50 protein-coding genes, 2 tRNA genes and 1 pseudogene (1 of these 53 cut by a window edge) are annotated in these 57,671 nt (G+C 55.9%); 30 read left to right on the forward strand and 23 right to left on the reverse strand.

Annotated features, from left to right (window positions below):
- Positions 1-488: the 3' portion of an SDR family oxidoreductase gene (locus LC417_RS00490; protein WP_033788300.1), read on the forward strand. Its footprint begins 340 nt before the window's first position; 488 of the gene's 828 nt are visible here — the last part of the coding sequence; its start codon lies beyond the left edge, outside the window; its stop codon occupies positions 486-488.
- Between the two features lie 168 nt (positions 489-656).
- Here LC417_RS00490 and LC417_RS00495 read toward each other — a convergent pair whose 3' ends face one another.
- From LC417_RS00495 to puuD, 3 genes are read right to left on the reverse strand one after another with little or no spacing between them, the layout of a single operon-like run.
- Entirely contained in the window at positions 657-1,934 is a 1,278-nt protein-coding gene (locus LC417_RS00495; protein ID WP_010248052.1) for an FAD-binding oxidoreductase, read from the reverse strand.
- A gap of 18 nt (positions 1,935-1,952) precedes the next feature.
- Entirely contained in the window at positions 1,953-2,510 is a 558-nt protein-coding gene (puuR, locus tag LC417_RS00500) for an HTH-type transcriptional regulator PuuR (protein ID WP_010670955.1), read from the reverse strand.
- Positions 2,503-3,270, reverse strand: coding sequence for a gamma-glutamyl-gamma-aminobutyrate hydrolase (gene puuD, locus LC417_RS00505; protein ID WP_033778812.1), 768 nt, complete (start codon positions 3,268-3,270; stop codon positions 2,503-2,505). Before puuD ends, puuR begins: the two co-directional genes overlap by 8 nt.
- Before the next feature lie 201 nt (positions 3,271-3,471).
- On the opposite strand from puuD, the gene LC417_RS00510 reads away from it, so the two are divergent.
- Both LC417_RS00510 and LC417_RS00515 read left to right on the forward strand, forming a co-directional pair.
- On the forward strand, positions 3,472-4,890 hold the full coding sequence (locus LC417_RS00510; protein ID WP_029519623.1) for a glutamine synthetase family protein: 1,419 nt from the start codon (positions 3,472-3,474) through the stop codon (positions 4,888-4,890).
- A gap of 405 nt (positions 4,891-5,295) precedes the next feature.
- Positions 5,296-6,654 (forward strand): APC family permease, encoded by a 1,359-nt coding sequence (locus LC417_RS00515; RefSeq protein WP_010248042.1) that lies wholly within the window; start codon positions 5,296-5,298, stop codon positions 6,652-6,654.
- Positions 6,655-6,701: 47 nt separating this feature from the next.
- Here the strand turns inward: LC417_RS00515 and ygbI are convergent, their stop codons facing one another.
- Positions 6,702-7,463: a DNA-binding transcriptional repressor YgbI gene (ygbI, locus tag LC417_RS00520; RefSeq protein ID WP_033758363.1), complete on the reverse strand. Its 762-nt coding sequence runs from the start codon at positions 7,461-7,463 to the stop codon at positions 6,702-6,704.
- A 267-nt stretch (positions 7,464-7,730) separates the two neighbouring features.
- On the opposite strand from ygbI, the gene ltnD reads away from it, so the two are divergent.
- From ltnD to LC417_RS00545, 5 genes are all read left to right on the forward strand, one after another.
- A complete protein-coding gene (gene ltnD / locus LC417_RS00525) occupies positions 7,731-8,636 on the forward strand; it encodes an L-threonate dehydrogenase (RefSeq protein WP_223565327.1) in 906 nt (301 codons plus the stop codon).
- Positions 8,636-9,898, forward strand: coding sequence for a 3-oxo-tetronate kinase (gene otnK, locus LC417_RS00530; protein ID WP_223565328.1), 1,263 nt, complete (start codon positions 8,636-8,638; stop codon positions 9,896-9,898). The genes ltnD and otnK overlap by 1 nt, the downstream gene beginning before the upstream one ends.
- Positions 9,891-10,535, forward strand: coding sequence for an aldolase (locus LC417_RS00535; protein ID WP_010248031.1), 645 nt, complete (start codon positions 9,891-9,893; stop codon positions 10,533-10,535). The genes otnK and LC417_RS00535 overlap by 8 nt, the downstream gene beginning before the upstream one ends.
- On the forward strand, positions 10,535-11,320 hold the full coding sequence (locus tag LC417_RS00540; RefSeq protein WP_223565329.1) for an HPr family phosphocarrier protein: 786 nt from the start codon (positions 10,535-10,537) through the stop codon (positions 11,318-11,320). Before LC417_RS00535 ends, LC417_RS00540 begins: the two co-directional genes overlap by 1 nt.
- Before the next feature lie 125 nt (positions 11,321-11,445).
- Positions 11,446-12,801, forward strand: a complete 1,356-nt coding sequence (locus LC417_RS00545; protein ID WP_061703789.1) for a GntP family transporter — start codon at positions 11,446-11,448, stop codon at positions 12,799-12,801.
- Between the two features lie 64 nt (positions 12,802-12,865).
- On the opposite strand, the gene sbcB is transcribed toward LC417_RS00545, so the two are convergent.
- On the reverse strand, positions 12,866-14,293 hold the full coding sequence (gene sbcB / locus LC417_RS00550) for an exodeoxyribonuclease I (RefSeq protein WP_223565330.1): 1,428 nt from the start codon (positions 14,291-14,293) through the stop codon (positions 12,866-12,868).
- Between the two features lie 260 nt (positions 14,294-14,553).
- Positions 14,554-14,763: pseudogene (locus LC417_RS00555) on the reverse strand (type VI secretion system tube protein Hcp); the annotation flags it as partial.
- A gap of 152 nt (positions 14,764-14,915) precedes the next feature.
- Between LC417_RS00555 and dacD the strand changes: the two are divergent.
- The 3 genes from dacD to tmaR all read left to right on the forward strand — a co-directional run bounded on the left by dacD (position 14,916) and on the right by tmaR (position 17,890).
- On the forward strand, positions 14,916-16,079 hold the full coding sequence (dacD, locus tag LC417_RS00560; RefSeq protein ID WP_010670946.1) for a serine-type D-Ala-D-Ala carboxypeptidase DacD: 1,164 nt from the start codon (positions 14,916-14,918) through the stop codon (positions 16,077-16,079).
- Between the two features lie 265 nt (positions 16,080-16,344).
- Positions 16,345-17,403 (forward strand): FUSC family protein, encoded by a 1,059-nt coding sequence (locus LC417_RS00565; RefSeq protein WP_010670945.1) that lies wholly within the window; start codon positions 16,345-16,347, stop codon positions 17,401-17,403.
- A gap of 160 nt (positions 17,404-17,563) precedes the next feature.
- Complete coding sequence (gene tmaR / locus LC417_RS00570) at positions 17,564-17,890, forward strand: PTS system regulator TmaR (protein WP_004571340.1); 327 nt, start codon at positions 17,564-17,566, stop codon at positions 17,888-17,890.
- 93 nt (positions 17,891-17,983) lie between these two features.
- On the opposite strand, the gene LC417_RS00575 is transcribed toward tmaR, so the two are convergent.
- The 4 genes from LC417_RS00575 to LC417_RS00590 form a co-directional block, all read right to left on the reverse strand.
- Complete coding sequence (locus LC417_RS00575) at positions 17,984-19,045, reverse strand: LacI family DNA-binding transcriptional regulator (RefSeq protein ID WP_223565331.1); 1,062 nt, start codon at positions 19,043-19,045, stop codon at positions 17,984-17,986.
- Between the two features lie 129 nt (positions 19,046-19,174).
- Positions 19,175-20,089, reverse strand: coding sequence for a ketopantoate reductase family protein (locus LC417_RS00580; protein WP_223565332.1), 915 nt, complete (start codon positions 20,087-20,089; stop codon positions 19,175-19,177).
- Positions 20,090-20,274: 185 nt separating this feature from the next.
- Positions 20,275-21,048 (reverse strand): phosphate/phosphite/phosphonate ABC transporter substrate-binding protein, encoded by a 774-nt coding sequence (locus LC417_RS00585; RefSeq protein WP_045140271.1) that lies wholly within the window; start codon positions 21,046-21,048, stop codon positions 20,275-20,277.
- The gene (locus LC417_RS00590; protein ID WP_010670941.1) at positions 21,041-22,003 is read right to left on the reverse strand and encodes a fatty acid desaturase; all 963 of its coding nucleotides are present in this window, start codon (positions 22,001-22,003) and stop codon (positions 21,041-21,043) included. The genes LC417_RS00585 and LC417_RS00590 overlap by 8 nt, the downstream gene beginning before the upstream one ends.
- Before the next feature lie 208 nt (positions 22,004-22,211).
- On the opposite strand from LC417_RS00590, the gene LC417_RS00595 reads away from it, so the two are divergent.
- The 4 genes from LC417_RS00595 (at position 22,212) to katG (ending at position 30,255) form a co-directional block, all read left to right on the forward strand.
- Entirely contained in the window at positions 22,212-23,234 is a 1,023-nt protein-coding gene (locus LC417_RS00595) for an LLM class flavin-dependent oxidoreductase (protein ID WP_163640063.1), read from the forward strand.
- Between the two features lie 424 nt (positions 23,235-23,658).
- Positions 23,659-24,756 (forward strand): efflux RND transporter periplasmic adaptor subunit, encoded by a 1,098-nt coding sequence (locus LC417_RS00600; RefSeq protein ID WP_061901299.1) that lies wholly within the window; start codon positions 23,659-23,661, stop codon positions 24,754-24,756.
- Complete coding sequence (locus tag LC417_RS00605) at positions 24,753-27,848, forward strand: efflux RND transporter permease subunit (protein WP_223565333.1); 3,096 nt, start codon at positions 24,753-24,755, stop codon at positions 27,846-27,848. Before LC417_RS00600 ends, LC417_RS00605 begins: the two co-directional genes overlap by 4 nt.
- Before the next feature lie 187 nt (positions 27,849-28,035).
- Positions 28,036-30,255, forward strand: a complete 2,220-nt coding sequence (katG, locus tag LC417_RS00610) for a catalase/peroxidase HPI (protein ID WP_223565334.1) — start codon at positions 28,036-28,038, stop codon at positions 30,253-30,255.
- A gap of 127 nt (positions 30,256-30,382) precedes the next feature.
- Here the strand turns inward: katG and LC417_RS00615 are convergent, their stop codons facing one another.
- The 4 genes from LC417_RS00615 to LC417_RS00630 all read right to left on the reverse strand — a co-directional run bounded on the left by LC417_RS00615 (position 30,383) and on the right by LC417_RS00630 (position 32,486).
- A complete protein-coding gene (locus LC417_RS00615; protein WP_223565335.1) occupies positions 30,383-31,405 on the reverse strand; it encodes a type II toxin-antitoxin system HipA family toxin in 1,023 nt (340 codons plus the stop codon).
- On the reverse strand, positions 31,402-31,713 hold the full coding sequence (locus LC417_RS00620; protein ID WP_033758331.1) for a HipA N-terminal domain-containing protein: 312 nt from the start codon (positions 31,711-31,713) through the stop codon (positions 31,402-31,404). The genes LC417_RS00615 and LC417_RS00620 overlap by 4 nt, the downstream gene beginning before the upstream one ends.
- Positions 31,698-32,042: a helix-turn-helix transcriptional regulator gene (locus LC417_RS00625; RefSeq protein ID WP_111534010.1), complete on the reverse strand. Its 345-nt coding sequence runs from the start codon at positions 32,040-32,042 to the stop codon at positions 31,698-31,700. The genes LC417_RS00620 and LC417_RS00625 overlap by 16 nt, the downstream gene beginning before the upstream one ends.
- Before the next feature lie 368 nt (positions 32,043-32,410).
- Positions 32,411-32,486 (reverse strand) — tRNA-Asn (locus tag LC417_RS00630).
- 333 nt (positions 32,487-32,819) lie between these two features.
- Here LC417_RS00630 and LC417_RS00635 point away from each other — a divergent pair.
- The gene (locus tag LC417_RS00635) at positions 32,820-33,941 is read left to right on the forward strand and encodes a Gfo/Idh/MocA family protein (RefSeq protein ID WP_061901303.1); all 1,122 of its coding nucleotides are present in this window, start codon (positions 32,820-32,822) and stop codon (positions 33,939-33,941) included.
- A gap of 90 nt (positions 33,942-34,031) precedes the next feature.
- Here the strand turns inward: LC417_RS00635 and LC417_RS00640 are convergent, their stop codons facing one another.
- The 3 genes from LC417_RS00640 to LC417_RS00650 all read right to left on the reverse strand — a co-directional run bounded on the left by LC417_RS00640 (position 34,032) and on the right by LC417_RS00650 (position 36,973).
- Positions 34,032-34,862, reverse strand: a complete 831-nt coding sequence (locus LC417_RS00640; protein WP_061901304.1) for a glycosyltransferase family 8 protein — start codon at positions 34,860-34,862, stop codon at positions 34,032-34,034.
- Positions 34,863-34,874: 12 nt separating this feature from the next.
- Positions 34,875-36,257: a D-arabinono-1,4-lactone oxidase gene (locus tag LC417_RS00645; RefSeq protein WP_223565336.1), complete on the reverse strand. Its 1,383-nt coding sequence runs from the start codon at positions 36,255-36,257 to the stop codon at positions 34,875-34,877.
- Positions 36,258-36,340: 83 nt separating this feature from the next.
- Positions 36,341-36,973 carry a TetR family transcriptional regulator gene (locus LC417_RS00650; protein ID WP_010247970.1) on the reverse strand — a complete coding sequence of 211 codons (633 nt, stop codon included), beginning with the start codon at positions 36,971-36,973 and terminating at the stop codon, positions 36,341-36,343.
- Positions 36,974-37,124: 151 nt separating this feature from the next.
- On the opposite strand from LC417_RS00650, the gene LC417_RS00655 reads away from it, so the two are divergent.
- Positions 37,125-37,664 (forward strand): DUF2058 domain-containing protein, encoded by a 540-nt coding sequence (locus tag LC417_RS00655; protein ID WP_010247968.1) that lies wholly within the window; start codon positions 37,125-37,127, stop codon positions 37,662-37,664.
- Between the two features lie 16 nt (positions 37,665-37,680).
- Here LC417_RS00655 and LC417_RS00660 read toward each other — a convergent pair whose 3' ends face one another.
- A complete protein-coding gene (locus tag LC417_RS00660) occupies positions 37,681-38,379 on the reverse strand; it encodes an RluA family pseudouridine synthase (RefSeq protein ID WP_223565337.1) in 699 nt (232 codons plus the stop codon).
- On the opposite strand from LC417_RS00660, the gene LC417_RS00665 reads away from it, so the two are divergent.
- Both LC417_RS00665 and LC417_RS00670 read left to right on the forward strand, forming a co-directional pair.
- Positions 38,369-38,671, forward strand: coding sequence for a hypothetical protein (locus LC417_RS00665; RefSeq protein WP_154210388.1), 303 nt, complete (start codon positions 38,369-38,371; stop codon positions 38,669-38,671). The two genes, LC417_RS00660 and LC417_RS00665, sit on opposite strands and share 11 nt — an antisense overlap.
- A gap of 116 nt (positions 38,672-38,787) precedes the next feature.
- Complete coding sequence (locus LC417_RS00670; RefSeq protein ID WP_010247965.1) at positions 38,788-39,048, forward strand: hypothetical protein; 261 nt, start codon at positions 38,788-38,790, stop codon at positions 39,046-39,048.
- Positions 39,049-39,479: 431 nt separating this feature from the next.
- Here LC417_RS00670 and LC417_RS00675 read toward each other — a convergent pair whose 3' ends face one another.
- The gene (locus LC417_RS00675; RefSeq protein WP_223565338.1) at positions 39,480-41,402 is read right to left on the reverse strand and encodes a methyl-accepting chemotaxis protein; all 1,923 of its coding nucleotides are present in this window, start codon (positions 41,400-41,402) and stop codon (positions 39,480-39,482) included.
- Between the two features lie 713 nt (positions 41,403-42,115).
- On the opposite strand from LC417_RS00675, the gene LC417_RS00680 reads away from it, so the two are divergent.
- Genes LC417_RS00680 through LC417_RS00695 form a run of 4 tightly spaced genes read left to right on the forward strand, consistent with a single transcriptional unit; the run spans position 42,116 to position 46,987 of the window.
- Positions 42,116-42,994 (forward strand): ABC transporter substrate-binding protein, encoded by an 879-nt coding sequence (locus LC417_RS00680; RefSeq protein WP_010247954.1) that lies wholly within the window; start codon positions 42,116-42,118, stop codon positions 42,992-42,994.
- Positions 42,991-43,914: an amino acid ABC transporter permease gene (locus tag LC417_RS00685; protein WP_010247951.1), complete on the forward strand. Its 924-nt coding sequence runs from the start codon at positions 42,991-42,993 to the stop codon at positions 43,912-43,914. Before LC417_RS00680 ends, LC417_RS00685 begins: the two co-directional genes overlap by 4 nt.
- The gene (locus LC417_RS00690) at positions 43,907-44,668 is read left to right on the forward strand and encodes an amino acid ABC transporter ATP-binding protein (RefSeq protein ID WP_050680118.1); all 762 of its coding nucleotides are present in this window, start codon (positions 43,907-43,909) and stop codon (positions 44,666-44,668) included. The genes LC417_RS00685 and LC417_RS00690 overlap by 8 nt, the downstream gene beginning before the upstream one ends.
- 33 nt (positions 44,669-44,701) lie before the next feature.
- Positions 44,702-46,987, forward strand: a complete 2,286-nt coding sequence (locus LC417_RS00695; protein ID WP_050680117.1) for a molybdopterin-dependent oxidoreductase — start codon at positions 44,702-44,704, stop codon at positions 46,985-46,987.
- A 5-nt stretch (positions 46,988-46,992) separates the two neighbouring features.
- Here the strand turns inward: LC417_RS00695 and LC417_RS00700 are convergent, their stop codons facing one another.
- Both LC417_RS00700 and LC417_RS00705 read right to left on the reverse strand, forming a co-directional pair.
- Positions 46,993-48,303: an MmgE/PrpD family protein gene (locus LC417_RS00700; RefSeq protein WP_223565339.1), complete on the reverse strand. Its 1,311-nt coding sequence runs from the start codon at positions 48,301-48,303 to the stop codon at positions 46,993-46,995.
- A gap of 79 nt (positions 48,304-48,382) precedes the next feature.
- A complete protein-coding gene (locus LC417_RS00705; RefSeq protein ID WP_033758314.1) occupies positions 48,383-48,928 on the reverse strand; it encodes an N-acetyltransferase in 546 nt (181 codons plus the stop codon).
- A 252-nt stretch (positions 48,929-49,180) separates the two neighbouring features.
- Between LC417_RS00705 and LC417_RS00710 the strand changes: the two genes are divergently transcribed.
- The 4 genes from LC417_RS00710 (at position 49,181) to LC417_RS00725 (ending at position 52,581) form a co-directional block, all read left to right on the forward strand.
- The gene (locus LC417_RS00710; protein WP_223565340.1) at positions 49,181-50,251 is read left to right on the forward strand and encodes an iron-containing alcohol dehydrogenase family protein; all 1,071 of its coding nucleotides are present in this window, start codon (positions 49,181-49,183) and stop codon (positions 50,249-50,251) included.
- A gap of 47 nt (positions 50,252-50,298) precedes the next feature.
- A complete protein-coding gene (locus LC417_RS00715; RefSeq protein ID WP_187492820.1) occupies positions 50,299-51,612 on the forward strand; it encodes an LLM class flavin-dependent oxidoreductase in 1,314 nt (437 codons plus the stop codon).
- Between the two features lie 187 nt (positions 51,613-51,799).
- Entirely contained in the window at positions 51,800-52,081 is a 282-nt protein-coding gene (locus LC417_RS00720; RefSeq protein WP_010247933.1) for a hypothetical protein, read from the forward strand.
- Between the two features lie 98 nt (positions 52,082-52,179).
- On the forward strand, positions 52,180-52,581 hold the full coding sequence (locus LC417_RS00725) for a cell envelope integrity TolA C-terminal domain-containing protein (protein ID WP_010670921.1): 402 nt from the start codon (positions 52,180-52,182) through the stop codon (positions 52,579-52,581).
- Between the two features lie 76 nt (positions 52,582-52,657).
- Here LC417_RS00725 and fhuE read toward each other — a convergent pair whose 3' ends face one another.
- Positions 52,658-54,820: a ferric-rhodotorulic acid/ferric-coprogen receptor FhuE gene (gene fhuE, locus LC417_RS00730; protein WP_223565341.1), complete on the reverse strand. Its 2,163-nt coding sequence runs from the start codon at positions 54,818-54,820 to the stop codon at positions 52,658-52,660.
- 395 nt (positions 54,821-55,215) lie between these two features.
- Here fhuE and LC417_RS00735 point away from each other — a divergent pair, with 395 nt between their 5' ends.
- The 3 genes from LC417_RS00735 to LC417_RS00745 all read left to right on the forward strand — a co-directional run bounded on the left by LC417_RS00735 (position 55,216) and on the right by LC417_RS00745 (position 57,263).
- Positions 55,216-56,304 carry a YncE family protein gene (locus LC417_RS00735; RefSeq protein ID WP_223565342.1) on the forward strand — a complete coding sequence of 363 codons (1,089 nt, stop codon included), beginning with the start codon at positions 55,216-55,218 and terminating at the stop codon, positions 56,302-56,304.
- 298 nt (positions 56,305-56,602) lie between these two features.
- Positions 56,603-56,956, forward strand: a complete 354-nt coding sequence (locus tag LC417_RS00740) for a type II toxin-antitoxin system RelE/ParE family toxin (protein WP_010670918.1) — start codon at positions 56,603-56,605, stop codon at positions 56,954-56,956.
- A 4-nt stretch (positions 56,957-56,960) separates the two neighbouring features.
- Positions 56,961-57,263, forward strand: coding sequence for a helix-turn-helix domain-containing protein (locus tag LC417_RS00745; RefSeq protein WP_223565343.1), 303 nt, complete (start codon positions 56,961-56,963; stop codon positions 57,261-57,263).
- A 90-nt stretch (positions 57,264-57,353) separates the two neighbouring features.
- On the opposite strand, the gene LC417_RS00750 is transcribed toward LC417_RS00745, so the two are convergent.
- Positions 57,354-57,429 (reverse strand) — tRNA-Asn (locus LC417_RS00750).
- Positions 57,430-57,671 lie beyond the last annotated feature (242 nt).

Below are 57,671 nucleotides of genomic sequence, written 5' to 3' on the forward strand. Positions count from 1 at the left end.
CAGTCTATGGCAGCAGCGCCGGCGCTAAGCGGGAAAACAGCCCGCTGGACGCAGAAACGGTGGCCGGAAAGACGCTGGTTAAACTGGAGAACTGGCTGCACGATCTGCCAGGCACCAGCGTAGATATTGTGCGGCTGGCCGGTCTGGTAGGACCAAAGCGCCATCCGGGACGCTTCCTCGCCGGCAAGCAGGATGTGGCCAATGGCTCGCAGGGCGTGAATCTGGTGCATCTGGATGATGTGGTGGAGGCGATCACGCTGCTATTGCAGTCGCCCAAAGGGGGACGGGTCTACAATCTGTGTGCCTCGAAACATCCCTCGCGTGACACCTTCTATCCTGCGGTCACGCACCAGCTTGGGCTGCAGCCGCCGCAGTTCGCACCCGAGCCGGAAAAGAATAGCGGCAAGCTGATTGATGGTTCCCGCATCTGTAGCGAACTCGGTTTTGAGTACCGCTATGACGACCCGATTAAAATGCCGCTGGAGTGATACGCGGCTGGCGCTGTTGCGGGGGCTGAGTGCTCCCGCTCTGATAGGTGAAAGTTCTGCTCTTCCTGTAGTTACAACATACTATAACAGTTTAAACAACAGGGCAGAATGTGCCCCGCTGAAAGACCTGTTTTCATCAGGCCAGACAGCCAGGTCTGGCCCTCAGCCTCATACCCCTAACCGATCCCTCAACGCATACCACACTGCGCCCATCGCCGTCAGCGGCACCTTAAATCGTCGCCCACCGGGAAACGGCAGATGAGGCAGGCGGGCGAAGGCATCAAAACGCTCGGCGTCGCCGCGTAACACTTCGCTGATCAGCTTGCCGGAAAGATGCGTACTGGTTACGCCATGACCGCTGTCACCCTGCATAAAATAGACATTCTTCTCCAGTCGGCCAAACTGCGGCATGCGCGACAGCGTCAGGAGGAAATTGCCGCTCCAGCTGAAGTCCAGCTTCACGTTCTGCAACTGCGGGAAAGTGCGGCGCAGCTTGGGCCGGATCAACGCTTCAATATCGGCCGGTTCCCGTGCGCCATAAACCACGCCGCCGCCATAGAGCAGCCGGTTGTCCGCCGTCAGACGGAAGTAATCCAGCAGATAGTTACAATCTTCCACACAGTAGTTGTTCGGCATCAGCGACAACGCCTGGTCGGTTGACAGCGGTTCGGTTGCCACAATCTGCGATCCGCACGGCATGCTTTTCCTGCTCAGTCGCGGTTCCAGCTGCGGGGCCAGATAGGCATTCCCGGCGAAGATCACAAAGGTCGCGCTGACCTCGCCCTGGGCGGTTTTTACCCGGTTTGGTGTGCCATAAACCACACTGGTCGCCGCGGACTGTTCATAGATGCGTCCGCCATGTCGACGGATCGCCTCCGCTTCCCCCAGCGCCAGGTTCAGCGGATGCAGATGGCCGCCGCGCCGATCCAGCAGCCCGCCAACGTAGCGTTCGGTGGCGACTTCACGGCGGATGGCTCGCTCATCCAGTAGTTCCAGATCATGATTCCCATACTGCTGCCATAACGCTTTCTGTTTTCGCAGATGCGCCATCTGACGTGCATTCAGGGCCGCAAAAACGCCGCCAGGCCGGTAATCGCAGTCGATCGCGTACCGCTTAATGCGATCGCGGATGATTTCAGCGCCTTCAAACATCATGCTGCCCAGCATACGGGCGCTCTCTTTACCGTAGCGCTGCTCAATCACATCCACGTCGCGGCTGTAGGAGTTCACCACCTGACCGCCGTTACGCCCGCTGGCACCAAAGCCGACCCGCGCCGCTTCCAGCACAACCACGTCATAGCCTACCTCGGTCAGATGCAGCGCCGCCGAAAGACCGGTGAAACCGCCACCAATAATGCAGACGTCACACTGAATGCTCTCCTGTAATGTCGGCCAGGGCGCATGCGGATTGGCGGTCGCTGCGTAATAACTCTCCACGTAATTCATAACAACCTCCGGAAGCGCCTAAAAGTTGGCTGGCGTATGGGCACTGACAATGCGGCAGGGGATTTCAGCACGGTTGGTGAAACTGTGTGGTAAGCCCGTATCAATGACGTAGCTCTCTCCGGCGGAGAGATGATAGTGCTCTCCGTTGATGACCAGCGTAATCTCTCCTTCCAGCAGCGTGCCGGTCTCTTCGCCCGGATGACGCAGCTTCTCGCCAGTGCTGGCACCGGGTTGATAAGTTTCCAGCAGCATGCCCAGCGTGCGCTGTGCACGGCCATTGTCGATAAGCTTCAGCGAAACCCCCTGACTGCCAATCTCCAGCAGGTCGCTGGCGCGGACAATGACCTTAGGTTCCGCATCCGGTTTGGGTTCCGAGAAGAACTCTGACAGCGAGAGCCCATAGACTTTAAGCAGCTTCTGCAGGGTGCTGACCGCCGGGCTGACCTTATCCTGTTCAATGGTGCTGATGGCGCTATGGGTCAGTCCGGCCAGTTCGGCGACACGGCGTTGCGACAGCCCCAGTGTCTGCCGGATCTGCGCCAGCCGTCGTCCCGGCGCCAGCGTGGCATCACTCATTTTCTTTTTCCTTGTGATAACGAATGGCGGCCTGAATAAAGCCACTGAAGAGCGCTTGCGATCCCGCCGTGTGTTCCGGCTGCCACTCGGGATGCCACTGCACCGCCAGGGCGAAGGGATGATGGCGCAGACTCACCGCCTCAATCAGGCCATCCGGCGCGCGCGCTTCAACGCGCAATTGCGGGCCCGGTTCGCGTACCCCCTGATGATGCAGTGAATTGACCGCCAGCGGACTGTTGCTGTCCAGCAGCGTCGCCAGCAGGCCGTCGGGTTCGATAGTGATTGGATGCGTCGGCGCATACTGCTGCTCCAGCGGCTGCGTCTCATCTTCATGATGACGCTGAAACGGCGGCTGCCCGCTGAGCTCCCGCCACAGCGCACCGCCATTTGCCACCACCAGCTCCTGCAGCCCACGGCAGATCCCGAACATCGGCATCTTGTGGCTGGTGGCCCAGGTGATCAGCTGAAAGGCGAGATGGTCACGGCCCGGATCGGCATGCAGCTCTTCGCCCGCCTCGCCATAATGCCAGGGTTCGATATTGCTGGGGCTGCCGGTCAGCAGCAGACCATCCAGAACAGCCATAGCGTTTTCTAATAGATGAGGCGCATTCATCAGACTGTGGGGCAGGGCCAGTGGTACGCCACCCGCAAGGACAACCGCATCGGTATACTTATTGTGAACCGTCTGGCTCGGATGGCCGCCCAGATCCTTCTGGCACATCACTACGCCAATCAACGGCTTGTCAAAAATAATGCCCATCTCACGTCCTCGCATCGCTGTTCGAAATATCTACCGAAAGGGCACGTCTGGCGGTTAAGTGTGCAATATTTTTTCAATCTAGCAATCTGCTGTTTGTTCTTCAAACAGATTTGTTACATTTGCACACTTTTTATGTTGGCGCTATGTTAGTGGTGTGGCTGTTATTTTGAGCATTACGCAAACCTAATAGGGGCGGGTGAGATCATGACTAACCTGGTAGAAGTGGAAGACTTCACGCTTCACAGTGAAGAGAAACGAACCAGCGCGTTCCAGCTTGAGGTGAAAACCTGGCTGGAGCGCCATCCTGACACGCAGTATGTCGACATCCTGTTAAATGATTTAAATGGTGTGTTCCGCGGCAAGCGTATTCCGGTCTCTGCGCTGCCTAAGCTGGAAAAAGGGTGTTATTTCCCCGCCTCGGTGTTTGCCATGGATATCCTCGGCAACACAGTAGAAGAAGCGGGACTCGGCCAGTCACTGGGCGAACCCGATAATCTCTGCCTGCCCGTCACCGGTACTTTAGTTCCCTCCGCGTCTGACCCTCAGCACATTGCGCAACTGCTGTTAACCATGTGCAACCAAGATGGCACTCCCTTTGACGTTGAACCCCGAAATGTCCTTAACCGGCTGTGGCAACAGCTGCGTAACCGAGGTCTGTTCCCGGTGGTAGCGGTAGAGCTGGAGTTCTATCTGGTGGACAAAAAGCGCGATGCGGAAGGCTTTATCCAGCCGCCGTGTTCGCCCGGCAGTGATGAACGCAATATGCAGAGCCAGGTCTACTCGGTAGATAACCTCGATCATTTTGCCGATGTGCTGCGTGACATCGACGATCTGGCCCGTCAGCAGGACATCCCGGCCGATGGTGCGCTGGCGGAAGCCTCGCCCGGACAGTTTGAAATTAACCTGCATCATACCCGCGACGTGCTGCGGGCCTGTGACCATGCGGTGCAGCTGAAACGCCTGATTCGTCAGGTGGCAGAAAATCACGGTATGACCGCCACGTTTATGGCGAAGCCCTATGAGGAGTACGCGGGCAGCGGCATGCATGTGCATATCAGCATGCTGGATGCCGCCGATCACAACGCCTTTGCCTGCGATGACGGCAGTGATTCGCCGCTGATGAAACGGGCGCTGGCCGGGATGATCGATCTGATGCCCGCCTCAATGGCGCTGCTGGCACCCAATGTGAATGCCTATCGTCGTTTTGTTCCGGACGCCTATGTGCCGTTGCAGGCATCGTGGGGCCATAACAACCGGACCGTTGCGCTGCGGGTGCCGTGCGGGGATATCGACAATCATCGTATTGAGTACCGTGTTGCGGGCGCGGATGCTAATCCCTACCTGGTGGTGTCGGCTATTCTTGCGGGGATGCTGCATGGGCTGGATACCCAGTTGCCGTTGCCCCATCCGGTCACCGGCAACGGTCACCATGCCGAGGGTCTGGCACTGCCGATCCGCCAGAGCGATGCGCTGTATGAGTTTGACAACAGCTATCCGCTGCAGAAGTTACTGGGCGAACGCTTTGCCAGTGTCTGGCACAGCTGTAAGCATCATGAACTGATGCAATTTGAACGGCTGATTACGTCGACCGAGATCGACTGGATGCTGAAAAATGCCTGACAGGTTTTTTTACCTGTTATCTGACGGGCTTTTTTTTGCATAAGATGCCCCGATGGCTTGTATTCCTGCCATGGGTTAGGGCAGAATACGCGGCCTGCAAAATCAGATGATAACCGACGCTTACCGCGCCGGTTATTTTTTTGCATCCAGTTTTATTAGAGCGTTTTTTGCTGACTTAACCGAGGCCGGGCACGCACCCGGATAGATAAACACTGAAAACACGCATAAGCGTGAGATTGAGGATTACAAAGATGGGGATGTTTTACACTCTGCCAGCCAACGCTGGTACGCGTTTTCGTGATGACTACGGCGCCGCGTTAACCGCTAACCTTACTCCCTGTCGCTTAATGCGCAGTTGCCCTGTGACCCAGCCCAGCCAGGTTGTCGCACATGGGGGACTGAAGCATGTCGCTTAATACCTCCGCCGCACCGCAGCGTGCGCAACTCAAAAAAACACTCACGTTACTTCCGGTCGTCATGATGGGCTTAGCCTACATGCAGCCTATGACCCTGTTCGATACCTTTGGCATCGTTTCCGGGCTGACCGAAGGTCACGTCGCCACCGCTTATGCTTTCGCGCTGATTGCGATTCTGTTCACTGCCGTGAGTTACGGTAAGCTGGTACGCCGCTTCCCCTCTGCGGGCTCCGCTTATACCTACGCTCAGAAGGCGATCAGTCCGCACGTCGGCTTTATGGTCGGCTGGTCATCACTGCTGGACTACCTGTTCATGCCGATGATCAACATCCTGCTGGCTAAAAACTATTTTGAATCGCTGGTGCCGGGCATCCCGTCGTGGATTTTTGTGGTGTTGCTGGTCGGGTTTATGACGCTCTCTAACCTCAAGGGCATCAAAACCGTCGCCAACTTCAACAGTGTGATTGTGGTGCTGCAGGTGGTGGTCATGGTCGGGATTACCGCGATGGTAATCTACGGTGTGGCAAGCGGCGTAGGTTCCGGCACGCTGGTGAGCAGCCGTCCATTCTGGTCTGAGAATGCGCATGTGGTGCCGATGATTACCGGTGCGACGATACTCTGTTTCTCGTTCCTCGGCTTTGATGGCATCAGTTCGCTGTCGGAAGAGACCAAAGATGCAGAACGCACCATTCCGCGCGCTATTTTCCTGACCGCGCTGATTGGTGGGGTGATCTTTATCGCGGCATCTTACTTCCTGCAGCTCTACTTCCCGGACATCACCCGCTTCCAGCACCCGGACTCATCGCAGCCTGAAATCATGCTGTTCGTGGCCGGTAAAGCGTTGCAGGTCGGCATCCTGATCTTCTCGGTGGTCACGGTGCTGGCATCCGGTATGGCGGCGCACGCTGGCGTCTCGCGTCTGATGTATGTGATGGGCCGTGATGGTGTGTTCCCGGAGCGTTTCTTCGGTTACATCCATCCGAAATGGCGTACCCCGTCGCTCAACGTGCTGCTGGTGGGTGCGATTGCGCTGATGGCGATTAACTTCGACCTGGTGACTGCAACCGCGCTGATTAACTTTGGTGCGCTGGTGGCGTTTACCTTCGTTAACCTGTCGGTGATTGCGCAGTTCTGGGTCCGTGAGAAGCGTAACCGCACGCTGAAAGATCACGTTCAGTATCTGCTGCTGCCGCTGCTTGGCGCGCTGACGGTGGGTGCGCTGTGGGTGAACCTGGAAGAGAGTTCTATGGAGCTGGGCCTGATCTGGGCCGCCATCGGGATTATCTACCTGGCATTCGTAACCCGCAGCTTCCGTAATCCGGTGCCGCAGTTCAGCGAAGAAGTTTAATCACGCTCACGTTGCCGCCTTCCCGGTTCAGGGAAGGCGGCGACAGCTTAACCAGCCAGTACCAGTTCACAGCTCCCCGCACTTAACAGCTCCCGCGCCGACTCACTCAGATGCGTGTCTGTCACTACCCGATCAAAGCTCTCCAGCGGTAAAGCCAGAAACGTCGCAATCCTGTTGTACTTCGAACTGTCACTCAGCAATACCCGCTTACTGCTCACTTCACTCACCGCCTGCTTCACCATCACTTTATCTTCATCCGGCGTAAACAAGCCACGCGGCCCCCAGCAGGAGGCGGAAATAAAGGCAATATCAATGGCCAGATGACGCAGGCTGCGTGCCGCCGACTCGCCGACACAGGAGCGGTTCTCCCGGCAAACGGTGCCGCCCGTGTGAATAACCCGGCACTGACTGGCCTCCATCAGCAGATTCGCCACCATAAAATCATTGGTCACCACCAGTAAATCATCACGATCCACCACTTCTCTTGCCAGCGCTAACGTTGTGGTTCCGGCATCCAGGTAGATGCAGCTGTTACGTGGGATCTGTCGGGCGGCGGTGCGACCAATGGCGCGCTTCTCTTCGTTGTAGAGGGCGCTTTTCGTCAGATGTGACGGCTCAGCCGCCAGCCGGTCGGCTGAGCGCACGCCGCCGGAGACCGACAGCACGGCCCCTTGCTCCTCCAGTTTCTGCACATCACGGCGTATGGTCATGTGTGACACACCCAGCCGTTCAGTGAGTTCTGCAATGCTCACCACGCCACGATCGGCCACCAGCGCAAGAATCTGTTGATGACGTTCAACCGGAATCATATCGGCTCCCTGATGATTACCATTTTTTCACATTATAAAGGATCTGCCGGTTAACCAGAACAAATAATAACAGCGGCAAACCCAGCAACGACGGCGGTAACTGCACTGCAACAGGGCCGGTGCTGCCAATCTGGTAATGTTAAAAATTGTTCTGGTTCACATCTGGAATGTTTTTTTGTGAGCGGAAACACATTTTTGCCGACAGTAAACTGGCAGGATTAACAGTAACAAACAAATAATCACTTAAATTAACAGTGGAGGCGTATCGTGCCAGCTGAAAATATCTGCGTTATCGGGTTAGGTTCCATGGGCATGGGTGCCGCGAAATCCTGCCTGCGTGCCGGCCTCAATACCTGGGGTGTCGATTTGAATCCCGCCGCGCTTGAGAACTTACGCCTGGCAGGCGCGCGTGATGCGCAGCCTTCAGCATCCGCCTTTGCAGAACAGCTTGATGCCGTTTTGCTGCTGGTGGTTAATGCGCAGCAGGTTAACGCCATTCTGTTTGGTGAAGAGGGCCTGGCCGCAAAACTGCGTCCCGGCACCGTGGTCATGGTCTCATCCACATTGTCCGCCCGGGATGCGCAGCAGATTGAACAACAGCTGGCGCAATATCAGCTGCTGATGCTGGATGCACCGGTCTCCGGCGGTGCCGCTAAAGCGGCCAGCGGTGAGATGACGGTGATGGCGTCCGGCAGTGAAGCGGCTTTTACGCAACTGCAATCTGTACTGGATGCCGTGGCAGCCAAAGTGTATCGCGTGGGCAGTGAGATCGGCCTCGGATCAACCGTCAAAATTATCCATCAGCTGCTGGCGGGTGTTCACATCGCGGTTGGGGCAGAAGCGATGGCGCTGGCGGCGCGTGCCGGCATCCCGCTGGAAACCATGTATGAAGTGGTCACCAACGCCGCAGGCAATTCATGGATGTTCGAAAACCGCATGCGGCATGTGGTGGATGGCGACTACAGCCCGAAATCGGCGGTCGATATCTTTGTGAAAGATCTCAACCTGGTGGCCGATACCGCGAAATCCCTGCACTTCCCGCTGCCGCTGGCCTCAACCGCCCTCAATATGTTCACCGAAGCCAGCAACGCCGGTTACGGCCGGGAAGATGACAGTGCAGTGATTAAAATCTTCAGCGGCATCACGCTGCCGCAGGCAGAGGAGAAAATCTGATGCGGCTTGGCGTGATAGCGGACGATTTTACCGGTGCGACTGACATCGCCAGTTTTCTGGTGCAGAACGGGCTGACCACTATTCAGTTCAACGGCATTCCTGACAGCGAGGAAATCATAGAGGCGCAGGCGATTGTGGTCAGCCTGAAGAGCCGCTCCTGTCCGGCAGACCAGGCGGTTGCTCAGTCACTGGCTGCGCTGGCATGGCTGCAGAAGCAAGGCTGTGAGCGCTTCTACTTCAAATATTGTTCCACCTTCGACAGCACCGCGCAGGGCAATATCGGTCCGGTAACCGACGCCCTGCTGCAGGCGCTGGGTGAAACGCAGACGGTGATCTGTCCGGCGCTGCCGGTGAATGGCCGCACTGTTTATCAGGGCTACCTGTTTGTCGGCGATCAGCTGCTGTCAGAGTCTGGTATGCGGCATCACCCGGTTACACCGATGCACGACAGCAACCTGCTGCGGCTGATGACATCACAGGCGAGGGGCAAAGCCGGTCTGATCGCTGCGGCACAGGTCGATCAGGGCGCTGAGTCAGTACGGCAGGCGCTGGGTCAGCTGGCGGCGCAGGGGCTCAACTACGTCGTAACTGACGTCCTGCATCAGGAACATCTGTTGACGCTGGGCGAAGCACTGAGCGATCTGCGGCTGGTCACCGGCGGTTCCGGGCTGGCCATCGGTCTGGCACGGCAGTGGGCGACGGCTGAGAGTGATGCAAAAGCGGAGCAGGCAGGCCGTCCGCAGGGCGATCGCGCCGTGGTGCTTTCCGGTTCCTGTTCACAGATGACCAATCGTCAGGTCGCCGCGTACCGCCAGCTGGTACCGGCCTGCGAAGTTGAGACTGAACGCTGTCTGGAAGATGCCGTGGCTTATGCCAGGCAGTTATGCGACTGGGTGGAAGCGAACAGCGATCAGGCACTGGCACCCCTGCTGTTTGCCACCGCTGACGCGCAACACTTGCAGGCGATTCAACAGCGTTATGGTGCTCAGCGCAGCAGCGAAGCGGTTGAGCAGCTGTTTGCTGCCGTCACCCGCGAGCTGAAACGGCGCGGATGGCAGCGCTTTATCGTGGCGGGTGGCGAAACCTCCGGCGTGGTCGCACAGAGCCTGGGTGTGACGGCCTTTCACATCGGCCCGACGATTTCGCCCGGCGTGCCCTGGGTGCGCGACATTCATCAGCCGCTCTCTCTGGCACTGAAATCGGGCAATTTTGGCGATGAAGATTTCTTCCGCCGCGCGCAAACGGAGTTTACTGATGTCTGAATCTTTCTCTTTAACGGAACAGCAGGCGCGTGACGAGATGGTGCGTCTTGGCGCTTCGTTCTTTCAGCGCGGCTATGCCACCGGCTCGGCGGGCAACCTCTCAATGTTGCTGGAGGATGGCAATCTGCTGGCGACACCCACCGGTTCATGCCTGGGTGAATTACAGGGTGACCGGCTGGCAAAAGTCACGCCTGACGGCGAATGGATCTCAGGCGATAAACCCTCCAAAGAGATTGCGTTTCACCGCGCGCTCTATCTGAATAATCCCGACTGCAGGGCGGTGGTGCATCTGCATAGCCACTACCTGACGGCGCTCTCCTGTTTACAGGGGCTGGACACGGACAACTGCATCCGTCCGTTTACCCCCTATGTGGTGATGCGTGTCGGTGATGTGCCGGTTGTGCCTTACTACAAGCCGGGTGATGGGCGACTGGCCGAGGATCTCGCGGCGCTGGCTCCACGTTACCGTGCCTTCCTGCTGGCGAATCATGGCCCGGTGGTAGTGGGGAAATCGTTGCAGGAAGCGGCAGACAACACTGAAGAGCTGGAGGAGACCGCCCGGCTGATCTTTACCCTGGGCGACCGCCCGATCCGTTATCTCAATGATGCCGAAGTGGCGGAATTAAGGAGCCGATAATGCCGAAGTTTGCTGCTAACCTTTCGACGCAGTTTACTGAATTGCCGTTTGCTGAACGCTTCGCTGCAGCGGCGAAAGCCGGTTTCACTGCCGTCGAATTTCTGTTTCCTTATGACTATCCCGCCACGCAGATCAAGCAGTGGCTTGATGATAACCAGCTGGAACTGGTGCTGTTTAATACCGCACCCGGCAACGTCGCAGCGGGTGAGTGGGGCGTTTCGGCCATCCCCGGACGGGAAGCGGAAGCAAAGGCGGATATCGATCGCGCCCTGAGCTATGCGCTGGCGCTGAACTGCCCGCAGGTGCACATCATGGCGGCGACGGTGCCGCCCGACGCTGACCGTCAGCGCTACGTTGAGACCTTTATCAGCAATATGCGTTATGCGGCTGAGCGCTTTGCGCCGCACGGCATCATCCTGCTGATTGAGGCGCTTAATCCCACCACCAAACCCAACTATCTTTATGCCAGCCAGTATCAGACGCTGGAGATGGTCGAACAGATCGATCGACCCAATGTCTTCACTCAGCTCGACCTGTTCCATGCGCAACGGGTGGATGGCAACCTCAGCCATCTGATTCGCCACTACGCCGGACGCTATCGGCACGTGCAGATTGCTTCGGCACCGGATCGTCATGAACCGGATGAGGGTGAAATCAACTACCCCTATCTCTACTCACTGCTGGATGAGGTCGGCTATTCCGGCTGGGTGGGCTGCGAATATGTCCCGCGCGGCAGCACTACCGCTGGTCTTGGCTGGTTTGCGCCCTGGGCGAGAAAAACCTGATTTAATGGGCTAAAAAAACCGGTGTTTCGGCACCGGTTGAGATTTTTTCGTCCTTTTTCTGACCCTGCATCTGTTTATTCTGTACGCCGATAACCTAAAAAATATAACAATTTCTGAGGTTTACTATGTCCACCGCACTGCTGTTAGCCATAGCGACCGCCAGCATCGTGATCCTGCTGCTGCTGGTCATCAAAGCCAAAGTTCATCCCTTTGTCGCCCTGTTAATTGTCAGTCTGCTGGTGGCCATCGCCACCGGCATTCCGGCTGAAAAAATCATGGAGACGATTATCACCGGGATGGGCGGGCTGCTCGGTCACATCACCATCATCATCGTGCTTGGTGCCATGCTCGGGGCGATTATTGAAGCCTCGGGCGGTGCCGAGTCGCTGGCGCAGCGTTTCAGTAAAACGCTGGGGCTGAAGCGTACCGTTGCGGCATTGACCATGGCGGCCTTTATCCTTGGCATCCCGGTATTTTTTGAAGTCGGTTTTATCATTGTTATTCCGCTGATTTATGGCTTTACCAAAGTGGCGCGGGTCTCGCCGCTGAAGTTTGGCCTGCCGATGGCGGGTGTGATGCTGACGGTACATGTGGCATTGCCGACCCATCCGGGCGCAGCGGCGGCAGCCGGGATCCTGCACACCGACATGGGATGGCTGATGATACTGGGAATCGCGATTTCCGTGCCGGTCGGGATCATCGGCTACTACGTAGCGAAATTCATGAACCGTCGCCACTACCCTCTGTCGGTGGAGGTGCTGGAACAGTTGCAGATGGCGAAGCCGGAAGGGCAGGAAAAGAAGAATGAACCGGCACCACCCGGTGCGCTCACCATCAGCGGCCTGATTGTGGTCCCGATTGTATTGATCGTGCTGGGAACTCTGTCACACACACTGCTGGCTGAAGGGAGTCTGCTGCGTAGTGTGATGACCGTGATCGGCACACCGCCGATTGCCCTGCTGATTGCCTTAGGGCTGGCGGCCTGGCTGCTGGGCGTACGGCGTGGCTGGAGCAAAGATAAGCTGGAAGATCTGACCGGCCGGGCCATTCCCACCTCAGCCAGCGTGATTCTGGTGGCCGGGGCCGGTGGTGCATTCGGCAAAGTGCTGGTGGAGTCGGGCGTGGGTAAAGCGCTGGCGGTCACGCTTGAAACGCTGCATCTGCCGCTGGTGCCAGCGGCATTTATCCTGTCGCTGGCGCTGCGTGCATCACAGGGTTCCGCCACGGTGGCGATCCTGACCACCAGCGGGCTGCTGACGCAGGCGGTGACCGGCGTGACGGATATGCAACGGGTACTGGTCACCCTGGCGGCCTGTTTTGGTGGTCTGGGATTATCGCATGTCAATGATGCAGGATTCTGGGTAGTGACCCGTTATCTGGGACTTTCGGTGGCCGACGGTTTACGCACCTGGACGGTGCTGACAACACTAATGGGGCTGAGCGGCTTTGCGCTGACCTGGCTGGCGTGGACAGTGTTATAACCCGGATAGCGCACGCTCACCCGGCAGAAGCAGGCCGGGTGAGGTGAAGGGACGGCAGAGCGGCTCAGGAGACCAGCTCCTGGGCATAGAGATAGAGCGCTTTAAGCTGCCCAACCTTTTCTGCATCCGCTTCATGCAGATTCGCCAGAGCTTCCAGTTCCTGCATAAAAGCCTGCACCCGCTCGGCATTCAGCACCTCACGGCGGTGCTGCAACCAGCGTTGCTGCTCGGCATCGTCCAGCGTGCCGGGGAAGTTACGCGCCCGGTAGCGGAACAGCAGTTTCGCTACCCGCGCACTCTCAAAGCTCAGGTCCAGCGCAGGCAGATTCGCAGGCGCGGTCTGACGGATAATATTCATCCCCGCCCGGTCGGCATCACTGAAGAAGCCATCATAGAGTTGTGTGTCCACATCATCTGACGGCGTAAAAGGCTCCGCTTCGGCAAACAGCGTGACCAGTTTTTCCCGCACGTCGGGCTGCTGACGCAGCAGCGCCAGATTCGCCAGGCAGTGCTGACGATCAATATTCAGCCGGGCCGCATCTTCCGGTCGTAGCGTACTGGCAGGCGCCAGCACCGGACACTTATTGATATGTACCAGTTTGACCGGCACCGCAGGCAGATCGCCGAGATCGTTTTTCGGCGTGTAAAGACGCTCACGCAGCGTATCGGCATCCAGTTGCAGCAGCGGTGACATGTCGCCCGCCAGATCCACCACAATCAGCGCATTGCGGTTATCGGGATGCCAGGCCAGCGGTACGATCCAACTGGTGTTACCGCGCGCGGCACCGAACATGCCGGAGACATGAACCAGCGGTTTCATCTGCGGGATATCAATCAGGTTCATCAGCTTGTTTTTGTTACGATGGGTAAACAAAAACTCAAACAGTTTTGGCTGCTTCTCCTTCACCAGCTTCGCCATCGCCAGCGTGGCGTAAACGTCGGACATGGCATCGTGCGCATTTTCATGGGAGACGCCGTTTGCTTTGGTCAGATGCTCCAGCCGGAAGCTGGGAAAACTTTCTTCATTCTCCGGCCAGTTGATCCCTTCTGGCCGTAACGCGTAGCAGGCACGCATCACGTCGAGCAGGTCCCAGCGTGAGTTGCCGTTTTGCCAGGCCCAGCCATAGGGATCGTAAAAGTTGCGATAGAAGATATTGCGCGTCACTTCATCATCGAAACGCACGTTGTTGTAGCCCACCACACAGGTTTGCTCTGTGGTGAACAACGCATGGATGCGTTCAGCGAACTCAGCTTCGATCACGCCGCGACTCATCGCTATCTGCGGGGTAATGCCGGTGATCATCACCGCTTCGGGCTGTGGCAGATAGTCATCAGGCGGACGGCAGTAGAACACTTCGGGTTCGCCGACCGGATTAAACTCACTGTCGGTGCGCAGGCCGGCAAACTGGGCTGGCCGGTCACGAGAAGGGCTGGTGCCGAAGGTCTCGTAATCGTGGAAGAGGAAAGTGGGCTGTACGCGGTCGTTATTCAAATTTCATATCCGTTCATTGCGTTCACTAAACTGATGAACAGAAAGTCATCAGGCTTCCCGTTCGCTGGATGCCTTTCTTCATCGGCGCCTGGCTGCTGGTGCGAGAGCGGTGCCTTTGCCGGGCAAGGTCATGCAGGCTCAGGCTTCACTCACTACATGGTAAACCATAATCCGACTGGTCTGAAGTTTCGGATGGTAGCGGGGGGCGTAGTATCTGACTGAGCGGTCAGGGGCAAGGAGTAAAGCGGACTTTTTACCTCTCAGGCTGTAGCTCGCTCATTCCATGAGTCACGATAGATAATATTCCCTTCGACATATTTCCAGGTTATTGCTGCATAGCGTAATTCCGGTGTTTCCAGATGCGTGCTGCTCATGCCGCTGGGTGCAAGGCAGGGCGATACCGTAGTGACCTTAACGTTTTCCAGGATGATATTGAAATATTCGGTCTCATTTCCTGCATCAATTAGCCGTTACCACCCCCCTGCAGGCATCAGCCATACCCGTCGCAGTTCATACTTTTTTTCAATTTATTCAAACCTTCACAACGCTTTTGCCGTAAAACGTGCGGCTGTTTCCGTTTCGTTTTAGAAATTTTCTCTCCCGTGCAATTAAGGATGAAGTGTTGAAAAGGCGTCTGCTGTTCACCGTTACCGCTACTGTTTTTTGGGCCTCGCTGGCACAGGCTGATGCGATTCCCTTTCCTGTGACGCCACCAGCGATTGATGCGGCTTCCTGGGTGCTGATGGATGCCACCACAGGACAGGTTCTGACCGCTGGCAATCCCGATGAACGCCGTAATCCCGCCAGCCTGACCAAACTGATGACCGGTTACGTGGTTGATCGCGCCATTGACCAGAAGAAAATCAGCCGTGACGACATGGTTACGGTCGGAAAAGATGCCTGGGCGGCGGGTAATCCGGTGTTCAAAGGCTCCTCGCTGATGTTCCTGAAGCCAGGCGATAAGCTGAGCGTCCGGGATTTAAGCCGTGGCGTCATCATCGACTCCGGTAACGACGCCTGCGTTGCCTTGGCTGATTATGTGGCGGGCAGCGAAGCGAACTTCGTCGGCATGATGAATCACTACGTTGAGAAGCTCGGCCTGCAGAATACCCATTTTGAAACGGTTCATGGTCTGGATGCGCCGGGTCAGTTCTCCAGCGCGCTGGATATGGCGAAACTGTCACGCGCCATTATTGATGGTGAGCCTGATTTTTATGCCATGTACAGTGAGAAGACCCTGACCTGGAATGGCATTACCCAGAACAACCGTAATGGCCTGTTGTGGGATAATAATCTCCACGTTGATGGGTTGAAAACCGGTCACACTGAGACCGCGGGCTTTAACATCATCGCCTCGAATGTGGTGGGCAAGCATCGCCTGATCGCCGTCGTCATGGGCGGTAAAAGCCCGAAAGGCCGCGAAGAGCAGGCGCGTAAACTGCTGGTCTGGGGACAGAACACCTTTGATACCGTTCAGCTGTTCCATGCCGGTAAGAAAATTGGCAGCGAAAACGTCTGGTATGGCAATCCTCATCAGGTGGATGTGGGTACCGCAGAAGATGTTTATCTGTCACTGCCGCGCAGTGAAGTGCAGAACGTGAAGGCGAAGTACGTCATCGATCGCAAAGATCTGGAAGCCCCGCTGAAAGCCAACGAAGTCATTGGTGAAATTCAGGTGATGGATAAAGATCAGCAGATTGCCCACTATCCGCTGGTGGCGCTGAGTGCGGTTGAACCTGCAGGCGTCATTACCCGCCTGACGGATTATCTCAAGCAGAAGTTCTGATTAGCCGATTGTCAGCACTAAAACGGGTAGCCTGCGGGCTGCCCGTTTTTACTTGCACGCTGGCTGCCCTGAATGTGTTACTGAGAGCCGATAAAGGTTAAAAAATCGCATTAAGTTGTTTTTAACTTCCGGGAAAGTATGTGAGGCGGATGTTGATAATTGTAAGCGAACGTCAAAACTGTTTTAAATATCCGGCCCGCGCTAAGCCTGAGCCGCGTTCAGCGTTAAGATAGCCACACCATGTTCCCGCAACCGGAAAGTCATTTTGCGTCCCGATAAGCCCATATCAAAACTGGAGTTCTGGTTTTATCGCCATTATCGCTCCGTCCACGGTGTGCGTATTGCCATCGCCTTTTTGCTCTGCTTTATCTTTGTGCGGGCGACCGATATCCCTGAAGGCACCTGGCCGCTGATTACGCTGGTGGTGGTGATGGGGCCCATCTCCACCTGGGGAAATGTCTTTCCACGTGCACTGCAGCGCATCAGCGGCACGGTCGCCGGGTCAATATCCGGTCTGATCGCCCTGAAGCTGGAGCTGATCTCGATGCCGATGATGCTGGCCTGGTGCGGCATCATCATGATGATCAGTGGCTACCTGACGCTGGGCAAACATCCCTACATGGCGTTGTTGATCGGGATTACACTGAGCGTGGTCGTGGGCGCACCAACCGGCGATTTCACGATGGCACTGTGGCGCGGCGGTGATGTGATTCTGGGATCGCTGATGGCGCTGCTGTTTACCGCTATCTGGGCGCAGCGTGCCTATACACACTGGCGCATTCAACTCTCCGACGCGCTGGCGGAAATGGCAAAAATCTATCACGCCGGTTTCTCACCCAACCTGGTTGAAAAGCCGCGCCTTAACAAGCCGCTGGGCAAATTGCTGAGCAGCGTGATCAAAATGCGGGCGCTGCTGGAGCCGTCAAGCAAAGAGACGCGCATCCCAAAATCGGTGCTTGAAGCGATCCAGACCATCAACCGTAATATGGTTTACACCATTGAAATGCAGATTAATGCCTGGTGGGCATCGCGCGAGAGCCATCTGATTATGCTTAACGCGCCTGCATTACGACGCACCCAGCAGATGACTGAGAACACGCTGCGGGCGCTGTCGGTCATGGCGATTGAAGGGGAAACGGAAGAGGTGGTGGCTAACAGTCACGAGCTGACTGAAATCAGTGGCGAACTGCGGCGACTGATCGCGGAAGCGGGCAGCGAAGGTCTGGAGGAGACGCCGATCTACGGCTACGTCTGGCTGACACTGGAACTGGCAAAACAGCTGGAACGGATGACCGACCTGATGCGGATGGCGCTGCGCAAATAATCACCTCAGACAATGACTTAATGTGAAACAGGGTTTCTTTGCGCTAAGATAAGAGCCAGTCTGAATTTAGCTGTGAAAATTGCTTACCTGGCGGGCTAGCCGCTAAGCTGATCGTTTTGACTCTCTCCCTGCGTCAGCAGGCTCAAAGAAAGGTGCCATCATGGAAAATGCCAAGCAATCATTTCAGGACGTACTGGAGTTCGTGCGTATGTTCCGCCGCAAAAATAAACTGCAGCGTGAAATTGTCGACAACGAGAAGAAAATTCGCGACAACCAGAAGCGCGTACTGCTGCTCGACAACCTGAGCGAATATATCAAACCCGGCATGAGCGTTGAGGCTATTCAGGAAATCATCGCCAGCATGCGTGTGGATTATGAAGATCGCGTGGATGAGTACATCATCAAAAACGCCGACCTGTCTAAAGAGCGTCGCGAGCTGTCGAAAAAGATCAAAGCGATGGGCGTGGGCGAACACCCGAAAGCGTAAGGGCAGACAGCAGCGCGCAAGCGCCAGACGTCCTATGCCAACCCGCATCCACTCCGGTGGGGCGGGTTTTTTATTGCCTGCGTCAGCGCAGGGTTATTTTCCCGCCAGCCAGCGGGCGATCACCTGTAACTGCTGTGACAGCGCCACTAAATTGATCCGCTCATCAGCAGGCGGGGCGGTGGTCTCCCGGATCACCAGGGTGGTTTCCAGCGCGTTGTCTGACGCCTCTGCTCCCTGAAGCCGGGCCAGCATCCGCTCGACGCTCTGCGCGCCAAGAGAGTGCAAATCCTGCCGCACCGTGGTCAGCGGCGGCTGATACCACGCACTCTCGGCGGTGTCATCATATCCAATCACCGATATCTCGCCAGGAATGGCTACGCCATACTGATGCAGCGCCCGCATCGCACCCAACGCCATCTGATCGTTTGCCACCAGCAGCGCCTGCGGCAGATCGTCGGGAAGCTGCGCCAGCAGCGCCTGGTAACCCGACTGCGCGCTCCAGTCGCCGCGTAAAGAACAGTGCGGTGTCAGCTGATGATCGGCCAGCGTCTTACGCCATGCATTTTCACGCTGACGGGCCGAGACCGAGCGAAGCGGCCCGTTTAACAAACCAATCTGACGATGACCCAGCGCCACCAGATGTTCAACGGCGGCACGTGCGCCAGACTCATTCGGGTACTGACACTGCGCTACCGCCGCCTGGGGTTCGACATCCAGAAACAGCACCGGTTTGCTGCCGCAGAGCAACTGGATCTGTTGCGCCTCATCTGCCTCCAGCGGCAGGTTGATCAGCAGTCCATCGACCCGCTGTGCCAGCAGTTCATTCACCGTTGCTGCCGCATCGTTACCACTGTCCATGGCGATCACCAGATGATAACCCGCCCCGGCGGCGCGCTGCTGGATCGCTGAGGCGATCTGCGCAGGAGCCATCAGGGCCAGGTCGCTGGTGGCCAGACCCAGCGTGCGCGTCGCCTTACCGGCCAGCTGCTGCGCCACACGATTGGGCACATAATTGAGCTGCAGCATCGCCGCCTCAACCCTTTCCCGCGTGCGGGCTGACACCTGTTCAGAACGATTTAAAACACGTGAAACGGTTTGATATGAGACGCCGGCCAGTTGAGCGACATCATCGAGGGTCACGGAGCGGGAAGTCATTGAACTCTCCAAAAGATGAAGCGACGAGTGTAGCAAATTTTCCTGCTGCACTGCTGCTGCACACCACACTTTCACGACCACAAAAACCGGGTCCGTTGCAGCACCCGGTCACGGTATCTGGCAGGGCCATTAACGCTGCTGCAGATAGACCTGAAGGTTCACATCCACCGCGTTAAGCAGTGGCGTGGCGAGACTATGGCGTTTCGCCCGCAGCAGCAGGTCACCTATCACCTGATCGGCTTCGATATCAAAGCCCTGGGTTAAATCGCGGTACATTGAGGAGGTCATCGGGGTGGCCGGATCGCTTAACAGCTCAAGAATGCGGGCAGTGGCCGCCGGACGCGTCTGATAGCCTTCGGCAGTAATGACTGACAGAATCTCCGAGAAAACACCCTGTAACAGCGTTTCGCCGCCGCGCGAGGTGAGTATCTGTTGGGTATTTCCGCGCGCCAGGCAGCAAACCGCGCCGAGCGTGCTCAGCAGCAGCCATTTTTCCCACAGCTCATCCATGATGTTATCGCTGAATCGGGTATCGACCTGACAGTCACGCAGCGCCGCATCAACCCGCTGCAGTCGCGCATCGTTGTTACCGTCCAGCGCGCCATAATAGAGCTGATGCAGCGGCGTCATCTGGATTACTTCGCCATTGTCACCCAGCGTCGCGTTGATTTTGCACAGGCCGCCAATCACCCTATCTTCGCCGAAACGCTGTTGCAGCGTCGCGATGTGCCGCAATCCGTTCAGAATCGGCATGATCAATGTTTCCGGGCCCACTGCAGGTGCAATATCCTCCATCACCTGATCAAGGGCAAAGCTCTTCACCGTCACGATAATCAGATCATAGTGGCCTGTCAGGCTGCTCGCCTGGGCTAGCTGCGGCTTTAGCGTTTCAGTGCCCTGCGGCGTCTGCAACACCAGACCGCTGGCCTGAAGCTGCTGATAACGCCGTTCACGGACCAGAAAAGTCACGTCCTGGCCCGCCTGAGCCAGCCGTGCACCAAAATATCCACCGGTCGCGCCGGCGCCTGCCATCAGAATGCGCATCCCACTCTCCCTCTGCTGAAAACCTCTACCTTAGAACGCCGTGACCGGGCTTACCAGTCTTAGCCTCGGTCAGAGCGCATCGGGGAGCATGAAATGAGAGGCCGGGAAAGCGCGGGCAGGGAGGGGACGATGCAGAGAAATCAGATTTTCCCTGCCCGGTCAGCAGGGCGAAACAGAGGGGTGTGTTACAGCCGGGTGACGCCCAGCGCGGCAGCCTGCTGTTCCCACGCCAGCACGCCCTGATAATCGTCTCGCTGCACCGGGCTGAATCCGCCGATCAGGTTATCGTCGCAGACGGTGCGCCAGGCGGGATCGTTCACCAGCTGATGCAGCGCCGAGCGGAGTCTCTCCAGCCGGTCCACTGACGTCGGGGCTGCCGTAATCAATGGCAATCCGGGTGCGGCTGGCGTTTCACCGATGATATGCAGGCCGCGCAGCGCATCCGGCTCATAGCGCGCCAGCAGCGCCCAGCTGACGCAGTCGATAGCCGCGATATCCGCCTGTGAATCACGCAGTGCTGCCAGCGACTGACGATGCCCACCGCTCAGCAGTAGCTGCGAAAATCTCACGCCCTGAAGCGCAGCCACAAACCGCAGCGCGTTATAGCCGGAGTGAGAGTCCAGGCTGTTAGCTACGGCCCGCTGGTCGTTAAAATCGGCCAGCGTCGCCTGTTTGTCCCGCGCCACCAGCCAGCTGCGATAGTCACGGCCGGTGCAGCCTGGGGCCTGATAGTGAAAGGTGCCGACCAGCTGAACCGCAGGAAGCTGGCTGACCAGCGGATAGCCGCAGGTCTGGCTCAGCAGCAATCGATTATCCTGCCAGTGTGTCAGCAGATCCTCAGGCCAGACCGGCTGCGTAGCGATGCCGTGCTGCGTCAGCAGGGTAACCACTGCCTGCATCAGTGCTCGTGTGGCGGGCGGGTGAATCGCATACATCGGCAAGGCGAGCAGGTTATTCATGCGTTTTCTCCGCTGATCGTCCCGGATGGACATTGACCCCGACCGGTCTGACCCAGAACTGACGCAGCCAGACCCGATAACCCGCCACGCGAAAGCCATGATTGCGCTGGTAGTAATGCTCGCGGTCGCGCAGATAGAGGCGACGCAGGCCATACCAGGGGACGCCGGGGAGGTCGTGATGCACTGAATGGTAGTTCAGATTCAGGAATAGCATGCGCCACGGCCACGCCGCTTCATTATTCACCGACCGTGCCAGCGGATCGTCCGCCGCACGATGCTCATAGAAGGATCGCACTTTGGTCAGCGCCAGCGCCGGATAACTCACAGTCAGCAGATACCACAGCGGCGAAAATCCCTGCCGTGCCATCCAGAAAAACAGTAGTGCCAGCAGCGCCCCGTGCAGCAGCCACATCGCTATCGCGGATCGATCGCCACGGCGCAGTGCCTGCCACATCCCGCCGAAGGTCGCCGCTACATCCAGCAGCGGGCCGAGCAGCAACCGTCCCAAAAAAGTGTTACGCAGATGAATCAGCTGCTGCTGCCAGCGCGGTAACTTCGCCCAGCGAGCAGCGGAGAGGTAGTAGGTTTCCGGATCCTCATCCGGCTCAGTCAGGGTGTGATTGCGATGATGGGCCAGATGAGAATCGCGATAGAGTCCGTAGGGATACCAGACCGCCAGCGGCAGGGTGCCAAATAGCTGATTCACCCGCGGCCAGCGTGTGGGATGCCCGTGAATCAGCTCATGCTGCAGCGACATATACCAGCCAGTGAAGACGATCAGCAGCAGGGTGGCGGGCAGCCGTCCCAGCGTCTGCGCGTTCAGCATCACCGCAAACCAGCCGCCATAGATCACACCGATTAGCAGCCAGGTCGGCAGTTCGCTGCGCCAGAGCCAGCTGCGTGCGCGCGCTTTAAGCCAGGCGCGCTGCTGTAGAGAGAGATAACCGGTGTGCATGATTCACCTGACAGCGGAAGCGGGAATCTGAACAGTGAAAGAAAGGGCGGGCAAAGGCAAAGTGGATAATCTGCTTAGCTATGTCGAAATTCCTGAATATGGCGCTGAAAGATATTGACTATCAGTGGCGGCTCCGGGGGCGTAACCTTTCTCTATCAAAAATCGCCTTGCATCCACGGGCGTTTACCGCCTGTCAGGAGAAATACAGATGAAAAATATTGGCTTCTTATCCTTTGGTCACTGGACGCCTTCGTCTCAGTCCGCCACCCGTACCGCGCAGGATGTGTTACTGCAATCGATCGACTTAGCGGTCGCCGCCGAAGAGCTGGGCGCAGATGGCGCTTACTTCCGCGTCCACCATTTTGCCCGCCAGCTCAGCTCGCCGTTTCCGCTGCTGGCTGCCGTTGCAGCGCGCACCAAAACGATTGAGATCGGCACCGGTGTCATCGACATGCGCTACGAAAACCCACTCTACATGGTGGAAGACGCCAGCGCGGCAGACCTGATCTCCAATGGTCGTCTGCAACTGGGTCTGAGCCGCGGTTCACCTGAGCAGGTAATCGATGGCTGGCGTTACTTCGGCTTTGAACCGAAAGCGGGAGAAAGCGATGCGGATATGGGCCGTCGTCACACCGAAGAGTTTCTGGAGGTGCTGCGCGGCGAAGGTTTTGCTAAGCCAAATCCACAGCCCATGTTCCCCAATCCGCCAGGCCTGCTGCGTCCTGAGCCGCTCTCTGAAGGCCTGCGCGACCGCATCTGGTGGGGATCCGGCTCCAACGCCACCGCAGAATGGGCGGCAAAAATGGGCATGAACCTGCAAAGTTCAACCCTGAAAGATGATGAGACCGGCGAGCCGTTCCACATTCAGCAGGCAAAACAGATTCGCGCCTACCGTGAGGCCTGGAAAGCGGCGGGGCATCAGCATGAGCCACGCGTCTCCGTCAGTCGCAGCATCTTTGCGCTGGTAAATGATATGGACCGCGCGTACTTTGGCCGCAGCGGTAACGAACAGGATTCCGTGGGCTTTCTCGATGAGAAAACCCGCGCTATCTTTGGCCGCAGCTATGCCGCAGAGCCAGAGGCGTTAATTAAGCAGCTTGCGCAGGATGAGGCGATTTCCGAAGCCGACACCCTGCTGCTTACTGTGCCTAACCAGCTTGGTGTCGCCTACAACGCCCATGTGATTGAGGCGATCCTGAAGTATGTCGCCCCGGAACTCGGCTGGCGTTAAGTGACAGAGCGCCCTGAAGAGCAGGGCGCTGTGAGATCCACCGCAGGCGCAGATGACAAAGCGCCTGCGGTGATTCTGCTGTAAACGCGCGTCATCACTCCCCGCTTTTTCTGCTTTATCCTCTCTGAACTTCTCTCTGACGAGCCATTCCAGGCCCTGACAGAGCCTTTTCGTCACTCTGTTTCCAGTGTACGGAATATGCAGATTTTGTGACTTATGATTTATTTCGTCACTTGTTACTGAATGGGATGTTTCCTCTGCTCAGGGTGGGCCTGAACCCTTCATCAACGCATTTCCCTGGTTTAACGTGTTTTCATAACCTGTATGAACGGACAATGCCTTTACGCAATTTGTGACTATTGACAGCATTGGTCACATGATAAGAGAATGGCGTCACTCTCCTGCTTACTGTTGAAGGTAATCTATGCTCAGGTTCAATCCTGCCATTCTGGTTGTTTGTCTGCTGCCACTGGCGCTGGCGGGTTGCCGGGATAATTCACCCAAAGACGATCCGCGCACGCAGCCGCCGCTGGTCAGGGTCACAAAGGTCATCAGCGCCACCGATGGCAGCCGTGCGTTTAGTGGCGTCGTGGTTGCCCGGGTTCAGAGCGACCTCGGCTTTCGGGTCTCAGGAAAAATCCTCGAACGGCTGGTGGATAGCGGCCAGCGGGTGACGCGCGGTCAGCCGCTGATGCGGCTCGACCCGGCAGATCTCCGGCTGCTGGCCCAGGCTCAGCAGCAGGCCGTTGCCGCCGCGCAGGCACGCGTCAGACAGGCCAGCGCCGATCAGGCGCGTTACCGCACTCTGGTGGCAACCGGGGCAGTTTCTGCGTCGGCATACGACCAGATTCGTGCCGCTGCGGCCACCGCTCAGGCTGAGCTGAAAGCCGCCCAGGCGCAGGCCAGCGTGGCAGGTAACGCCAGCGGATATGCGCTGCTCCTGGCTGATGACGATGGCGTGGTGATGGCAACGCTGGCGGAGCCGGGTCAGGTTGTGAGTGCCGGTGAGGCCGTCATCAGACTGGCCAGATCCGGACAGCGCGAGGCGAGCGTTCAGTTGCCAGAGACCCTTCGCCCGGCAGTGGGAAGTGAGGCAAAGGCAACGCTGTATGGTGCGGACAGTGCGCCGGTTTCTGCCCGGCTGCGCCAACTGGCTGATGTGGCCGATCCGATGACGCGCACCTTTGAGGCGAGATATGTGCTGGAGGGCACACTGGCCAGCGCTCCGCTGGGAGCCACCGTCACAATCACGCTGCCAAATAAACCGTCGCAACCGCTGCTGCAGGTTCCGCTGGCGGCGATCTACGATGCCGGTAAAGGGCCAGGCGTCTGGGATATTACCGGCCAGCCCGCTACCGTTGCCTGGCGGCCGGTGACGGTGGTGTCGATAAGTGACGAGGCGGCCACCGTCACGGGTCAGCTTAATGCTGGCGATCAGATAGTGGCGCTGGGCGCGCATCTGTTGCAGCAGGGGGAGCGCGTGCGCCCCGATGACGCTGCCGTTGCCGGGAGCCAGCCATGAGCCAGGGACGCTTTAATCTGTCAGCGCTGGCCGTGCGCGAGCGCGCTATTACGCTGTTTCTGATCATCCTGATTACCGTGGCGGGCGTCTTGTCCTTTTTCGAACTGGGACGGGCAGAAGATCCACCGTTCACCGTAAAACAGATGACGATTATCTCCGCCTGGCCGGGTGCGACGGCTCAGGAGATGCAGGATCAGGTGGCCGAGCCGCTGGAAAAGCGTCTGCAGGAGCTGAGGTGGTATGACCGTAGCGAGACGTACACGCGCCCCGGTCTGGCTTTCACTATGTTATCCCTGCAGGACAAAACGCCGCCTTCCCAGGTTCAGGAGGAGTTTTACCAGGCGCGTAAGAAGCTGGGTGATGAGAGCAGAAATCTGCCTGCCGGGGTCATCGGGCCGATGATCAACGACGAGTTCTCCGACGTGACCTTTGCACTGCTGGCGCTGAAGGCAAAAGGGGAGCCGCAGCGCCTGCTGGTTCGTGAAGCGGAATCACTGCGTCAGCGACTGCTGCATCTGCCTGGCGTGAAAAAGGTCAATATCATCGGTGAGCAGAGTGAACGCATCTATGTGTCGTTTTCACACGATCGGCTGGCGACACTCGGCATCACTCCGCAGGCAATTTTTGCTGCGCTGAACGATCAGAATGTCCTGACGCCAGCGGGATCGATTGATACGCAGGGGCCGCAGGTCTTTATCCGCCTGGATGGCGCGTTCGATAAACTGGAAAAAATCCGTGAGACGCCGATTGTGGCGCAGGGGAGAAGCCTGAAGCTGGCGGACGTGGCTACGGTGACCCGGGGTTACGAAGATCCCGCCACCTTTATGGTGCGCAATCAGGGCGAACCGGCGCTGCTGCTGGGTATCGTAATGCGTGAAGGCTGGAACGGTCTGGAACTCGGCAAGGCACTGGCGGCTGAAACCGCCCGCATTAACCAGGCGATGCCGCTGGGGCTCTCACTGACTCAGGTCACCGATCAGTCCGTCAATATCCGCTCGGCGGTTGATGAATTTATGGTTAAGTTCGTCGTGGCGTTGCTGGTGGTGATGGTGGTCTGCTTTGTCAGCATGGGCTGGCGTGTCGGGGTAGTGGTCGCGGCTGCGGTGCCGCTCACCCTGGCGGTGGTGTTTGTGGTGATGGAGGCTTCCGGCAAAAACTTTGACCGCATCACGCTGGGTTCGCTGATTCTGGCGCTGGGCCTGCTGGTGGACGACGCCATTATCGCCATTGAGATGATGGTAGTGAAAATGGAAGAGGGCTACGACCGCATTAAGGCTTCTGCCTATGCCTGGAGTCATACGGCGGCACCAATGCTGGCAGGCACCCTGGTTACGGCCGTCGGGTTTATGCCCAATGGGTTTGCGCAGTCCACGGCGGGCGAGTACACCAGCAATATGTTCTGGATAGTCGGCATCGCGTTGATCGCCTCCTGGATCGTCGCGGTGGTGTTCACCCCTTATCTTGGCGTAAAGCTGCTGCCAGCCATCAAAACGGTAGAAGGCGGCCACGCAGCGATCTACAACACCCGCCACTACAACCGCTTTCGCCGCCTGCTGACCCGCGTGATTGCCCGTAAAGGCTGGGTGGCAGGCGTGGTGATTGCCCTGTTTATCGCCGCTGTGCTCGGTATGGCGCTGGTGAAAAAACAGTTTTTCCCGACCTCAGACCGGCCTGAAGTGCTGGTTGAAGTTCAGCTCCCCTACGGCAGCGCCATAGAACAGACCCGCGCAGCGGCTGAAAAGGTTGAGACATGGCTTAAACAGCAGCAGCAGGCAAAAATCGTCACCACCTATATTGGTCAGGGGCCACCGCGTTTTTATCTGGCGATGGCACCGGAACTGCCCGATCCGGCCTTTGCTAAGCTGGTGGTACTGACCGACAGTCAGGACGCGCGTGAGGCACTGAAAACGCAGCTGCGCGCCGCCATTGCCAGCGGTCTGGTGCCTGAAGCGCAGGTTCGTGTAACGCAGCTGGTGTTTGGCCCATACTCCCCTTATCCGGTGGCGTGGCGGGTGATGGGGCCTGATCCGGCCCATCTGCGCGCGATTGCCGATCGGGTGGAAGCGGTCCTGCGGGCCAGCCCGATGATGAGGACGGTGAACACCGACTGGGGCGCCCCCGTGCCGACGCTGCATTTCTCACTGGATCAGAACCGGCTGCAGGCTGTGGGGCTGACATCCAGTGACGTCGCCCGGCAATTACAGTTTCTGCTGTCGGGCGTGCCTGTCACTACCGTGCGGGAAGATATCCGCGCGGTCCAGGTGGTGGGGCGTGCGGCCGGAGAAACCCGGCTCGATCCGGCTAAAATCGCCGACTTCACGCTGGTGGGCGCCGCCGGTCAGCGTATTCCCTTATCGCAGATTGGTGATGTGCAGGTGAAAATGGAAGATCCCGTGCTGCGGCGGCGCGACCGCACGCCGACCATCACCGTTCGGGGTGATATCGCCGATTCCCTGGAGCCGCCTGACGTCTCGACGGTGCTGAACAAAGCCCTGCAACCGATCATCGCGACGCTGCCCGCGGGCTACCGCATTGAACTGGCCGGTTCAATAGAGGAGTCCGGTAAAGCGACCCAGGCGATGGCCCCACTGTTCCCGATCATGATTGCGATCACTCTGCTGATCATCATTCTGCAGGTGCGTTCTCTGTCGGCGATGATCATGGTCTTTCTGACTGCGCCCCTCGGGCTGATTGGCGTCGTGCCGACGCTGCTGCTGTTCAGTCAGCCTTTTGGTATCAATGCACTGGTCGGGCTGATTGCCCTGTCGGGCATACTGATGCGTAACACGCTGATTCTGATAGGGCAGATCCACCACAATGAACAGGAGGGTCTGGCACCCTTTGATGCAGTGGTCGAAGCGACAGTGCAGCGTGCCCGTCCGGTGCTGCTGACGGCAATGGCGGCGATTCTGGCGTTTATTCCACTGACCCACTCGGTGTTCTGGGGAACGCTGGCCTATACCCTGATTGGTGGGACGCTGGGCGGCACCCTGATCACGCTGGTTTTCCTGCCCGCAATGTACGCTATCTGGTTCCGCATCCGCCTGCCGGGCAGCAAAACGGCAGTTGTGAAACCGGCGCTGTCGGAATAGTCTCAGGGTGACGGTTGCCGCTTCGCTGCTCTCTGCAGCCTGGCAGCAACCGTCAATTCATTGTTTTAAGCTTTTGAAGAAGGTGTATAAAAAGGTAAAAGCTATCAAACAGATAGGATGAGACAGGTGTGCGATCCTGAAAATCCTCTATAGAGTAGCGATGAAAATACAAAAAAGAGGTGTGACCATGAGCAATTCCATTGATGAAGATGCAAAAGATGCAAAGCCTATTGTCGAAGCCGATCGCGAAGCGCCCGAGGGCAAATGTCCTTTTCATGCCGGTAAGCCTTCTCAGGAAAATCAGGCGCCGGGCGGCGGAACAACTAACCGCGACTGGTGGCCTAATCAACTCCGGGTTGACCTGCTGAACCAGCACTCATCCCGTTCGAACCCGCTTGATGAATCCTTCGATTACCGTAAAGAATTTGCCAAATTAGATTACTCAGCGCTGAAAGCTGACATCAAAGGGTTGCTCACCGAGTCACAAGCCTGGTGGCCCGCTGACTGGGGCAGCTACATCGGCCTGTTTATTCGTATGGCCTGGCACAGCGCCGGAACCTATCGCTCCGTGGACGGACGCGGTGGTTCAGGTCGTGGTCAGCAACGCTTCGCACCCCTAAACTCCTGGCCAGACAACGTCAGTCTGGATAAAGCGCGCCGCTTACTGTGGCCGGTTAAACAGAAGTATGGTCAGAAGATCTCCTGGGCCGACCTCTACATTCTGGCGGGCAACGTCGCGCTGGAAAACTCCGGATTCCGTACCTTTGGCTTTGGTGCCGGACGTGAAGATGTCTGGGAACCGGATATGGATGTGAACTGGGGTGAAGAAGCCGCCTGGCTGGAACACCGTCACCCGGAATCCCTGGCGCAGTCGCCACTGGGCGCTACCGAAATGGGTCTGATCTACGTGAACCCGGAAGGTCCGGAACACAGCGGCGATCCTGCCTCTGCGGCCCCGGCTATTCGCGCCACTTTCGGCAACATGGGCATGAACGACGAAGAGATCGTGGCATTGATTGCTGGTGGACATACGCTGGGTAAAACCCACGGTGCCGCACCGGCCAGCCACGTCGGTGTCGATCCGGAAACTGCACCGATTGAGGCGCAGGGCCTGGGCTGGGTCAACAGCCACGGCACGGGCGTTGGCGCAGATGCGATTACCTCTGGTCTGGAAGTAATCTGGTCTCAGACGCCAACCCAGTGGAGTAACTACTTCTTCGAGAACCTGTTCAAATATGAGTGGGTTCAGACGCGCAGCCCGGCCGGTGCCATCCAGTTCGTGGCAGCTGATGCGCCGGATATTATCCCGGATGCGTTTGACGCCGCGAAGAAACACAAGCCGACCATGCTGGTGACCGATCTGACGCTGCGATTTGACCCGGAGTTTGAAAAGATTTCGCGTCGTTTCCACAACGATCCGCAGGCGTTCAACGAAGCCTTTGCCCGTGCCTGGTTTAAACTGACTCACCGTGATATGGGGCCAAAAGCGCGCTACATCGGACCTGAAGTCGCGCAGGAAGATCTGATCTGGCAGGATCCGCTGCCTGCACCGGTTTATCATCCAACCGTGGCGGATATCGCGCAGCTGAAAGAGAAAATCGCTGCAACCGGCCTCAGCGTCAGCGAGCTGGTTTCGGTTGCCTGGGCCTCGGCATCAACCTTCCGTGGCGGCGACAAACGTGGTGGTGCCAACGGTGCCCGCCTGGCGTTGCTGCCGCAGCGTGAGTGGGACGTCAATGCCGTCGCGGCACGCGTGCTGCCGACGCTGGAAGCGGTGCAGCGTGAAGCGCACAAGGCTTCACTGGCAGATGTGATTGTGCTGGCGGGTGTGGTCGGCGTTGAGCAGGCGGCGAAAGCAGCTGGCGTTGAAATTGACGTGCCATTTACTCCGGGCCGTGTTGATGCGCGTCAGGATCAGACTGATATCGAGTCATTCGATCTGCTGAAACCGCGTGCAGATGGTTTCCGTAACTACGGTACTGGCTTCGGCAAAACCACCACCGAAAATCTGCTGATCGATAAAGCGCAGCAGCTGACCCTGACCGTGCCGGAGTTAACGGTGCTGGTTGGCGGAATGCGTGCGCTGGGTGCTAACTTTGATGGCAGTCAGCACGGCATCTTCACGCACCACACAGGGACGCTGAACACAGACTTCTTCGTGAATCTGCTGGATATGCGCACCGAGTGGAAAGCCGCTGATTCGACCAATGAGAAATTCATTGGACGGGATCGCGTCACTGGCGAAACCCGTTTCACCGCCACGCGTGCCGATCTGGTGTTTGGCTCCAATGCGGTGTTACGCGCCTCGGCGGAAGTCTACGCCAGCAGCGACGCCCGTGAAAAATTCGTCAAAGACTTTGTTGCCGCCTGGACCAAGGTGATGAATCTGGATCGGTTTGAACTCTGATTGCTGTTGACGTTATAAAACCTGAAACCCGCTGATATTAGCGGGTTTTTTTTTATGAGAGCAGGTGAGTTATTCGACCGCTTAACTATCCTTTTACAACCCAGGTACAACAGGTTAATGGCATCATTTAAATTTCGGTCACTGCCAGTAACGTGATTCTTCGGGCCACGTAGGCAAGTACGGCTTCCCGCTGCGATTCAGGCATATGACTTTCATTATAAGTATCGATAATAAGCTGATGATGACTCACCACCTCGGAAAGCCATTTTCGTGCCAGTGTCGGATTAATATCCATACCCTGGGCAAGCAGGATAAAGTCTGCACCCAGATATTCTCCGTACTCTGAATTCATCCCCGGTGCGTTTCCTGCATCATTTTCTTCGCGTTCCAGCAGGGGCAAAGCTAAATACTCTCCAAACGCTGCAGGGTAGGGCACAACGCTGATAAAGTCATAAACCGGGGCCAGCCAGGGTGAACCCTGCGGAGGCAGGATAATCCCGATATTGCGCAGATGAAAATCATTGTTTCCCAGCACATAGGCATACACGATGCGCAAAAAGAGGTCACGTTTACTCTTTAAACTGCTGTTCACTCTGGTATTCAGGAATTTAGCGGCTTTCTCGTAACTGATGGCTTTATGATTATCAATCCTGCCATATTTATCGCCGAGACCCATCGCGCCATCCAGCTGTTCCTGATGTAATCTCGCGTTATCTGACGCTGTCCGGTCATACCTTTTAATGACAAACGCCAGTTCTTCTGGCCGATTTTCATCGTGTCTGAATGGCATCAGCCCGAACGGGGGTACGTCAAATTTCAGACGCTGCATAACGCACATAGTGGCATGCTCGTTTTCTGCCAGGTGTGGGTATTCTTCCGGAGAGGGTTTCAGGATATAGGTGCCATCATTGCTGACGACCACCAGTTCTCCCTTTGCCAGGCGAAGCGACAGTTTGGGTTGATAGCCTGAAATGCTCATGCCTTTCTGACGTTCAGGGAGTTCCTGAATAAACTGACTGCGCGTAAACGGCAGGCTAAGAGCCACATTCAGACTACCCAGCAGATGCCGGATGCCTTTTGTTGAGTAGCCGGTTTTTAGCTCAGATTCTTTAAGCCGTTTTAATGTGATCAGGCAGCGTTCTGAATTCATGATGTTATCTCTTTAAAGACGACTGCCCCAAGCAAATCGTTGCCATTTTCCATCAGTAAGCCGAACAGATCCTTATCATCAATTTTTTGAATTTCAGAATAGCGTTTTCGCAACCAGCCTTCCGGCGCTAAACCTTTAAAGAAGGGATGTAGCTCTTCACTTAAATAGGGCTCAGGTCTTACCGGCATGCTGAGAGATATCGCACAGCCGACATAAGTGGGCAGGTAGCAGAAAGTATAACCGCTTTGCCCTTCACTCAGTGTTCCTGCCAGCGTGTTGTAAAGCCACACCTCTATTTTTCGAGCCATACTTTTATACCCAGTTCTTTAAGCAAGGCGTGAAGATTTATTGCCTTTGCAGAAGATGGTTTAGCAATCAGTCGTTTAAATGTTGAGAGTGATACACCAATCTGAATCGCCATCTCTTCATAGGTGATGTTTTGTCGTTTGAGTTCATTGGCCAGTAGTTGTGGCAGTGTCGGAAACGTCAGATCACTCAGCTCCGATCGGGTGTCCGGTTTGTCCGCATTTATTGCTTCTGTTGTGGTTTCTCTACTCAAAGCTAACCCCGCCAATACCTTTTGCCGATCTGACTCAGAAAGGCTTAGTAGCGAAGATTTAATCTCATCAAGGTTCATTTTTGACCTTTTCTGCAATTTCAGTACGTTTTTGAAACGATATGGTCCGACTATAGTACTAAAAGGGTCATTTTTGAACTATTTACCGGTATCATCTTCTCAGCTTACAGCCAGACTGTGAAATATGCGGATGAAAGGTCATTTATGACACTTTAAGTCACTATTAATGCATTTGTTAAAGAGAGTATGAGATGTAGGGGTCAGAAATGAACCTTTAAGTGAGGGCGGCACCGAATGTCTAAGTATCAGGCACTAACGAAAAGAACCGGGAATTTGAAGAGTAAACAGACTGAGTAAGACGCAAAAATTTTATCAGAAGTATGAAAAGCAAAAAGCCCGCTTAGTTTCCTAAGCAGGCTTTTCTAATTTGGCTCCTCTGACTGGACTCGAACCAGTGACATACGGATTAACAGTCCGCCGTTCTACCGACTGAACTACAGAGGAATCGTTTGAACGGGGCGCATAGTAACGGCCACGCCGGGCCATGTCAAAGCTCTTTTTCATAAATCAGCGCGACTGCTGAAATAGTCGCCACTATGGCGTTTTAAGCACTGAAAGAGCTGCCTGTGCGGCTGACTCATCCGGCAAAACGGCACGTGTAAAACTGAGGTGTTTATGAGGTGTTATGGCGCTGTATAGCCCTTGTCAGGCGGCCAGGCGCGTGATTTAACCGGATAGTTTTTTACGGGCGTCACAAAGTGTGGATTCTGGCTTTGTCAGCAATAAAAACGAAACGTAGATTCCATTTCAACCCTGAACTGAATCTCTGGAGTTGAAATGAACAAAGTCAGAATCGGCATGATTGGCAGCGGCTATATCGGACGCTGCCACGCGATTGCTTATGCGCAGGCTCCCACCGTATTTGCGCTGAAAGGCGAAATCGTGCGGGAGATGCTGGCTGAAGTGAACCCCGAGCTGGCCGCCCGTCAGGCGGCGACCTTTGGTTTCGCGCGTTCGACGGGGGACTGGCGCGCGCTGGTCAGCGACCCGGCGATTGATGTCGTGGATATCTGCGCCCCCAACTTCCTGCATAAAGAGATGGCGCTGGAGGCAATACGCCATGGCAAACACGTTTATTCAGAAAAGCCGCTGTCATTAAGCGTGGCGGATGCGCAGGAGATGGTGGCGGCAGCCGATGCGGCAGGGGTTAAAACGCTGGTAGGCTTCAACTATATGAAAAACCCTACCAGCCAGCTGGCGAAAGAGATCATTGCCAATGGTGAGATAGGCGACGTGGTGCATTTCTACGGCACCCATAACGAGGATTATCTCGCCAGACCGGAAACGCCGCTCGACTGGCACTGTCAGAAAGCGCTGGCAGGTCTCGGTGCGCTTGGCGATCTGGCGGCGCATATCGTTAATATGGCGCACTACCTGGTTGGTGACATTGCTGAGGTCAGCGGCGACATGATGACGGTGATCGCCTCACGGCCTGACCCGAAAGAGCCTGCGCGGCAGTTACCGGTCGAAAACGAAGATCAGGCCAGCGCGCTGCTACGCTTCCATAACGGTGCGCACGGCGTCATTGAAACCTCACGCATCGCCTGTGGCGCAAAGATGGGACTGACTTACGTTGTCACCGGCACCAAAGGCACACTGCGCTACACCCAGGAGCGCATGGCGGAGCTGGAACTCTATCTGCATGATGAACCGGCCGGGCGTCAGGGATTTAAAACTATCCTGACCGGACCAGCACACCCTGACTACGCAAATTTCTGTGTTTCTGCCGGACACGGCATCGGCTTTAACGATCAGAAAACGGTGGAGATTCGCGACCTGATCAACGGCATCGCAGCGGGCGACCGCATGTGGCCCGATTTTGCAGAGGGATTGCAGGTTCAGAAGGTACTGGAAGCGATTGCTGACTCAGCAGTGCAACGCCGCTGGATTGAGGTATAGGGCAGAATCAGAGGGATAGAGGGTATTGCCGATGTGTTGATTAACACTGGCGGGCAGGGCGGGAAACGTTGGCTTCCCGCCCATAGCCGATCAGATCAGACCGCTTTTTTCCCACCACAATTTATCCAGCGCATAAAAGCGATCGCGCTGACTCTCGGGCTGGCTGAGATCGCGTTTCCACGGTTTTGCCAGAATATAGTGCAGGTTCTTCACCTCATCATCGTGCCAGAGACCGCTGTGCTGAAACGGCAGCGTTTTCAAGGCATTGTAGATGTAAGAGAGCGGCTTCCAGCGATCGGCAAACACTTCGTTCAGCAGATCCTGCTCGGAGAAGGGATAGTTACTGAGATCATCAATGGCGGCAATACGCTTTTCCAGTGCGTCGAACATCGCATTATCGGGCTTCAGCACCAGAAAACCGCCGTTCAGGTAAAGATCCACACTCTCTGGCGCCTTTTCACCGCGCGCCTGCCAGGTATAGTGGCACTGCTCAGGCTGCCACTCTGCCGGATAAGAGGCAATCTGGTTGGGATTACAGCGGCAGGCGTGACAGGCGGCGAGCGGGTTATCGCCCAGATCCAGGGTAAAAAGCTCATCCATGTTTTGAAGGACCAGCATATCGGCATCCAGAAACACGACGCGCTCATAATCGGTTAGCTGCCAGGCGCGCAGCTTGGTCCAGACTTCGCCGAACTGCGCCGATGCGTAGTGCTGATCCAGATCGTCGCGCGGATAGAGGGGGTCGACCGGTTTAATCACACAGCCCTCATCCTGCAAAATCTGACAGTCAGACGCTGAAATCGCCGGCGTGGTCATCACCACCAGCGGCCACTGGCTCTGGCTCTGTTGCAGCGAACGGTGCAGCGCTTTCACGCCCACCAGATAATCGGGTTGTGTTAACAGCGTTACCCAGGCAAACATAACTTTCCTCAATCAGTCAAAAAGTGGCGTGATGTAGTCGTTACCCAGTCGGCCCTGTGGGTCGAGCTGGCTGCGCAGGGCGCGGAAGGCGTCCCACTGCGGATAGATCTCACGCCAGTTGTAGCGTTCTTCATCGTAATATTTGCCCCAGTGCGGGCGTCCGCCCTCTTCGGCCAGCAGTTTTTCCACTTCAGTCAGGAAGTGCAGGCCTTCCTGTGACAGCGAACCATCGTCGGCGTAATAGACCACGAAGCCGAAAAAGCAGGTTGGCTGGTCAGCGGCCGGACTGAGCCAGGCCGATGATGCACCGGTGCAGCGCAGGATAATCGGGTAGTGCATATGCGGACGGTTCCCGGCATACCACTGCTTGATGCGGCGAATGATGGCCGGGGTTTTTGCCAGCGGCACGCCGATTTCCACATTGATCTGCGGCACCGCAATGCCGCGGCAGAAGAGCTGGTAAATGTCACCGGTAACATCGGTGAAATCACGAAAACGGGTGACGGTGCGAAACTGTTTTCCCCCTTTGCCCTCAATCTGCGTATCGCGGTGCATATGCGCCAGCGTCTGGTCGATGGTGTCGTTGAGGCTTTCGTCAACATCGCCCTCATGTTCCACCACCTGACGACCCTGCGCTTCGTAGCGCTGACGCTCTTCATCACTCGCCTCATGGGCGTTCCAGACGTGCATCAGGTTGTCATCGACAAACCACCAGGCTTTGCTCAGCGGATAGTCGTTGTTCCAGCGCAGCAGATCCTCTTCAAGGGTATCGGCAGAGACGGCATATTTGTGGCAGGTGAAGATGCTAAACGGCTGGGTACGCAGGGTTACCGCGGTAACAATGCCTAGTGCGCCCAGTGAGACCTGCGCTGCCGGGAAGTCAGCGTCGCCACGAACAAATTCGCGCACGCTGCCATCGGCCAGCACCATTCTGATTGCCAGCGCTTCGTCGGCAATCGAACTCTGCTGCAATCCCTGGCCGTGCGTTCCGGTGGCCATCGCGCCCGCCAGTGTCTGAATCGCAATCACGCCTGGCGATGAAGCCAGCATGCGGTTCATTTCGGTCAGGCTGCGATAGACCTGCTCAAGCGGGGTCGCGCCACCAAAGGTCACGCTCTGTTCATCACTGGCAAGCTGGCCGCTCAGGGCGCTGAGATCGAGCAGCACATCGTCATCACTGACATGCAGCATACGACCAGGCGACAGCTTGCTGCCGATCACCCGAATCTGGCCGTGTGACTCCCGGATAAGTCTCTGTAATTCCGCTTCACTGGCGGGACGCTGAACCTGGTGACGGCTGCCGATTTGCGCGTTCTGCGCCCAGTTCCACAGCGCATCATCATCGGGTTCAACATGGGTCTGACGAAGCGGATAGAGGCGTGCATCTCTGCTCACAACAGCATTCCTTATTATTGCATTTTAGTGACAAGTATCAGTAAGCGTAGACTATGGCTAAGCGCAGCCCGGCCTGCGGGCAATTATTTGCGGATATAGCGTAACGTTGCGGTTACAGCCAGCTGACGATTGCGGCGGATACTCTCTGCTTCGCTGTTGTCCGGGCTGAAAAGGGCGTTGAAGGTGTAGCGGTTTGAGACGTGATGAACGCAGATACTGCTGATCAGGCGATGGACATCGATGGTCTGCACATCGGCAGTGAACACGCCCTGTTGCTGACCGCGTGCCAGAATGTCATCCAGCAGATCCAGCGCGCTGCGATTAAGGGCTTTAATCTGCGGCGACTGGGTGATGTAGCGCCCGCGCAACAGGTTCTCACTGCAGACCAGCCGGATAAAATCGGGATGCTCGACATGGTAATCAAAACTGGCTTCCACCAGGCGGGTCATGGCCAGTTCCGGCTCCATCGCCGCCAGGTTCAGGCCGGTTTCGTGCTGACGTATCTGCTGATAAACCTGCTCCAGCACGTGGATATAAAGCTGCTCTTTACTGCCAAAGTGATAGACCACCATGCGTTTAGTGGTTTGCGCATGCTCAGCAATCTGCTCCAGCCTGGCACCCTGCATACCAAACTCCGCGAAGGTTTTCAGTGCGCCTGCGATAATGCGTTTTTTCAGCCCTTCAGGGTCATTTTTACGTTTTGTTAGCTCTGACATGGTGCTCAATAAGGTGATTTTGACCGGGGAATGTTAGCACAGTGTTGAGAGGCTGCCCGCAATCGCGGGCGTGGCAGGTTCGGCAACCTGGTACAGCCCGGATGATTACAGGTATAATCCCGGACATTATTTCACAGGTTCAGAGACGACAATGACAAAACTCACCTTGCAAGAGCAGATGCTGAAAGCGGGATTAGTATCCAGCAAAAAAATGGACAAGGTTCAGCGGACAGCGAAGAAATCCAGGGTTCAGGCACGCGAAGCCAGAGCGGCGGTGGAAGATAACAAAAAAGCGCAGCTTGAGCGGGATAAGCAGCTGAACGAGCAGCAGAAGCTGGCTGTGCTGTCTAAAGAGTACAAAGCGCAGGTCAAACAGCTGATCGAAATGAACAAAATTGACGTGGCAAGAGGCAACATCAGCTTCAATTTCACCGACAATAACCTGATCAAAAAGATTATGGTGGATAAACTGACGCAGACTCAGCTGATCAATGGGCGTCTCGCCATTGCCCGCCTGGCGGCTGACAATAATGGCGAGAGCCAGTACGCTATCATCCCGGCCAGCGTAGCGGATAAAATTGCGCAGCGTGATGCCAGTGCCATCGTATTAAACAGTGCATTAAGCGAAGAAGCACAGGACGAAGATGATCCTTATGCTGATTTCAAAGTGCCCGATGATTTGATGTGGTAACAGCGCGCTGACGCATTCAGAACGGGCTGTCGGCAGAGAGTTGCAGCGTGCTGCCGCTGACAGGATGAACAAACGTCAATCCGCTGGCGTGCAGCATCAGTCTCTCTGCCTGATCCGCGCCAGGCAGCAAAAGCCCGCCGTAGAGATCACAGCCCAGAATCGGGTGCCGCAGCTGCTGACAGTGAATGCGCAGCTGATGGGTGCGCCCGGTTTCCGGCATCAGTTCAACCCGCGTGACCGGCAATCCCTTTCCCTTTTTTTCCTGATAATAACCGCGTTCTATGACCCGGTAGCGTGAGCGCGCAGGTTTCCCCTGGATCGGGCAAATCACCATCCGGGGAAACTGCGCCGGATCTTTCGCTATCGCGGCATCAATGACGCCTTCGTCATCGGCAAGGTGCCCGCACAGCAGCGCCTGATAAGCTTTACGCACGCTGCGCTGGCTGAATTGCTGGCAGAGTGCCGCATTAATCGTTTTGCTGCGTGCGACGACCATCAGCCCGGAGGTGCCAAAATCGAGCCGATGAACCAGCGCGCAGCCAGGAAAAAGCTTCACCAGCCGATGATGCACCGAATCGAGGTTTTGCGGATTTTTGCCTGACAGGCTCAGCAAACCGCTGGGTTTATTGATCACCAGCAGATGGTCGTCCTGAAAGAGAAGGGTTATCTCATCAAAGCAGGGCGGGGCGATAAACGTATCGATAATGGCAGACATCGGGCAACCGGCAGGTAAATGGCAACGGATCATAACCGATTGGCCGGTCACTGACGATGCTGCGCGCAGCCATTATTCTTCGCTGATCGTTTCCCCGCTTTGCGTGAAGAGTGACTGGCCAGCCTGCTGCGTTTCAAATTTGCCATGGGCAGCAAAAACGGAGCAGACCGTCGCAGCCAGCAGCGTAAGGAGAATGGAAAGTTTCATGGTGACATCCCATCGTGAATTTAAAAGCAAGTCTGACAGGAAGGGCGGCAGAGACAAACAGAACAATCCGGAAAAAAAACATTAAGTACATTTGTTCAGCAAGTTGCGCGATTTTTAGTGATAAATTCGGGCAGTTCTCTCTTTTACGACTACAGTCTCTGGTGAGGTTGTCATCAATTCGTATCTAATGGAGGATTTTCTGTGTTATTTCAAAACGACGAGAAAGGCCACGTCATTATTGGCGAAGCGGCACTAAGCCTTGCCCTGGGTGAAAAAGAAATCAGTATCGCAACACTCTTTACCCAACTGGGTTATATGGCGAAATCTGAAAGCAACGCGGATCGGCTGACGAAAATCGCCGAAGCCAGAAGCTGGCTGAGTAGTTTTGAGTCACCGGCGATTGCTCAACAGCAGGTGCCGTACCTGCAGACGCTTGCAAGCCTGAACGAAGAGCTGAACTAGCAGTAACGGAACTGATGCCAATGGACGTAGTCCGGCTCCGGCCGGAAAACGACGAAGCGGATGACCTCATCGGTTGCGCGAAAGCGTAGACCGGCCGGAGAAGCTGTCAGGGACGACAACTCTCTCTCCCTCGCTTTCTGTACAGACCGATCGCGATTCTTATCTACCCTCATTTCAAAGCCAGCCGGGATATAAACCGGAATCATCAGGCACGAGCCAGCTTGTTTCAGCTGTCGTGGCCGAAATATGACCTTCCCTCAGTTTCCGGATGCTCGCCTGACCATGTCATTCCCGCGTTAACCACTACGGCTTATTATCTTCTGATTAATCAGATCACTTATTTGTCTGAAGAGGGCTGTTATTTCAGCCAGCCTCAATCAATTAAGGCTGGCTCTATTTACGGTCAGACAGAATTAACGCTTCGCTAACCGTTAAAAGCTTTCCCAGCTTGAGTCTGCTGATGCATTAACGGGCACAGCGGGTACTAAACGCGGTGACAGGGCAGGTGCGCCCCGGCTGCTACTGCTCTGCCCGGGAGAGAGACGGAATACGGCCACTGTTTTTTCCAGTTCATCAGCCTGAGATTCCAGTGAGCTGGCTGCGGCGGAGGACTCTTCAACCAGCGCGGCGTTCTGTTGCGTCGTGGTATCCATCTCGGCCATTGCCGTGGCGATCTGAGAAATGCCGCGGTTTTGCTCGTCAGAGGCGGCAGCAATTTCACCCATAATATCTTTAACCTGACTGACAGAGCGGACGATGTCATCCATGGTGGTACCGGCGCGTTCCACAAACTCAGAACCATCATGAACCCGATCAAGTGACTCGCGTATCAGCGTTTCAATCTCTTTGGCGGCCAGTGAACTGCGCTGGGCCAGATTTCTGACTTCACCGGCAACCACCGCAAATCCGCGACCCTGCTCTCCGGCTCGTGCCGCTTCGACGGCGGCGTTAAGGGCCAGAATATTGGTCTGGAAAGAGATGCTGTTGATGACGTGAATGATCTCGCCGATTTTGCCCGAACTCTGGCTGATGTTGTTCATGGTTTCGATAACGTCACGGATAATCTCGCCACCACGTCCGGCATTCACTGACGCGTCTGTCGCCAGCTGACTCGCATGGTGAGCGTTCTCCGCATTCTGTTTCACCGTTGAAGAGAGCTCTTCCATGCTGGCCGCGGTCTGAACCACTGCGGCAGACTGCTGTTCTGTGCGGGATGAAAGATCGGTATTACCTGCCGCGATTTCCGCCGAGGCACGCGCCACGCTGCTGACGCCATCACGCACGTTGGTGATGATATTCTGCAGGCTGATGTTCATTGCATCTACCGCCTGCATCAGCTGACCTAACTCATCACCACGTGTGGTTTTCAGTGAGGTTGTTAAATCACCGCTGGCAATACGTTGCGCTGCGTTCAGCGTCTCTTTCAATGGCAGCGTAATGTTGCGGGTGATCCGCCAGGCAATCAGCAGACTCAGCACCACACAAATCAGCGCGGCAAAAGCAATGCGCCACTCCGCCTGTTTGATAAATTCAGAGGATAGCTGGGACTGATAGGCAAAGGTATCGGAGACCACCGCATTGAGCCGCTCTGCGGTGGTGGTCAGGCCCGCCGATTCGCTCTTTTCTTTCTCTGTCGCATCGACATAGCGCGTTAAAGCCTGGCGTTGCTGCGTCAGAGTGCTGAGCACATTTCGCGTTACGTCATTAATATTCGGCTGGGCGAAAATATCCAGTTGCTCGCTCAGGGTGTTGATAGCGGTGTATTCTTCAAGAATCGCCTCTCTGCTGGCCTCAGACGGCTTATCGAGAAACGCTTTTTCAACATTGGCCGCATCAAACAGCGCTGCGGCCAGGTGCATGACCGGCAGCGCCGCATCGGGTGTCAGAGCCATATCGAGTGATTCAAACTGATGCGCAAGCGCAATCAGGGCACCCGGTTTAATGGCATCAAAGGCGCTGCTTGTCGCCTGCGCAGCCGTCACGAATGTCTGGCGCTGATTCTGATAATCGTTAAGTAACTGCCCCATCAGCGCGACTTTCTGCTGGCCCATCTCATCCCATTTGAATCCATCCAGCCGTTTATAAAGGGCATCTAACTCCTTCAGGGCCTGAACGTTCTGCGTGGCAAATTTGGGATCTTTGGTGTACTGGTAGAGGGTGCGGTTAAGGCGTGCCTTGCTTAACGTGTTTACCATCTCCACGGTAATCGTGCGCCGGGCGGAGTTGTCTTTAATACTGCGAAAACAATCGAAAGCGATAAAAGTAATGGCGAGGGAGGCAGCAATGACGACGATAAAACCGACGCCCAGTTTTTTCCCAATTTTAATATCGGAGATGCGTTGAGCAAGGCCCATAAGGTTCACCTTTAGTGAGATATCAGAAGCAGAGAAGAGGCTGTTAAATAATTCAAAGATAATCTTCTTATCGTCAGCGCCAGACTAATCTTTAATATTATTTATGCTTACTCAATGATCTGATTATTGAGGCTTTCATTATTCTCAAGGGAAACTATCTGCCTGCTAATCTTTGATTTACTTCGTGTAATGTATTGATAATTTTGATTAAAATTATGATTCCCGTGCCTGCTGCAGTCTTTACATTACCTGAATAAATAGTTATTGATTTTGATCAAATAAGTCCCGGATAAAAGAATCGGTCAGGCGCAGAGGGATGATTTTTCAATAAATACTTATCAATGAAATTATATTTTTATTAATCATCAGAGCCTGGCTGTGCCAATTAATTAACCGCAGTATGACGTTTTCTCGCCTCGCCAATCCTTACCAAACTGCTCATCTCTTCGGTCACAGGATGCCAGCGCCTGTTCAACAGCCTCGCAACGCGCGCCATTGCCATATTCCAGCAAAATATTCCCGGTTTTAGCATTTGTGATCGCCGCCGGTCTTCACTGAGAATGACAACAGAACGTTACGAGGATGATAAAAGCTCTGGAGCCCGCCGCTTATCTGGCTTTCTTTCAGCGCTGACAACAGGTCACGATCGCTTTTCCCTCTGGGGGAACATTTTAAATATCAGGAGAAAGGTTCCGGTGAAATTGATAAAAAGAATGACCCTTTTCACACTCGTGCTCAACGCATCCGTCAGCTTTGCGGCAGAACCCTCAGTGCCTGCTGACAGCAGCATACATGTTAAAGCCGATCCGGCGCTGAAAACGCTGATTCCTGCGGATATCCTCAAGCGTGGCTACATTGTGGCAGGAACAAACCCGAATACGCCGCCAACTACCTTTTATAAAGAAGATAATAAGACGCTGGCCGGTCGCGAAATCGACATCATGAATGCGGTGGGTGAACGTCTGGGTATCGCGGTAGAGTGGCGCGACACGGGCGGCTTCGACAACATCATTCCCGGTCTGAAAACCGGACGTTACGATGTGGCGCTGTCGAACATAAATGCCACACCGACCCGCCTGAAACAGATCGACTTTGTCGGCTACTACAACGCCAGCCTGCTGGGAATTATTTCCCGAAAAGACGCCAGTATCGCCCCGTTTAAATCACTCAGTGACGTCTGCGGCAAAGAGGTCGGCGCCGGTTCCGGTACCACCCAGGTTACGCGGCTGGAAGAAGCCAGTAAAGCCTGTGAGGCCGCAGGTAAGCAGCCCATCAAGGTAGCGATATTCCCGGATCGTCCGGCTGGCGTGCAGGCGGTGGTCAGCGGGCGCGTACCGCTGTTCCTGGGTCCCTATGAGGGGCTTCTGTGGCAGGTTAAGGTAATCAAACCGCTGACCATGAGCGGCGAAATCACCGTTAACGATGCACCGGTCTCTGTCGCTTTCCCAAAAGCCTCTCCGCTTGAACCTGCCGTGCAGGCCGCGCTGAACTCATTAATCAAAGATGGCAGCTACCGGAAAATCCTCGATAACTGGGGAATCGGATTTGGTGCTGTGACCGAAGCCCGACGCAACGAAGAGATTTTTAAATGAGTGAGATTCAGAACCACACTGACGATCTGAAAATCGTCAGTAAACGCTACTACGGACGCTGGCTGAGTGCGCTGGTGGTGCTGTTGTGCGTGGTGGCGATGGCACATTCGATGATTAACAATCCGCGCTTTGAGTGGGGGATCATCGCAGAAAACTTCACTGCGCCCTCCATTCTGCAGGGGGTGTTAATGACGCTGCAGCTCACCGCCATTTCAGTGGTGCTGGGCTTTGCCTTCGGCACGGTGCTGGCGCTGATGCGTCTCTCATCAAACCCGGTTCTGGTTGCGGTGAGCTGGGCCTACACCTGGTTTTTCCGTGGTGTACCGATGCTGGTGCAGCTGTTTCTCTGGTACAACATCGCGGCGCTCTATCCCAGAATAGCGCTGTCGATTCCCGGTTTAGGTGAGATCTGGAGTGCACAGTCCAACGCGCTGGTCAGCCCGTTTAGTGCGGCAGTGATCGCGCTGGTCATGCATCAGTCCGCCTATGCCGCAGAAATTGTGCGCGCGGGTATCCAGAGCGTGGGTAATGGGCAGATTGAAGCGGCACGCGCGCTTGGATATCGCCCGGCTCAGATTTTCCGTCATACCGTTTTACCGCAGGCGATGCGCGCCATTATGCCGCCAGCGGGTAACGAGATCATTGGCCAGTTGAAAACCACGGCAGTGGTGTCAGTGATTTCTCTGCAGGATGTGCTGTTTTCGGCGCAGATTATCTATCAGCGCACCTATGAAGTGATCCCGCTGCTGCTGGTCGCCACCCTGTGGTATCTGCTGATGACCTCAGTGCTGTCGGTGGGCCAGTATTACGTGGAGCGTTATTTTGGCCGCGGTGTCACGCGGCGTGAAAAGCGCAGCCTCTGGCCGTCGTTGCCGCGCTTTTCGCTGCCGAAAACGCAAAGGAGTGTGAGCAATGGCTGAAGCAATTGCACTGCGCAGGGTCACCAAGCGCTTCTCTGGCGTAACCATCCTCGACGACGTTAACCTGGATATACCTGCCGGGTCGGTCACGGTGATTCTGGGGCCATCCGGCTCCGGTAAATCCACGCTGCTGCGCTGCATTAATCACCTTGAGAAGCTGGATGGTGGCACCATCCGTATCGGCGGCCAGATGGTGGGATACCGACAAAAAGGCCAGGCGCTGCACGAACTCAACAGCAGTGCCATTGCACGCCAGCGGGCGGAAATCGGCATGGTGTTTCAGCAATTTAACCTGTTCCCGCACCGTACCGTGTTGCAGAACATCACGGATGCGCCGATACGGGTGAAAAAGCAGAGTCGCCATCAGGCGACCAGCAAAGCACTGGTGCTGCTGAAACAGGTGGGGCTGTCTGGTCGCGAAGATGAGTGGCCGCAAAACCTTTCCGGTGGTCAGCAGCAGCGCGTTGCGATTGCCCGCGCACTGGCGATGGATCCTGGCGTTATGTTGTTTGATGAACCGACCTCGGCGCTTGACCCGGAACTGGTGGGTGAAGTGCTGCATGTCATTAAACAGCTGGCGCATTCCGGTATCACCATGGTGGTTGTCACCCATGAAATCGGATTTGCCCGCGAGGTCGCCGATAACATCGTCTTTATGGAGAGCGGCAAAATTGTGGCGGCTGGCCCGACGCAGCAGGTACTCGACGATCCGGACAACGGACGCGTCAGAAACTTTATCGCAACGGTGCTCTGAGCACCGTTTCTTTTGTGATAACCAGGAAGCAGGATGACGCAAAAACCGGTAATGCACAGCGCCCACTGGGGCGCTTTTCACGCTGAGCGCAGCGGCGATCAACTGCTTATTGAGCCGTTCGGGGGCGATCCCGACCCCAGTCCGCTGTTGCAAAACTTCCGTCATGCACTTAATCACCCGGCACGCGTCGCACGGCCGATGATACGGCGTGGCTGGCTGGAAAACGGGCCTGGCCCGGATCGGCGTCGTGGGGCAGATGAATATGTCGCGGTTAGCTGGGAGGAAGCCAGTCATCGGGTTGCACTGGAGCTTAAGCGGGTCGGTGAGGCTTACGGCCCGGCGGGGATTTTTGGCGGATCTTACGGCTGGTCAAGCGCAGGCCGTTTCCATCACGCCCAAAGTCAGGTGCACCGTTTCCTGAACACCACGCTGGGCGGCTATGTTCGCTCAGTTAACAGCTACAGCTCCGGCGCGGCATCGGTATTGCTGCCGCATATTGTGGGCGACATGAATGAAGTCGCCCGGCGTGGCGTGAGCTGGGAAGAGATTGCCGGTCACAGCGAGGTGGTGCTGGCGTTTGGCGGGCTGGCGCTGAAAAATGCCCAGGTGGCCAGCGGCGGCCTGAGTGAGCATACCGAGCGCGGTTTTATGCAGCGTGCGGCACAGCGCGGCACCCGTTTTATCTCGGTAAGCCCACTGAAAAGCGATTTGCCAGAGGAAGCACAGGGTGAGTGGCTGGCGCTGCGACCCGGAACGGATGCGGCGTTTATACTCGGCCTGCTGGCGGTATTAATCACCGAAGGGTTAACCGATGAGGCATTTCTGGCGCGCTACTGTGTCGGCTGGCCTCAGATGGTGGCCTACATCCGGGGTGAAGAGGATGGCGTGGTGCGTGACGCGCCCTGGGCGGCCGCGATCTGTGGCGTCAGCAGCGACCTGATCAGGCAGTTCGCCCGACAGCTGCACGGCAAGCGCGTACTGGTGACGGTCGCCCATGCCTTACAACGCGCCGAGCATGGCGAACAACCGGTCTGGCTTGGCCTGGTGCTGGCGGCGGCACTCGGACAGCCCGGGCTGCCCGGCGGCGGCTATACCTATGCACTGGGTGCGCTGGGCCATTATGGCAAACATCACAATCTGGTCAGTTTTCCGTCCCTGCCGCAGGGTAAAAATGGTATCGACCGCTTTATTCCGGTAGCCCGTATTGCCGATATGCTGCTCAATCCCGGCACCAGGTTTGACTACAATGGCCGTCAGCTTACTTATCCTCATATCCGGCTGGCTTACTGGGCGGGCGGCAATCCGTTTCACCACCATCAGGATCTGGCCCGGCTGCGTCAGGCATTTTGCCAGCTGGATACGTTCATCGTGCATGAGAGCGTCTGGACCGCCAGTGCGCGTCATGCTGATATCGTTCTGCCCGCCACCATGACCCTGGAGCGTGAGGATATCGGCGGTGCGCCGACCGATCGCCATTTAATCGCCATGCAGCCAGTGGCACAGCCTTACGCCGAAGCCAGGGATGATTACACGATTTTCCGTGAGCTGGCCCGGCAACTTGGCCGGGAAGAAGCGTTTAGCGAAGGGCGCGATGCGCGAGGCTGGTTGCAGCATCTTTACCATCAGCTACAGGAAAAACTGGCGGCGCATCAGGTGCAGACACCGGATTTCAATCAGTTCTGGCAGCAGGGCATCCTGGCGTTGCCGCAGGTGAAGGATGGTGGACGGATGATCAATGCGTTTCGCGCTGACCCTGATGCTGCACCGCTGCCCACAGCAGGCGGCAAAATTGAGATCTTCTCCGCCACTATCGCCAGCTTTGGTTATGACAACTGTCCCGGCCATCCGGTATGGCGTGAACCCCAGCAAAAACCCAGCGCCGACTACCCATTCTGGCTGATTGCCAATCAGCCCGCGACGCGCCTGCACAGTCAGCTCGATTTTGGTGATTTCAGTCAGAGTGGCAAACGTGGAGGGCGTGAAGTCTGTAGCCTCAACAGCGAGGATGCGGCAGCCCGGGCTATCGCGGATGGCGACATCATTGAGCTTTATAACGATCGGGGCCATGTGCTCGCCAGCGCACGTCTCACCGACACGGTTATGCCTGGCGTGGTACAGTTGCCAACCGGTGCCTGGTACGATCCGGTCGACGCCACTGCCGCCCGTCCGCTTTGTCGTCACGGTAATCCCAATGTGCTGACGCTGGATATCGGGACGTCATCTCTGGCACAGGGATGTAGCGGGCAGATTACGGTGGTGCAGGTGCGTAAATTTGCCGGGGAAGTCACGCCGGTGCAGGCCTTTATTCCCCCGTTATGAGTCGGTTACAGGGCGCTCAGCACTGCGCGGCCCAGCGCCTGCAAATCTGCCGTTGAACGCAGCTCACTGGCTGCCAGCAGATCGGGCGACGACGCCTGCAGCGCCAGCAGCAGTTTCCTGTTTACATCCACACTCTCTGCCAGTGACTGCTGGCGCGTGCGGCGCTGATGCAGCTTTGTGCTATCACTCAGCGTCAGCGTGACGTCATGGAAGCGCAGGGCGGGATTAATCGCATCGGGCGGCGCGCTGTTATCGGGAGTACGACGGACGCGGGCGGCCAGCGGCATAATCTGATGATTGAGATCGCCTTCGGCGAAATCCTGCAAACGCAGATCGCCGTAGATCAGCATCGCAGCAATCACATATTCCAGGCTGAAACGCGCTTCAATGCCGTGCGTCGGAACGGATATGGAAGCGGCGATGTCACCGCCTGGCGGGAAGGCGACGGTGATATCGACAATCTGGCTCAGCAGCGCATCAAGAGGTTTGCCGGCTGCCAGCCACTGCTGGCGCAGCATTTGTGCCGCTTCCGCTGCGCTGTGGGTACCCGCGCAGGTTGGGAAAGGTTTGAACTCCAGTCCGGGCGCGCTAATCCGCCAGGGGCGGCCCCAGTTTTCCAGCAATTTCTCCGGCTGCGCCTGACCCGAACTGCTGGCTGCCAGAAAAGCCTCAATCACACCCGCCTGACGGCCATCTATTCCGGCCAGTGTCAGCAGAGCCGCTGACACCGCACGTTCTGCGGCAAAACCAGCGTGCAGTGGTTTCACCGCCGAACCAAACTGCGCGCGTAGCCCGCTGGCCTGGGTGGCAGCGATCCCCAGCAGGGTCGCGGTTGCATCACTCTCCAGCGCCAGCAAACGCGCCAGTGCCGCCGCCGCTGCCAGGGTGCCCAGCGTTGCCGTGTTGTGATAGCCCAGCGCGTAATGTTGCTGGCTGACAGCCAGTCCCAGGCGACCTGCCATTTCCACACCCGTGACGTAAGCATCCAGAAAACGGTTCAGGCGCTTTGGCTGATATTGCTGCCAGGCGAGCAGGGCGGGCAGGATCACTACGCTGGGGTGACCGCGAAAATCGGCATGAAAATCATCGTAGTCCAGCGCATGTCCGGCATAGCCCAGCAGCAGCGCCTGCGAGCGCACGCTGCCGTCGCGGTAGATTGTGCGCAGTGCCGGTAAGCCGCTATCTGGCACCTTGCCCTGTAACACCGGCCAGCTCACCGCCAGGAAGTCCCGCACACCTTCACGCGCGTGCTGGTGCGCTGACTCATCCGGCTGACCATAAAGGATATGTTCAGCCAGCATTACGCTCAGGTTCATTGCGGTCGCTCCGGAAAACGGTGTAGTTCGTGGCGAAACGCGATCGGCTGTTCGCCCAGTGATGCGGGATTATCGCTGCTCATAGCGGGTTTCCTTCTGCTGCTGTCTGGCGGCTCAGCCAGGCATCATGTGCCGCCGGGTCCAGTACTTTTTTCATATAGAGGGTGATGTGACCTTTACCGAGATCGCGGGTATGCATCGGCTGGAAGCCACGTTTCAGATACATCTCTTTCAGCCAGGGGTGATGGGTGGCGGTGCCCAGCGAGACCGCAGGGGCATGCAACTGATCGATCAGGATTTCCTGCTCTAACCGATCCTGAACCTGGCGACCAAAATGGTGGCCGGGATAGTCGGGATGCGCGCCAAACCAGCCGATATGCGGCAGCCCAAACGGGCCGGGCAGCGGCCCCCAGGGATAGCGAACGGTCACTGATGAAACCATCTGGTCACGCATGTAGAGCGCATACACGCCATGATTCTGCAGATGGCGTAATGCTGTAGCGCGGTCAGCCGTGGCGGCATCAAATTTAATGCCCAGCGCTTTGACGGGTGCATAGGCGGCATGCATCAGCGCCAGATAAACATCTACCTCATCTTCTCTGACCTGACGAAAATCGAGTTGCATAATATTTCCCGGAAAACTGCCAGGCAGGCAGTTAATTCATACAGCCAGAATGAGAGATTAACAGTAAAAGCCGGGTCGCTATGTGTGAAAAATAACTAACCTAATGCGGATTTGTGAATATGAAATGGCCGGTTTTTGATTGCTTAAATTGTTATTTGTCGTAGTATTCAGAAAAGAAATTAAATTCCATGAAACGCTATTAACTCACTGTAATAAAAGTCTTTTTCTATTTTATATAATCAGGATGCTGCTGTGTTAGCCATTACATCTCCGCGAGCCTATGCGCATGAGGCGGGCCTGCGCATCCGCGCCGGTCAGTTTATTAAACCCTATGCCACCCATATTCGTATTTTTACCTCTCCTCAGGCGTGGCAGGCGGTTAATCCGGAATTAAGCCAGAGTCTTGAAGAGAATGGCATCCGCTGGCAGCTCGACTATTTAGAGGGCGAATGTACCGATCAGGCCATCGCCAGCTTAAAACACCATACCGAACAGCAGGGCGCAGAACTGCTGCTGGCGATTGGGGGCGGACGCGTGCTGGATGCGGCTAAAGCCGCTGCCAGCCAGTTGCCGGCGGTCACACTGGTTAACTTTGCGACCCAGGCGGCAACCTGCGCGGCCTGGTCACCGATTGCCATCATCTATAACGAGCAAGGCGGCCATCTGCACAGCCAGCCGCTGGGGAAAATGCCGGAGCTGGTGCTGGTGGACAGTGAAGTGATCGCCCGGAGCGATGTGCGCTACCTGAAAGCGGGTATTGTGGATGCGCTGGCCAAATATTATGAATTCCGGCCTTATCAGCAGCACAACCCTGATGATCTGGCTTTGGATCTTAAGGTGATGACCGCGCGGCAGGCGCTGGACACTTTTCGGCAGCAGGGAGACGCCGCGATCCTGGCCTGCCAGCAGCAGCGGGTCACGCCTGAACTGGTCAGAGTCATTGATGCCACTATCGTGCTCGCCGGGCTGGCGAATAGTGTGCGCGACCTGCTGCCGACGCCGGGCTTTGCGCACGCCATTCACAATCGACTGACGCACCTGCCGGAGCTGCATCACTGGCTGCACGGTGAGAAAGTCGGCTTCAGCCTGCTGGTGCAGTCGCTGATGGAACATGACGGTGTCGCGGATGCAGAACTCCTTGCGCTGCTGCGTCACTACGATATGCCGCTGAAGCTGCCGGTGTTACGCGGCGATCGCCATAGCGCGCTGCGCAACCTCGCGCAGCAGATTAAATTCCCCCAGGCCTGCGCAGAACGGCTGCCGTTTAGCGTCTCCGCCCGCGCGCTGGAGCAGGCGCTGCTGGCGACGGACACCCTTTTTTAAGCGCGCGCTGCGGCGCGCCTTTACACCTTACAGACCAGGAATCGTTCATGAATCATTTCACTCCATCACGTCGCCTGCGGCTCGGCCTGTTTGTTCAACCGGTGGGTCAGCACGTGAGCGGCTGGCGTCTGACGGAACAGCTGGGCGATCCCACTGACATCGACTGGCTGATCACGCTGGCTAAAAAAGCCGAAGCGGGTAAGTTCGACCTGTTCTTTGTGGGTGATGCACTGGCAACCAGCATGTATCGTCTGCCGTCGACCATGGCACGCCTTGAACCGCTGACGATGCTGGCGGCGCTGGCGGTCCACACCAGACGTATTGGCCTGGCCGCAACCGCCTCTACCACCTTCAGCGATCCCTTTACGCTGGCGCGCAGTTTCTCGTCACTGGATCACATCAGCCGTGGCCGGGCCGCGTGGAACGTCGTGACCTCGTTTTCCACTGACGTTGCACGTAACTTCAGCCGCAGCGATATGCCCGACCACGCTTCCCGCTATGCCCGTGCGCGGGAGTTCCTTGAGGTGGCAGACAAATTGTGGCGGGGCTGGGAAGCGGGGGCAGTACAGCCCGACAAAGCGACCGGGGACTATTTTGTTGATGAGAAGATCAAACCGATCAACCATCAGGGCGAGCATTTTCAGGTACAAGGCCCCCTGAACATCACGCGTTCGCCACAGGGACGTCCGGTGATTATCGAAGCAGGTTCTTCTGCTGATGGTCAGAAGCTGGCGGCTGAGACAGCGGAAGTGATCTTTACCGCCTCCGCCAGTCTGGAGGAAGCGCAAGCGTTCTATCGCACTCAAAAGGAGCAGGTCATTGCCGCCGGGCGTAACCCGGATCATGTCGTGATCATGCCCGGTGTCATGCCGATTATTGGCCGCACGCGTGAGGAGGCGAAGGCGCTGTGGAAAAAGCTGAATACGCTGGTGGATATCGAGAACGGGCTTCGTCAGCTTTCACTGCGGTTCAGTATGGATCTCAGCCAATATCCACTGGATGGCCCGGTACCGGAGGTTCCGCTGGGCGAAGGTAATCAGAGCCGCGTTAAGCTGATGACCGATATGGCAAAGCGCGAGAATCTGACGCTGCGTGAGCTGGCCGCCGTCGCCGCCGGTTCACGCGGACACCGCGTGATTGTCGGTACCGCTGAAGATATCGCCGACGACTTCCAGCAGTGGCTGGAGCAGGGCGGGGCTGACGGCTTTAACATTATGCCAGCCATTATGCCTGAACAACTGGATCTGTTTGTGGAGCTGGTGATCCCGGAACTGCGTCGTCGCGGACTGTTTCGCGATGAGTATGAGTTTGCTACGCTGCGGGAGAATCTGGGGCTTGAAGTGATAACCGAAGAGAGTTAACAGCCACGGCCATCACGGGAAATATTACCGCAATACTGCATGCAGTTTGCTGGAAAAGGAGATGCGGTTAACTCAGCAGGGAGGAGGCTGGAGCCTGTATTGTGCCGCACTATTTTCCAAAAGCGTTCTGCAAACCCATTCATACCCGATATAGTGCAAATCTATCCCCGGGATGTGAGATCGCTGAATGTCAGAATACAGGTTCTATACCAAAGGCAAATACACTGTTGCACTTGAAAGATCGGACGTAACACGAGCTTTCGATCTGACAGAGCAGGGTTATAAAAAACAGTTCGAGGAAGTTCGTGCCTCAGATGAAAAACAGGCACTCGCACGCTTCGCGGATATCCGCAGGGACAAACGCATCGACCAGCACAACTTTCTGGCGGGCGCGGCCACGATGCCCCTGATTGGCGTATTAACAGCGATTGCTTTCTCTCTCTTCTGGCGAAAAAAAACGGGAAAATAACCCTGTGTTGATTCACTTTGCAGGGGTTTAGCTTAGCCTGATATCAGAATAACCAGGGAGCAGGATGCCGTCCCCTTTTCACCTAAAAGGACTTATCCATGAAAAAGATCATTCCCATTTTCTGCTGTGCCCTGTTAGCCGGTTGTGCGCCTCTCACTCCACACGAATGCATTAAAAAAAGCGCACTCGAAACCTGCAACTATAAACGTTCAGGAAAAGTCGGGGACAACGATATCTATGGTCAGCAGGCATCTGGCATTAAAAAAGCGCTGGATGCTGCACTATCAGAGCCGCACGCCTGGAAGGGGAAACGCTGTAATGCCCATCTGGATTTCAAAATTGATGGCACCCTGGATAATTTTATTATCAAAGGGGGCGATAAAGATTATTGCAACGCGCTCAAAGTGGCGGCAAAACGCGCCAGATTTCCGGCTTTCACCGACCAGCATGTTTTCGATGTGATGGGATCAGCGCGCTGGAATATGGAAGGACAGCCCTGACACGCATCCTGCCCGTTAAATCAGCCCTCAGACAGCCCGCAATCGCGGGCTGTCTGGCCTCCCAGCACCACCATTATCAGAACTGATAAGAAACGCTGACATTCAGGTTACGTGGCTCACCGTAAACGTAGCTGTTCATATAGCTGTAATATTCACGGTCGAAGAGATTATCGACGTTGGCCTGTACGGCAACCTGCTTATTCACCTGATAGCGGGCAAACAACGAGGCCAGCGGGTAGCTGCCCTGATATACCCGTACGCTGTCGCCGCTGGCATTGGTCACATCTTTAAACACCCGGTTCTGCCAGTTAATTCCGCCACCAACGGTGAGCTCGGGGATCGCGGCTAACTGATAACGGGTGAAAAGTTTGAATGAGGTTTGCGGCTGATAGCTGTTGAACCGGCCACTTTTATCGCGTGCCACATAGCGGGTTGCGCCAAAGGTCAGCTGCAGATTATCGGTCAGCGCGCCATTCAGCTCGAACTCGGCACCTTTACTCACTGCACCTTTGGCGGCGTCATAGGCCTGCTCATTGCCGCTCAGATAAACACCATCAATTGCCTGTCCAACGTTATCCTGCTCGATGCGGAAAATTGCTACGCTGGCGGTCAGCAGGCCATCGTTCCAGGCCGATTTCAGACCGGTCTCGTAACTTTTACCTGTCACCGGTGAGAGGTAACTGCCGTGAGTATCGCGATAAGTCTGCGGCAGGAAAATGGCGGTGTAGCTGCCATAGGCGGACCAGGTGTCATTAATGTCATACACCAGCCCTGCATAAGGCGTGGTGTTATTTTTAGTCATCTCTCCGCTGCTGCCATGGGTGCTCCACTGGGTATAGCGAGCGCCAATAATCAGCGACAGCGGATCGGCCAGCGACAGACGTGCAGCGCTATAGACCGATTTCTGACGAACAGTGTCATCAGCGTTGAGATACCAGCCCTGCCACTCCGGCTCCGCAACGTTACCGCTCCAGCTATTATTGAAAATCCCCATATCGGCGGCAGTGATTTCACCCGCCTCCGCATCGCTGAATCCATCCTGACTGTAAGCGGCATTATGCTGGCGGCTGTAGCTTGCTCCGGCCATCAACAGGTGCTGACGACCCAGCAGTTCAAACGGGCCGCTGGCAAAGCCATCGATTGAATCCATTTTACGCTTGCCGCGATCCATACTGCCGTAACCGGTAGTGCCTTCACCGCTCTCCTGATCGGGATTGCCCATCACATAGAGCAGCTTATCACTGAAGGTATTCTCAGCATGCGTGCCGTTGATATGAATATTCCAGCCGTTATCGAAGTTATGGTCGATATCCGCAAAGACTTTGCGCGAGTTAGTGTTGTAACGCGCCCAGTTAGCTGATGAATTCAGGCTGCGGTCGTAATGTGTCGTGGCGTTATTACTGTAAAACATCGGCAGGCCACCCCAGGTTGGATTGCCGGTGTTGTCATCTTCATAGTCGTAGCCCAGTGACAGCGTCGTCTTATCGGTAAGGTCCGCATCAATCACGCCGTAGATGAATTTTTTGGTTTTTTGATAGCGATCCAGCCAGCTCTCCTGATCGGTATAACCGGTCACCACACGGCCGCGCAGGCTGCCATCGCTATTAAGCGGGGCAGAGAGATCCGCCACGTAGCGCTGCTTGTTCCAGCTGCCATAGCTGGCACTCAGCGTGCCGGTCGCGGCTTTGCTGTCAGCATGTTTACGTACCATATTGATCGAGGCCGAAGGGCTGCCCGCTCCGGTCATCAGGCCGGTCGCACCGCGCACGATTTCAATACGGTCATAGATTGCCGTGTCGGACGCCGCATCGCCGTAATTCCAGTTATCGTTAACCGAGGTCGGAATGCCATCGAAAGTGAAGTTGCTGACTTTGAAGCCGCGTGAATAGTACTCGGAGCGTTCACTGTCGATAAGATTGGTGGAGATACCGGTGGCGTTGGTCAGCACATCATTAACCGATTGCAGATCCTGATCCTGCATTCGCTGCTGCGTCACCACGCTGAGTGACTGAGGCACATCTCGCGGTGTCAGCATTAATTTGGTGCCCGCACGGGTGGTCTGCACCGCGTAATTCTGCTTACCGCTGTCACTGGTTTCGTCAGTCGTGGCGCTGACCACCATATCCTGCGATGTCTCCGCCGCCGCCAGGGCGGGGTGGAAGAGGGTGTGTATCGTCAGTGTCAGTAATGAGACGCTAAAGCTGTTTCTGAAACCTGATTCCCTGCCACTACGAGCCATAAAATTTTCCATTAAAAATTGGTATTGAGTTAAACCGTTGTGTCTTTGGTTGTTATTTTTTATCCACTCATCTTCTGGAGAAAGACGCTCAGCCAGTTATGAGAACGCCAATGATAATCATTTGCTTTATATATTCTTCAAAGGATTCAATCGAAAGTGTAACTTTATGTTTATTATTTATAATTCAATGTGATAGGAAAATTTAAAGCCTTTTAGTTGCTGGTGTTTATCAGATTTGAAAGCAGAAAAAGGGCATTCAGGTGGAATTTCACGGGACAGTTAAGCTGTTTAATGCGGGTTAAATGACCGGACAGGCATGGATAGCAGCATCGTTATTTGATTACTGGCTGTTAATGCGTATGATTCTCATTCTTTATTCCCTGACGGAGTTCAGCATGAAATCGTTAAGCCCGCGCAAAGCCGCTGTTGCCATGGCAGTTGCCGCTGCCTTTAGCCTGACAGCGTGTCAGGCACCAGCTAAAAAAGCCGATGCGCATGCCGCTGAAGCCCCAAAACCGGTTAATACCGCAGTGACACAACGCGCTCTGGGTGATGGTCTGTACGAAATGGCTTACTCCCCTGCGTCAAAAGCGTTGTTTGTCGCCAGCGCGCAGGCGTTTAAGGATGTGAACGGCGGCATGATCTATCGTCTCGATCCGGCCACGCTGACGACCAAAGGCGAAACGCATACCGACATGAAAAACTTCGGTACCGCTATCGATGAAAACGGTCAGGTGTTCTACACCACCAACTCACTGGATGGCGCGATCTCCAAAGTGGACGCCCAGAGTGGCAAAGTGCTGCAGCGTCTGGTGTTCCCGGGCAAGATCAGTAAAGAAGGCTATCCGGCGGGTGCGCGTGAAGTCCTGTGGCACGGCAACGAGCTTTATGTCGGTCGCGTAGCCGAACCGGGCTATATCTCCGTCGTAGATACCCGAACCTTTAAGCTGAAAACCGAGATTAAAAACGCCGGGAAATGGGTCACCGGTATCATCTATTCCCCGCTGACTGAGCGCATTTATGCGGCTAACGGCTCGGGTGAAATTCTGGTGATCAATCCACGCAGCCATAAAATCGAGAAGCGCTGGACCGCAGGCGATGGCAAAGAGTATCTGTTCCTGAACATGGCGGAAGATCCTGCTACCGGTCGCCTGTTTGTTACTGACGACTCCAAAGGCAAAGCCACGCTGATCTTTGATGAGCGCACCGGCAAAGTGATCAAGCGTATCGAAGGCGATGCGATGGGCATCAAGTTCAACGCTAAACGCAATGAGCTTTACATCAGCCAGCGCGAATCGAAGAAAGTGCTGCAACTGGATGCCACCACCTACGCGGTGAAAAACAGCTGGTCGTTTGACAAGAACCCAAACAGCCTGCTGATTGGCCCGGACAACAATACGCTCTATGTCACGCTTAAGGCGGAATTCAACAAAGATTCCTCCACCAAAGGCACTGACGAGATTGCCCGTATCGCGCTGCCATAATCACGCGCTAAAAGCGTCACTCTGCATTGGCAGGGAAGCGATGCGAACAAAGTTAAAGCCCGCTCAGGGAAGCCTGAGCGGGCTTTCTTATTAATAACAATGCCCCACAGCATCTCACTCCATAACCAATCCGGTACAGCTCGCAAAACGATGAAGGTTGTGTGGATTCATCACTGACCCGACTGAACGCTTCTCTCACTTTGCACTAAAAGCACAGGCATCTGAAATCCCCCTGTATCGCACTCGATTATCGCTTTACACCTATATAGTATTTGACCTATATTAATAAGGAGATCCCGTGTGGATGATTAAAACGACGGAGAGGTTTGATCGCTGGTTTACCTTGCTTAATGAGAGCGATCGCGCCTGCGTACTGGCAGCATTAATGGTGTTGCGCGAAAAGGGGCCGGGGTTGTCCAGGCCATACGCGGATACGCTAAAAGGCTCTGTTTATATCAACATGAAAGAGCTGCGTATTCAGAGTCGCGGCGATCCGATAAGGGCTTTCTTTGCTTTTGACCCAAACCGAACGGCGATTGTGCTTTGTGCCGGAAATAAGGTGGGCAATGAAAAGCGTTTTTATCAGGAGATGCTTCCGGTTGCCGATCGGGAATTTACACACTGGCTGAATAGTTTTAAAGATGAGGAGTAACCAGATGGGCAGAACGCTTGAACAGCTTATTGCGGATGAAAAACCGGAAGTCGTTGCCGACGCACAGGCGATAGCGACGGATATCCTGCTCAACATTCACCTTGCCGAGCTGCGCGAGAAAGTGCAGAAAACACAGGTCGAAATGGCAAAGGCGCTGGGCATTACACAGCCTACCGTGGCGGGCATGGAGAAGCCGGGCCGCGACCTGAAGCTCTCCACACTCAAGCGCTATATCGATGCGGCAGGGGGTAAGCTGCGGCTGGTGGTGGAACTGCCGGACGGCTCGCACTACGGGTTTGAGGTGTAAGCCATTCAGACGGGGATGTCATGCCGTAGTGACCGAAAACATAAAAGCAAAAAGCCCGCTCAGGTTTCCCTGAGCGGGCTTTTCTAATTCTGGCTCCTCTGACTGGACTCGAACCAGTGACATACGGATTAACAGTCCGCCGTTCTACCGACTGAACTACAGAGGAATCGCTTGAACGGGGCGAATATTAGCGGCGCAGATCCCGCTTGTCAAAGCCCTGTTTACTGAATTGCGTTCAGATGCTCGTAAAAGCAGCGGATTGGCGATTTTTACCCGATTCTGCTGGATTTTCAAACTGCCAACAGGATCTCACTTTGCGGGCATTTCTCCGCAGATGTTAGAGGCATGTCAAAGTTTTGTTGTTTGCCGATGTTAAAACAACCGTTTCAGTGCTTTTATGATAAAAAT

This window comes from Pantoea sp. OVA07A (assembly GCF_019969975.1).
Taxonomy (GTDB): Bacteria; Pseudomonadota; Gammaproteobacteria; order Enterobacterales; family Enterobacteriaceae; genus Pantoea; species Pantoea agglomerans.

Excerpts from the sequence above, each read along its gene's own strand:
- LC417_RS00495 (WP_010248052.1), bottom strand. The coding sequence starts at position 1,934 with ATGAATTACGTGGAGAGTTATTACGCAGCGACCGCCAATCCGCATGCG.
- puuR (WP_010670955.1), bottom strand. The coding sequence starts at position 2,510 with ATGAGTGATGCCACGCTGGCGCCGGGACGACGGCTGGCGCAGATCCGG.
- puuD (WP_033778812.1), bottom strand. The coding sequence starts at position 3,270 with ATGGGCATTATTTTTGACAAGCCGTTGATTGGCGTAGTGATGTGCCAG.
- LC417_RS00515 (WP_010248042.1), top strand. The coding sequence starts at position 5,296 with ATGTCGCTTAATACCTCCGCCGCACCGCAGCGTGCGCAACTCAAAAAA.
- ygbI (WP_033758363.1), bottom strand. The coding sequence starts at position 7,463 with ATGATTCCGGTTGAACGTCATCAACAGATTCTTGCGCTGGTGGCCGAT.
- otnK (WP_223565328.1), top strand. The coding sequence starts at position 8,636 with ATGCGGCTTGGCGTGATAGCGGACGATTTTACCGGTGCGACTGACATC.
- LC417_RS00535 (WP_010248031.1), top strand. The coding sequence starts at position 9,891 with ATGTCTGAATCTTTCTCTTTAACGGAACAGCAGGCGCGTGACGAGATG.
- LC417_RS00540 (WP_223565329.1), top strand. The coding sequence starts at position 10,535 with ATGCCGAAGTTTGCTGCTAACCTTTCGACGCAGTTTACTGAATTGCCG.
- LC417_RS00545 (WP_061703789.1), top strand. The coding sequence starts at position 11,446 with ATGTCCACCGCACTGCTGTTAGCCATAGCGACCGCCAGCATCGTGATC.
- tmaR (WP_004571340.1), top strand. The coding sequence starts at position 17,564 with ATGGAAAATGCCAAGCAATCATTTCAGGACGTACTGGAGTTCGTGCGT.
- LC417_RS00575 (WP_223565331.1), bottom strand. The coding sequence starts at position 19,045 with ATGACTTCCCGCTCCGTGACCCTCGATGATGTCGCTCAACTGGCCGGC.
- LC417_RS00580 (WP_223565332.1), bottom strand. The coding sequence starts at position 20,089 with ATGCGCATTCTGATGGCAGGCGCCGGCGCGACCGGTGGATATTTTGGT.
- LC417_RS00585 (WP_045140271.1), bottom strand. The coding sequence starts at position 21,048 with ATGAATAACCTGCTCGCCTTGCCGATGTATGCGATTCACCCGCCCGCC.
- LC417_RS00590 (WP_010670941.1), bottom strand. The coding sequence starts at position 22,003 with ATGCACACCGGTTATCTCTCTCTACAGCAGCGCGCCTGGCTTAAAGCG.
- LC417_RS00595 (WP_163640063.1), top strand. The coding sequence starts at position 22,212 with ATGAAAAATATTGGCTTCTTATCCTTTGGTCACTGGACGCCTTCGTCT.
- LC417_RS00600 (WP_061901299.1), top strand. The coding sequence starts at position 23,659 with ATGCTCAGGTTCAATCCTGCCATTCTGGTTGTTTGTCTGCTGCCACTG.
- LC417_RS00605 (WP_223565333.1), top strand. The coding sequence starts at position 24,753 with ATGAGCCAGGGACGCTTTAATCTGTCAGCGCTGGCCGTGCGCGAGCGC.
- katG (WP_223565334.1), top strand. The coding sequence starts at position 28,036 with ATGAGCAATTCCATTGATGAAGATGCAAAAGATGCAAAGCCTATTGTC.
- LC417_RS00615 (WP_223565335.1), bottom strand. The coding sequence starts at position 31,405 with ATGAATTCAGAACGCTGCCTGATCACATTAAAACGGCTTAAAGAATCT.
- LC417_RS00620 (WP_033758331.1), bottom strand. The coding sequence starts at position 31,713 with ATGGCTCGAAAAATAGAGGTGTGGCTTTACAACACGCTGGCAGGAACA.
- LC417_RS00625 (WP_111534010.1), bottom strand. The coding sequence starts at position 32,042 with ATGAACCTTGATGAGATTAAATCTTCGCTACTAAGCCTTTCTGAGTCA.
- LC417_RS00635 (WP_061901303.1), top strand. The coding sequence starts at position 32,820 with ATGAACAAAGTCAGAATCGGCATGATTGGCAGCGGCTATATCGGACGC.
- LC417_RS00640 (WP_061901304.1), bottom strand. The coding sequence starts at position 34,862 with ATGTTTGCCTGGGTAACGCTGTTAACACAACCCGATTATCTGGTGGGC.
- LC417_RS00650 (WP_010247970.1), bottom strand. The coding sequence starts at position 36,973 with ATGTCAGAGCTAACAAAACGTAAAAATGACCCTGAAGGGCTGAAAAAA.
- LC417_RS00655 (WP_010247968.1), top strand. The coding sequence starts at position 37,125 with ATGACAAAACTCACCTTGCAAGAGCAGATGCTGAAAGCGGGATTAGTA.
- LC417_RS00665 (WP_154210388.1), top strand. The coding sequence starts at position 38,369 with ATGGCAGACATCGGGCAACCGGCAGGTAAATGGCAACGGATCATAACC.
- LC417_RS00660 (WP_223565337.1), bottom strand. The coding sequence starts at position 38,379 with ATGTCTGCCATTATCGATACGTTTATCGCCCCGCCCTGCTTTGATGAG.
- LC417_RS00675 (WP_223565338.1), bottom strand. The coding sequence starts at position 41,402 with ATGGGCCTTGCTCAACGCATCTCCGATATTAAAATTGGGAAAAAACTG.
- LC417_RS00680 (WP_010247954.1), top strand. The coding sequence starts at position 42,116 with ATGACCCTTTTCACACTCGTGCTCAACGCATCCGTCAGCTTTGCGGCA.
- LC417_RS00685 (WP_010247951.1), top strand. The coding sequence starts at position 42,991 with ATGAGTGAGATTCAGAACCACACTGACGATCTGAAAATCGTCAGTAAA.
- LC417_RS00690 (WP_050680118.1), top strand. The coding sequence starts at position 43,907 with ATGGCTGAAGCAATTGCACTGCGCAGGGTCACCAAGCGCTTCTCTGGC.
- LC417_RS00695 (WP_050680117.1), top strand. The coding sequence starts at position 44,702 with ATGACGCAAAAACCGGTAATGCACAGCGCCCACTGGGGCGCTTTTCAC.
- LC417_RS00700 (WP_223565339.1), bottom strand. The coding sequence starts at position 48,303 with ATGAACCTGAGCGTAATGCTGGCTGAACATATCCTTTATGGTCAGCCG.
- LC417_RS00705 (WP_033758314.1), bottom strand. The coding sequence starts at position 48,928 with ATGCAACTCGATTTTCGTCAGGTCAGAGAAGATGAGGTAGATGTTTAT.
- LC417_RS00715 (WP_187492820.1), top strand. The coding sequence starts at position 50,299 with ATGAATCATTTCACTCCATCACGTCGCCTGCGGCTCGGCCTGTTTGTT.
- LC417_RS00720 (WP_010247933.1), top strand. The coding sequence starts at position 51,800 with ATGTCAGAATACAGGTTCTATACCAAAGGCAAATACACTGTTGCACTT.
- LC417_RS00725 (WP_010670921.1), top strand. The coding sequence starts at position 52,180 with ATGAAAAAGATCATTCCCATTTTCTGCTGTGCCCTGTTAGCCGGTTGT.
- fhuE (WP_223565341.1), bottom strand. The coding sequence starts at position 54,820 with ATGGCTCGTAGTGGCAGGGAATCAGGTTTCAGAAACAGCTTTAGCGTC.
- LC417_RS00735 (WP_223565342.1), top strand. The coding sequence starts at position 55,216 with ATGAAATCGTTAAGCCCGCGCAAAGCCGCTGTTGCCATGGCAGTTGCC.
- LC417_RS00745 (WP_223565343.1), top strand. The coding sequence starts at position 56,961 with ATGGGCAGAACGCTTGAACAGCTTATTGCGGATGAAAAACCGGAAGTC.